At 72.8% G+C, this 49,727-nt stretch carries 39 protein-coding genes and 2 pseudogenes; 20 read left to right on the forward strand and 21 right to left on the reverse strand.

Annotation, left to right across the window (positions count from 1 at the left end; all coding sequences use genetic code 11):
• The coding region (locus ACIGXJ_RS36335) for a type I polyketide synthase (RefSeq protein ID WP_399654988.1) at window positions 1–3,636 on the reverse strand (3,636 nt) is incomplete at its 3' end.
• Window positions 3,637–3,863: 227 nt separating this feature from the next.
• On the opposite strand from ACIGXJ_RS36335, the gene ACIGXJ_RS36340 reads away from it, so the two are divergent.
• Window positions 3,864–5,267: an FAD-dependent oxidoreductase gene (locus ACIGXJ_RS36340; protein ID WP_399654991.1), complete on the forward strand. Its 1,404-nt coding sequence runs from the start codon at window positions 3,864–3,866 to the stop codon at window positions 5,265–5,267.
• 238 nt (window positions 5,268–5,505) lie between these two features.
• Here the strand turns inward: ACIGXJ_RS36340 and ACIGXJ_RS36345 are convergent, their stop codons facing one another.
• The gene (locus ACIGXJ_RS36345) at window positions 5,506–6,162 is read right to left on the reverse strand and encodes a 4'-phosphopantetheinyl transferase (protein ID WP_399654993.1); all 657 of its coding nucleotides are present in this window, start codon (window positions 6,160–6,162) and stop codon (window positions 5,506–5,508) included.
• A 231-nt stretch (window positions 6,163–6,393) separates the two neighbouring features.
• Here ACIGXJ_RS36345 and ACIGXJ_RS36350 point away from each other — a divergent pair, with 231 nt between their 5' ends.
• The 10 genes from ACIGXJ_RS36350 (at window position 6,394) to ACIGXJ_RS36395 (ending at window position 19,758) form a co-directional block, all read left to right on the forward strand.
• Window positions 6,394–6,813 (forward strand): nuclear transport factor 2 family protein, encoded by a 420-nt coding sequence (locus ACIGXJ_RS36350; protein ID WP_399654995.1) that lies wholly within the window; start codon window positions 6,394–6,396, stop codon window positions 6,811–6,813.
• 2 nt (window positions 6,814–6,815) lie between these two features.
• Window positions 6,816–8,357: an MFS transporter gene (locus ACIGXJ_RS36355; protein WP_399654998.1), complete on the forward strand. Its 1,542-nt coding sequence runs from the start codon at window positions 6,816–6,818 to the stop codon at window positions 8,355–8,357.
• A 321-nt stretch (window positions 8,358–8,678) separates the two neighbouring features.
• A complete protein-coding gene (locus tag ACIGXJ_RS36360) occupies window positions 8,679–9,398 on the forward strand; it encodes a DNA polymerase beta superfamily protein (protein ID WP_399655082.1) in 720 nt (239 codons plus the stop codon).
• 315 nt (window positions 9,399–9,713) lie between these two features.
• Window positions 9,714–11,762, forward strand: coding sequence for an elongation factor G (gene fusA, locus ACIGXJ_RS36365; protein WP_399655001.1), 2,049 nt, complete (start codon window positions 9,714–9,716; stop codon window positions 11,760–11,762).
• A 283-nt stretch (window positions 11,763–12,045) separates the two neighbouring features.
• The gene (locus ACIGXJ_RS36370) at window positions 12,046–12,972 is read left to right on the forward strand and encodes an LLM class flavin-dependent oxidoreductase (protein WP_399655004.1); all 927 of its coding nucleotides are present in this window, start codon (window positions 12,046–12,048) and stop codon (window positions 12,970–12,972) included.
• Between the two features lie 241 nt (window positions 12,973–13,213).
• Entirely contained in the window at window positions 13,214–14,530 is a 1,317-nt protein-coding gene (locus ACIGXJ_RS36375) for an ABC transporter substrate-binding protein (protein WP_399655006.1), read from the forward strand.
• Window positions 14,531–14,535: 5 nt separating this feature from the next.
• Window positions 14,536–15,531: a carbohydrate ABC transporter permease gene (locus tag ACIGXJ_RS36380; RefSeq protein WP_399655008.1), complete on the forward strand. Its 996-nt coding sequence runs from the start codon at window positions 14,536–14,538 to the stop codon at window positions 15,529–15,531.
• A 7-nt stretch (window positions 15,532–15,538) separates the two neighbouring features.
• Window positions 15,539–16,378, forward strand: coding sequence for a carbohydrate ABC transporter permease (locus ACIGXJ_RS36385; RefSeq protein ID WP_399655011.1), 840 nt, complete (start codon window positions 15,539–15,541; stop codon window positions 16,376–16,378).
• 20 nt (window positions 16,379–16,398) lie between these two features.
• Window positions 16,399–17,757, forward strand: a complete 1,359-nt coding sequence (locus ACIGXJ_RS36390; protein ID WP_399655014.1) for a GH1 family beta-glucosidase — start codon at window positions 16,399–16,401, stop codon at window positions 17,755–17,757.
• Between the two features lie 117 nt (window positions 17,758–17,874).
• On the forward strand, window positions 17,875–19,758 hold the full coding sequence (locus tag ACIGXJ_RS36395; protein ID WP_399655016.1) for a discoidin domain-containing protein: 1,884 nt from the start codon (window positions 17,875–17,877) through the stop codon (window positions 19,756–19,758).
• Between the two features lie 19 nt (window positions 19,759–19,777).
• Here ACIGXJ_RS36395 and ACIGXJ_RS36400 read toward each other — a convergent pair whose 3' ends face one another.
• Window positions 19,778–21,676 carry a hypothetical protein gene (locus ACIGXJ_RS36400; protein WP_399655019.1) on the reverse strand — a complete coding sequence of 633 codons (1,899 nt, stop codon included), beginning with the start codon at window positions 21,674–21,676 and terminating at the stop codon, window positions 19,778–19,780.
• Between the two features lie 101 nt (window positions 21,677–21,777).
• Window positions 21,778–22,536, reverse strand: a complete 759-nt coding sequence (locus ACIGXJ_RS36405; protein WP_399655022.1) for a CDP-alcohol phosphatidyltransferase family protein — start codon at window positions 22,534–22,536, stop codon at window positions 21,778–21,780.
• A gap of 297 nt (window positions 22,537–22,833) precedes the next feature.
• Here ACIGXJ_RS36405 and ACIGXJ_RS36410 point away from each other — a divergent pair, with 297 nt between their 5' ends.
• From ACIGXJ_RS36410 to ACIGXJ_RS36430, 5 genes and pseudogenes are all read left to right on the forward strand, one after another.
• Window positions 22,834–23,805, forward strand: coding sequence for a zinc-binding alcohol dehydrogenase (locus ACIGXJ_RS36410; protein WP_399655025.1), 972 nt, complete (start codon window positions 22,834–22,836; stop codon window positions 23,803–23,805).
• A gap of 125 nt (window positions 23,806–23,930) precedes the next feature.
• Complete coding sequence (locus ACIGXJ_RS36415) at window positions 23,931–24,329, forward strand: 6-pyruvoyl trahydropterin synthase family protein (protein WP_399655028.1); 399 nt, start codon at window positions 23,931–23,933, stop codon at window positions 24,327–24,329.
• 50 nt (window positions 24,330–24,379) lie between these two features.
• A complete protein-coding gene (locus tag ACIGXJ_RS36420; RefSeq protein WP_399655085.1) occupies window positions 24,380–25,477 on the forward strand; it encodes a glycosyltransferase family 4 protein in 1,098 nt (365 codons plus the stop codon).
• Window positions 25,474–26,466 (forward strand): hypothetical protein, encoded by a 993-nt coding sequence (locus tag ACIGXJ_RS36425; RefSeq protein WP_399655031.1) that lies wholly within the window; start codon window positions 25,474–25,476, stop codon window positions 26,464–26,466. Before ACIGXJ_RS36420 ends, ACIGXJ_RS36425 begins: the two co-directional genes overlap by 4 nt.
• A pseudogene (locus ACIGXJ_RS36430) lies at window positions 26,463–27,320 on the forward strand (lysylphosphatidylglycerol synthase transmembrane domain-containing protein); the annotation flags it as partial. The gene ACIGXJ_RS36425 and the pseudogene ACIGXJ_RS36430, both read left to right, overlap by 4 nt.
• Window positions 27,321–27,436: 116 nt before the next feature.
• On the opposite strand, the gene ACIGXJ_RS36435 reads toward ACIGXJ_RS36430, so the two are convergent.
• Window positions 27,437–28,174 (reverse strand): creatininase family protein, encoded by a 738-nt coding sequence (locus ACIGXJ_RS36435; protein WP_399655033.1) that lies wholly within the window; start codon window positions 28,172–28,174, stop codon window positions 27,437–27,439.
• 48 nt (window positions 28,175–28,222) lie between these two features.
• On the opposite strand from ACIGXJ_RS36435, the gene ribA reads away from it, so the two are divergent.
• Window positions 28,223–28,885 carry a GTP cyclohydrolase II gene (gene ribA, locus ACIGXJ_RS36440; RefSeq protein WP_399655036.1) on the forward strand — a complete coding sequence of 221 codons (663 nt, stop codon included), beginning with the start codon at window positions 28,223–28,225 and terminating at the stop codon, window positions 28,883–28,885.
• Here ribA and ACIGXJ_RS36445 read toward each other — a convergent pair.
• The 3 genes from ACIGXJ_RS36445 to ACIGXJ_RS36455 are packed head-to-tail and all read right to left on the reverse strand — an operon-like array spanning window position 28,875 to window position 32,130.
• A complete protein-coding gene (locus ACIGXJ_RS36445; RefSeq protein WP_399655038.1) occupies window positions 28,875–30,107 on the reverse strand; it encodes a serine hydrolase domain-containing protein in 1,233 nt (410 codons plus the stop codon). The genes ribA and ACIGXJ_RS36445 overlap by 11 nt on opposite strands.
• 59 nt (window positions 30,108–30,166) lie before the next feature.
• Window positions 30,167–31,558, reverse strand: coding sequence for an MFS transporter (locus tag ACIGXJ_RS36450; RefSeq protein WP_399655041.1), 1,392 nt, complete (start codon window positions 31,556–31,558; stop codon window positions 30,167–30,169).
• A complete protein-coding gene (locus tag ACIGXJ_RS36455) occupies window positions 31,555–32,130 on the reverse strand; it encodes a TetR/AcrR family transcriptional regulator (protein ID WP_399655044.1) in 576 nt (191 codons plus the stop codon). Before ACIGXJ_RS36455 ends, ACIGXJ_RS36450 begins: the two co-directional genes overlap by 4 nt.
• Window positions 32,131–32,221: 91 nt before the next feature.
• Here ACIGXJ_RS36455 and ACIGXJ_RS36460 point away from each other — a divergent pair, with 91 nt between their 5' ends.
• Entirely contained in the window at window positions 32,222–32,647 is a 426-nt protein-coding gene (locus tag ACIGXJ_RS36460; protein WP_399655047.1) for a PPOX class F420-dependent oxidoreductase, read from the forward strand.
• A gap of 4 nt (window positions 32,648–32,651) precedes the next feature.
• Here the strand turns inward: ACIGXJ_RS36460 and ACIGXJ_RS36465 are convergent, their stop codons facing one another.
• From ACIGXJ_RS36465 to tkt, 8 genes and pseudogenes are all read right to left on the reverse strand, one after another.
• The gene (locus ACIGXJ_RS36465) at window positions 32,652–34,103 is read right to left on the reverse strand and encodes a membrane-associated oxidoreductase (RefSeq protein WP_399655050.1); all 1,452 of its coding nucleotides are present in this window, start codon (window positions 34,101–34,103) and stop codon (window positions 32,652–32,654) included.
• 46 nt (window positions 34,104–34,149) lie between these two features.
• On the reverse strand, window positions 34,150–34,740 hold the full coding sequence (locus tag ACIGXJ_RS36470; protein WP_399655053.1) for a histidine phosphatase family protein: 591 nt from the start codon (window positions 34,738–34,740) through the stop codon (window positions 34,150–34,152).
• 8 nt (window positions 34,741–34,748) lie between these two features.
• Complete coding sequence (gnd, locus tag ACIGXJ_RS36475) at window positions 34,749–35,762, reverse strand: phosphogluconate dehydrogenase (NAD(+)-dependent, decarboxylating) (RefSeq protein ID WP_399655055.1); 1,014 nt, start codon at window positions 35,760–35,762, stop codon at window positions 34,749–34,751.
• Window positions 35,654–37,273, reverse strand: a pseudogene (pgi, locus tag ACIGXJ_RS36480) (glucose-6-phosphate isomerase); the annotation flags it as partial. The gene gnd and the pseudogene pgi, both read right to left, overlap by 109 nt.
• On the reverse strand, window positions 37,266–38,201 hold the full coding sequence (gene opcA / locus ACIGXJ_RS36485) for a glucose-6-phosphate dehydrogenase assembly protein OpcA (RefSeq protein WP_399655058.1): 936 nt from the start codon (window positions 38,199–38,201) through the stop codon (window positions 37,266–37,268). The pseudogene pgi and the gene opcA, both read right to left, overlap by 8 nt.
• The gene (zwf, locus tag ACIGXJ_RS36490) at window positions 38,198–39,775 is read right to left on the reverse strand and encodes a glucose-6-phosphate dehydrogenase (RefSeq protein WP_399655061.1); all 1,578 of its coding nucleotides are present in this window, start codon (window positions 39,773–39,775) and stop codon (window positions 38,198–38,200) included. Before zwf ends, opcA begins: the two co-directional genes overlap by 4 nt.
• On the reverse strand, window positions 39,772–40,896 hold the full coding sequence (tal, locus tag ACIGXJ_RS36495; RefSeq protein ID WP_399655063.1) for a transaldolase: 1,125 nt from the start codon (window positions 40,894–40,896) through the stop codon (window positions 39,772–39,774). Before tal ends, zwf begins: the two co-directional genes overlap by 4 nt.
• 30 nt (window positions 40,897–40,926) lie before the next feature.
• Window positions 40,927–43,002, reverse strand: a complete 2,076-nt coding sequence (gene tkt / locus ACIGXJ_RS36500; RefSeq protein WP_399655066.1) for a transketolase — start codon at window positions 43,000–43,002, stop codon at window positions 40,927–40,929.
• 146 nt (window positions 43,003–43,148) lie between these two features.
• Here tkt and ACIGXJ_RS36505 point away from each other — a divergent pair, with 146 nt between their 5' ends.
• Entirely contained in the window at window positions 43,149–44,045 is an 897-nt protein-coding gene (locus ACIGXJ_RS36505) for a helix-turn-helix domain-containing protein (RefSeq protein WP_399655068.1), read from the forward strand.
• 6 nt (window positions 44,046–44,051) lie between these two features.
• On the opposite strand, the gene ACIGXJ_RS36510 is transcribed toward ACIGXJ_RS36505, so the two are convergent.
• The 3 genes from ACIGXJ_RS36510 to ACIGXJ_RS36520 form a co-directional block, all read right to left on the reverse strand.
• On the reverse strand, window positions 44,052–44,549 hold the full coding sequence (locus tag ACIGXJ_RS36510) for a GNAT family N-acetyltransferase (RefSeq protein WP_399655070.1): 498 nt from the start codon (window positions 44,547–44,549) through the stop codon (window positions 44,052–44,054).
• A gap of 54 nt (window positions 44,550–44,603) precedes the next feature.
• Entirely contained in the window at window positions 44,604–46,001 is a 1,398-nt protein-coding gene (locus tag ACIGXJ_RS36515; protein ID WP_399655072.1) for a glycoside hydrolase family 16 protein, read from the reverse strand.
• Between the two features lie 70 nt (window positions 46,002–46,071).
• Window positions 46,072–46,419, reverse strand: a complete 348-nt coding sequence (locus ACIGXJ_RS36520; RefSeq protein ID WP_399655087.1) for a hypothetical protein — start codon at window positions 46,417–46,419, stop codon at window positions 46,072–46,074.
• A gap of 328 nt (window positions 46,420–46,747) precedes the next feature.
• On the opposite strand from ACIGXJ_RS36520, the gene ACIGXJ_RS36525 reads away from it, so the two are divergent.
• A complete protein-coding gene (locus tag ACIGXJ_RS36525; protein WP_399655075.1) occupies window positions 46,748–47,161 on the forward strand; it encodes a VOC family protein in 414 nt (137 codons plus the stop codon).
• Here the strand turns inward: ACIGXJ_RS36525 and ACIGXJ_RS36530 are convergent.
• Window positions 47,119–47,463, reverse strand: a complete 345-nt coding sequence (locus ACIGXJ_RS36530; protein WP_399655077.1) for a GNAT family N-acetyltransferase — start codon at window positions 47,461–47,463, stop codon at window positions 47,119–47,121. The two genes, ACIGXJ_RS36525 and ACIGXJ_RS36530, sit on opposite strands and share 43 nt — an antisense overlap.
• A gap of 254 nt (window positions 47,464–47,717) precedes the next feature.
• A complete protein-coding gene (locus tag ACIGXJ_RS36535) occupies window positions 47,718–49,406 on the reverse strand; it encodes a carbohydrate binding domain-containing protein (RefSeq protein ID WP_399655080.1) in 1,689 nt (562 codons plus the stop codon).
• Window positions 49,407–49,727 lie beyond the last annotated feature (321 nt).

The raw sequence follows: 49,727 nt of genomic DNA on the forward strand, positions 1-49,727 counted from the left end.
GGTGGTGGGTGCGTGGTGGAGGGGGGTGGCGTAGCCGTTGTGGAAGGTGCCGGTGTAGATGTGGGTGTCGGTGCCGTTGAGGGTGTGGGGGTTGACGCCGGCGCGTTCGATGGCTTCCCAGGTGGTTTCGAGCAGGAGGCGTTGTTGGGGGTCCATGGCGGCGGCTTCGCGGGGGCTGATGTGGAAGAAGGCGGCGTCGAAGTGGGGGGCGTCGTGGAGGAATCCGCCGTGGGTGGTGGCGGTGGTGAGGTGGGTGAGGTCCCAGCCGCGGTCGGTGGGGAAGGGGGTGATGGCGTCGCGTTCTTCGATGAGGAGTTGCCAGAGTTCCTCGGGTGAGGTGACGCCGCCGGGGAAGCGGCAGCCGATCCCGATCACCGCCACCGGCTCATGGGGATCGACCGGCTCCGCACGCAGCACGGCCGTCCCGGCCGGCACCGCCGCGCCTTCGTCGAGGAACCGGCTCACCGCGTCGGGTGTCGGGTGGTCGAACACCAGCGAGGCCGGCAGCTCCCGCCCCGTCGCCTGCGCGAGCAGGTCCCGGAACTCCACCGCCGCCAGCGAGTCGAAGCCCAGCTCCTTGAACGTCCGCGTGCCGTCCACCTCGTCCGCGCCCGCCATCCCGAGCACCTCCGCGGCGACACCCCGCACGACGCCGCCGGTCCGCCGGGCAGCGGCGGACCCGGACCCCACGGCCGCCTCCGGGGACCGGCCGGCACCCGCGAGTGCCGCGCCGCCTGCTGACTCCGCCGCGTCGTCCCGGGGCTCTGCGGCACTGTGCCCGCGCCCCGTCACGACGCCCTCGGGTTCCGCCGCGGCGCCGCTGAGCCGCGGGTCGTGGTGCTCGCGATCCGCTGCCTGGTCCTCGCGATCCGCTGCCTGGTCCTCGCGATCCGCCGCGCCGTCCCGGAGCCCGGCATCCCCGGGCCCCGCCGCCTCCGCCGAAGCCCCCGTGTCCGGGAGCCAGTGGCGCCGCCGCTGGAAGGCGTACGTCGGCAGTGCCGCGACCCCCGCTCCGGCGTACACCCGCTCCCAGTCGACAGCGGCCCCCCGCACATGCGCCGCGCCCACCGCCTGGAGCAGCGTCCCCGCCTCGGGCCGGCCGCGGCGCAGGCCCGCCAGGAAGGTGCCGGCCGGCCCGTCGGCGGCGAGGCACTCGCGGGCCATGGCGGTGAGGACCGCGTCCGGGCCCAGCTCGATGTAGGTCGTCACGCCGGAGTCCGCCAGGGTGCGGATGCCGTCGTGGAAGCGGACGGGCTGCCGGGCGTGCCGCACCCAGTAGCCGGCCGTGCCGATCTCCTCCGTGGCGAAGCCACCGGTGAGGTTGGAGACGACGGGCAGCGCGGCGGGCGCGTACGACAGCCCCGCCGCGAAGGCGCCGAACGCGTCCAGCATCGGGTCGATGCGAGGCGAGTGGAAGGCGTGCCCGACCGGCAGCCGGCGTACCCGGCGGCCCTGGCCGCGCCAGAACTCCAGTTCGCGCAGGACGGCGTCCTCGTCGCCCGAGATCACCGTCGCGCGAGGCCCGTTCACCGCGGCGACGGACGCCGTACGACCGTCCAGGCGGCCCTCGGCCTCGGACCGGGTCGCCTCGACGGCGGCCATCGCGCCGCCCTCCGGCAGCGCCTGCATGAGCCGGCCCCGCTCGACGGCCAGGGCGCAGGCGTCCCGCGCCGACAGCACACCCGCGGCATGGGCCGCGGCGAGCTCGCCGATGGAGTGGCCGGCCACCGCGTCCGGGGCGAGGCCCCAGTGCGTCAACTGCCGGAACAGCGCCACCTCCAGGGCGAACAGCGCGGGCTGCGCCCACTCCGTGCGCTCCAGCAGCGCGGCGGTGCCGCTGCCCGGCTCGGCGAACACCACGTCCCGCAGAGGCCGGCCGAGCAGGGGGTCGAGCAGTCCGCACAGCTCGTCGAAGGCATCGGTGAACCTGCCGCCGCAGGCGTACAGTTCGCGGCCCATCCCGGCGTACTGGCTGCCCTGCCCGGAGAACAGGAAGGCGACCCCGCCCGTGCCCGCCGTCCCGGTGGTGCAGTGGGCCGCGGGGCGTCCGGCGGCGACCGCCTCCAGCCCGGCCAGGAGCCGGGGGCGGTCCGTGCCCACGACGACGGCCCGGTGCGCGAAGGCCGTGCGGGTGGTGGCGAGCGCGCGGCCGACGGCGGCCGGATCGGGCGCGGGCTCCCCCTCCGCGAACTCCCGCAGCCGCCGGGCCTGTTCGCGCAGTGCGGCGTCGGTGCGGCCGGAGACGACCCAGGCGATGGCGTCACCGCGCCCGTTCGGCACAGCGTCCGGCACGGGCGCGGGAGTCGATGCCGTACGCGGCGCCTCACCGAGCAGCACGTGGCAGTTGGTGCCGCCCATGCCGAAGGAGCTGACCCCGGCCAGCAGGGGGCGGTCGGGCGCGGGCCACGGCGTGAGCTCGCGCACCACGCGCAGGTTCAGCTGCCCGAGCGGGATGCCGGGGTGCGGGGCCGTGAAGTTGAGGCTCGGCGGCAGCATGCGGTGGCGCAGCGCCAGCAGGGTCTTCAGCAGCCCGACGATGCCGGCCGCGCCCTCCAGATGGCCGACGTTGGTCTTGGCGGAGCCGACCAGCAGCGGCGAGTCCGAGGGGCGTACGGCACCGAGCGCGGCGCCCAGGGCGCGGGCCTCCACCGGGTCACCGACGCGCGTGCCGGTGCCGTGCAGTTCGACGTACTGCACCTCGGCGGGGTCGGCGCCGGCCCGGCGGCAGGCCGTGCGCACGGCCTCCTCCTGCCCGGCCGCGCCGGGGACGGTCAGTCCCTCGGTGGCGCCGTCGTTGGTGAGGGCGCTGCCCAGGATCACCCCGAGCACCCGGTCGCCGTCGGTCAGCGCCGAGGCCAGCGGCTTGAGCAGGACCGCGCCGCCGCCCTCACCGCGTGCGTACCCGGCGGCGCGGGAGTCGAAGGTGTGGCAGCGGCCGTCGGGGGAGAGTCCGCCGAACGCGGCCGCGCGGGCCGTGCCCTCGGGGCTCAGGATCAGGTTGACCCCGCCCACGAGCGCCTGTTCGCACTCCCCGCGCAGCAGGCTCTGACAGGCCAGGTGCACGGCGGCCAGCGCGGACGACTGGCCGGTGTCGACGGTGAGGCTGGGCCCGCGCAGACCGAGCACGTAGCTGACCCGGTTGGCGAGGAGCGCGCGCCCGGTGCCGGTCAGCGAGTGCCGGGTGAGCGCCCCCGGGCCCCGCCGCAGCCGCAGCGCGAAGTAGTCGTCCGCCATGGCACCGACGAACACGCCCGTGCGGGTCTCGCGCAGCGCGGCCGGCACCACACCGGCGTCCTCCAGCGCCTCCCAGGCGAGTTCCAGCATCAGCCGCTGCTGCGGGTCCATGTCCCGCGCCTCGCGCGGCGATATGCCGAAGAATTCCGCGTCGAATTCGTCGACCGCATCGAGGTATCCGGCCCTGGAATTCGTCACCGTGTATTCCGGGAATTCCCGTGCGAACAGTGCGCGGCGGCTCTCGGGCATTTCGCGCAGGGCGTCGGTGCCGGTGGCGAGGAGCGTCCAGAAGGCGGTCGGGTCCGGCGCGCCGGGAAGGCGGCACGACAGGCCGGTCACGGCGATCGGCTCGGCGGTCTCCGCAGGGCGCGGTGCCGTTTCCTCCGCTGTGTTCCGCTGCATTCGGTACGCCCCCTGGGAGATTCTCGAAAAGTGCGAGGGAAAAGGTTCGAGGCACAGTTGCGAAGTGCGAGGCACGGTTACGGTGAAATGCGAGGCAAGTTACGGTCGAACACTGTCGCACGGTCGTTGAGCAGGGCACATCTCTGAGATTGCTCACTGAATTCTCGAACGCCCGCGCGCAGTATGGAGCGCGGAATCGGCACACGAACCTTGGAGGGCACGTGAGGGTGAGCGACGACGGACACATCGGCGGACACGCTGTGGTCATCGGGGGCTCGATCGCGGGCCTGCTGGCCGCCAGGGTGCTGTCCGAGCGCTTCGGACGGGTCACCGTCCTCGACCGTGACGAGCTGCCCCAGGCCCCGGTCACCCGTCGCGCCGTGCCGCACGGCGGCCACGCGCACGCCCTGCTCATCCGCGGCAAGGACCAGCTGGAGGAGCTGTTCCCGGGGCTCGGCCGTGAACTCGTCGCGGGCGGCGCGGTGCCGTTCGACCCGGGCGACGACCTGCTCTTCCACCAGATGGGCGCCCTGCGCACCCGGTTCCGCAGCGGCATGCAGGGCATCAGCCTGACCCGCGCCTGTCTGGAACTCGCCGTCCGGCGGCGGGTGTCCGCGCTGCCCGGCGTGGAGATCCGGGACCGTACGAACGTACGCGCGCTGGCCGGCACGGCCCGCCGGGTCACGGGCGTCGAGCTCGACGACGGCACGGCCATCGACGCGGACCTGGTGGTGAACGCCTCCGGCCGCGGCGGCGCCGGCGCGGACGCCTGGCTGGAGAAGCTCGGCTGCGCCACCCCGGACGCCGAGGTGGTGAAGATCGACGTCGGCTACACCACCCGGATCTTCCACCGCGCGCCGGGGGAGACCCTGACCAGCGACGGCGGGCTGCTGCACCTGATGGCGGCCGTGCCCCCGCACGACAAGCGGGCCGCCGCCGTGTTCGCCGTCGAGGGCGACCGGTGGATGGTCACGCTCGGCGGCTGGCACCGCGCCCACGCCCCCGTCGACCCGGCCGGGTTCGAGGACTTCGCCGCCGCGCTGCCCTGCCGGATCGCCGCGGACGTCATCCGCCGCGCCGAACCCGTCGACACCGGCGACGCCCGCAGGTTCACCTATCCCGCCGCCCGGCGACGCTACTTCGAGAAGCTGCGCGACGTCCCGCACGGGTTCGTCGCGCTCGGCGACGCGATCTGCAGCTTCAACCCGCTGTACGGGCAGGGCATGACGGTCGCCACCCTGGAGGCGGTGGAGCTCGGCAGGGCCCTGGACCGCGTGGGCGAGGCGAGCCCCGCGATGGCCCGCCGCTACTACCGGGCCGCCGGGAAGATCATCGAGACGCCCTGGCAGATGGCCACGGGCGGCGACTTCATGTACCCCGAGACCGCGGGCCCCAAGCCGTTCGCCGCGGACCTGCTCAACGCCTACGTCAAACGCGCCTTCCTGGCCAGCCACGTCTCCGTGCCGGTGCACCGCGTGCTGATGAACATGCAGCACCTGCTGTCGCCGCCGGCGGCCATCATGCGCCCCGACATCCTGGTCCGCTCGCTGCTCGCGGCGGGCCGCTCCCCGGCCCTGCGCGGCGAACCCGCCGGGCGGGAACACCGTACGGGAGTACCGGCCAGGCGGTGACGCGGCCGCACGCCGCAGGGGCGGGGCTCATGGGCCCCGCCCCTCGCACGCGTTCACGCTTCCGGCGCGTACATGCCTCCCGCGCCTGTGTGCCTCCCGGCCTCGACACCCCCCGCGCCCCGACGCCTCCTGTGCCTCGACGCCTCCCGCGCGTGCGTGCCTCCCGGCCTCGACACCCCCGGCGCCCCGACGCCTCCTGTGCCTCGATGTCTGCCGCGCTCGGACGCTCCCGGTGCGTTCACGCCGTCTGTGCGATCGCCGTCAGCACCAGACCGTCGCGTACGAGCCACCGGCCGGTGAACTCCGAGAGGCGGCGGCCGCCGACGCGGGCCCCCGGCACCAGCAGCCGGGCGTGGAAGGTGCCGTGGGCGACGTCCGGGGTCAGGACCGCGTCCTTGAAGTCCAGCCAGCGCTCCGTCAGCGGGTACCACGCCTTGTAGACGGCCTCCTTGGCGCTGAACAGCAGCCTGTCCCAGTGGACTTCGGTGTGCCGCTCCGACAGTTCGGCGATCCAGCGCCGCTCCTCGGCGTGCGCGATCGTGGCGAGCAGCCCCGGCGGCAGCGGCCCGTTGGGCTCGGCGTCCAGGCCGATCGTCAGCACGTCCCGGCTGCGGGCCACCGCCGACGCGCGGTAGCCGGAGCAGTGGGTCATGCTGCCGACCACTCCGTCCGGCCACACGGGCGCACCCCGCGACCCCGGCAGCAGCGGCGCCGGCGGCACCCCGAGCCGGGACAGCGCGGTGCGCGCGCAGCTGCGTACGGTCGTGAACTCCCGGCGGCGCACCGGCACCGCGCGCAGCAGCAGGGCGCGCTCCTCGGGATACAGCACGTGCTGCGGGGCGTCGTCGCGTGTGTCGACGGCGACCACCGGCGCCGGGAACATCTCCTCGATCACACGACGCCCCTTTCGCCCGTCCGACGGATTTCGCGCTGCTCCGCCATATTCACACGCCGGTTCCTCCCGGCGCACGCTCCGCGGCCGCTCGAAGTGAACTGCGCAATTTGAGTGAGCAATCGAGGAGAGGATGCGGGACGGCCCGCGCCGCCAGAATCGACGCTGATGCCATGGAAGACCGTGTCAGCACAAGAGTTGACGCATGGGTTTCTCTCGAAGGGAACAACGACGATGTGCGACGAGCCGATCACAGTGGTACGACGGCTTTACGACGGATTCGAGCGCGCGGACATCGAGGCGATCGTGGGCGCGTTCGACCCGTCCGTGGAGATCTTCGCCCCCGAGACGCTGCCCTGGTCGAACGGGAACTACACCGGCAAGGACGGCGCGCTCGAATACTTCCGGGGTGCGCTCTCCGTACTGGACGGCAACCGTTTCGACGTGCAGGAGTTCCACACCGACGGCGGCTGGGTCGCCGCGGTCGGCAAGTGGTCGGCGACGGTGCGTGCCACGGGTGACGCCTTCGACGTGCGGTTCGTGCACTTCTGGACCGTCCGCGACGGCAAGATTGTGAAGGCCGAGGGGATCTCCGACACCGCGGGCATCGTGCGCGCGTTCACCGAGCGTCCCGCCGTCACCGCGGGGGCCTGAGCATGGCGACCGTCGGCCGGATCAGCACCGGGGTCACCGACGACCCGGTCGCCTCGCGGCGCGGCCTCGCGCTGGCGGTGATCGCCTCGTGCCAGCTGATGGTGGTCCTCGACTCCACCATCGTGAACATCGCCAACCCGCACATCCAGACCGCGCTGGGCTTCAGCACCTCCGGTCTGTCCTGGGTGGTCAACGCCTACACGCTGACCTTCGGCGGGCTGCTGCTGCTCGGCGGCCGCTGCGGCGACATCCTCGGACGCAGGCGCGTGTTCATCGCCGGCACGGTGCTGTTCACCGTGGCGTCCCTGCTGTGCGGCCTCGCCCAGGAGCAGTGGCACCTGCTGGCCGCGCGGGCGCTGCAGGGCATCGGCGGAGCCGTCGCGGCTCCCGCGTCGCTGGCGCTGATCACCACCACGTTCCCCGAAGGCCCCGAGCGCACCCGGGCGTTCAGCATCTACGCCGCCGTCTCCGGCGGTGGCGGCGCGGTCGGCCTGCTGGCCGGCGGCGTGCTGACGCAGTGGCTCGACTGGCGCTGGGTGTTCTTCGTCAACCTCCCGCTCGGCGCCCTGATCGCCGGTCTGTCGCTGTACTGCATCAAGGAGTCCGAGCCGCGCCCCGGCCGCTTCGACGTGCCGGGCGCGCTGACCTCCACACTGGGCATGGCGTCCCTGGTGTACGGCTTCATCCGGGCGTCCGAGCACGGCTGGCGGGACACCTGGACGCTGGGCGCGTTCACGGCGGCGGTGGTGCTGCTCGCCTCGTTCGTCGTGGTCGAGCGGCGCACGGCCGAACCGATCACCCCGCTGTCGCTGTTCGCGGACCGCAACCGCTCGGGCAGCTACGTCATCATGCTCGCACTGGGCGCGACCCTGCTCGGCCTGGTGTTCTTCCTGGTGCTGTACGTGCAGAACGTCCTCGGGTACAGCGCCATCAAGACGGGCCTCGGTTTCCTGCCCGTGACCGTGGCCATCGTGATCGGGGCCGGCGCGGCGCAGACCCTGCTGCCCAAGGCGGGCCCCAAGCCGTTCCTCATCGCGGGGACGGCCGTGACCACCGTGTCGATGGTGTGGTTCTCGCAGATCGGCCCCGACAGCGGCTACGCGAGCGCGGTCCTCGGCCCCATGGTGCTGTTCGGCCTCGGGCTCGGCATGACCTTCGTGACCCTCACCCTGACCGCGGTCTCCGGCATCGGCGAGGAGCAGGCGGGCGCCGCGTCCGGGCTGCTCAACGCCACCCAGCAGGTCGGCGGCGCCCTCGGTCTGTCCATCCTGGTCACCGTCTACGGCACGGCGGTGCGCGACGAGGCCGAGCAGCAGGCCGGCGCCTTCCTGGCGAGCGCGAGTCCGCAGCAGAAGGCCGCCTTCGCCGAGTCCGGACAACTGCCGTCGCCCTGGGGCGAGACGGTGCTCACGCACGGCGCCACGAGCGCGTTCATGTCCGCGGCCGGCTTCATCCTGGTCGCGCTGCTCGCCGCGCTGTTCGTGGTCAAGGTCCGCAAGGCGGACCTGGAACGGCTCAGCGGCACCGGGCCGGGCATGCTCTGACCCCGCCCACCCCGCCCACCCCGCGACAGGGACCCGCCGGACCGCACCACGTCCGGCGGGTCCCCCGCGAGGTCCGGCCAGGCGCGCGGGTCTCCGGCAGCGGCAACCGCATCCCAGCGGGTCCCTCACGAGGTCCGGCGAGGCAGCCGCGGCACGAGGTCCGGCGAGGCAGCCGCGGCACGAGGTCCGGCGAGGCAGCCGCGGCACGAGGTCCGGCGAGGCAGCCGCGGCACGAGGGCCGGCGAGGCAGCCGCGTCCCCAGCCGCCCGAAAATGCCAGGAGCCCGCCCTCGTCCGCAGGTCATCATGGCTGCTCCGCACCATCAACCGGGGGGCTCCCGTGACCGTCACCAACATCCTGCTGTCCGGCGTCGTCGGCTCCACCGCCTACGGCCTCGCCCACGAGGGTTCCGACGTGGACCGGCTCGGCCTGTTCGCCGCGCCGACCGAGGAACTGCACGGCCTGCGCGGCCCGAAGGAGTCGCACGTCACCACGGCCCCCGACCGCACCCTGCACGAGGCCGCCAAGTGGTGCCGCCTCGCGCTGGGCGGCAACCCGACCGTCATGGAACTCGTCTGGCTGCCGGACGAGCTGTACGAGGTGCGCACCCCGCTCGGTGACGAGCTGATCGGCATCCGCGCGTCCTTCCTCAGCGCCCGCCGCGTCCGCGACGCCTACCTCGGCTACGCCACCCAGCAGTTCCGCAAGCTGCTCAGCCGGGGCGACGGCTCCTTCTCGGCCGACACCCGCAAGCGGACCGCCAAACACGCCCGCCACCTCAAGCGGCTGTGCGAGCAGGGTTACGAGCTCTACCGCACGGGCGAGCTGGCCATCCGCGTCGAGGACCCGGAGGCATACCACCGCTTCGGCGAGCGGGTCGCCGCCGACCCCGAGGCCGCCACACCGCTGCTGAGCCACTACGAGACGGCCTTCGCGAAGACGCCGAGCACGCTGCCCGAGCACCCCGACGACGCCGCGGCCGACGCCTGGCTGCGGCGCGTGCGCCGGCACTTCTACGCGCCCGGCCCGGGCACCGTATGAGATCCGGGGCGTGAAAAACCACGTGCCGCCGCCGGGCCCGGTTCCCTACGATCACCACACCACCGCGCGCCGCCGGACCACCGGCGGCCCGCCACCATGTCGAGCGAGGGGAGCCGCGCCGTGCGTGACCGCACCGCTGTCGTCGCTCCCCGCTCCCGCTCCGAGGTGATCCTGGTGTCCTCGTCCGCCCGGTGCCCGCTGCGCGGCCGGCACCGGACGCCGTGACGAGGAACACGCTTGCCTGCAAGGACTTCTGACTGATCGTCATGGCAAATCGCGCCGCCCTTCTCCGGAACACCCCGAAAGGCAACGGCCGTGAACGCCCACGTCACCGACCCCCTCGCCGCCGTCCGCAACCTGGGCATCCTCGCCCATGTCGACGCCGGCAAGACCACCGTCACCGAACGGATCCTGTACGCCACCGGCACGACCCACAAGCGCGGCGAGGTCCACGACGGCACCACCGTGACCGACTTCGACCCGCAGGAGCGCGACCGGGGCATCACCATCTTCGCCGCGGCCGTCAGCTGCGCCTGGGAGGGACACCGGCTCAACCTGATCGACACCCCTGGCCATGTCGACTTCGCCGACGAGGTGGAGCGCTCGCTGCGCGTCCTGGACGGCGCGGTCGCCGTGTTCGACGCGGTGGCGGGCGTCGAGCCGCAGAGCGAGTCGGTGTGGCGCCAGGCCGAACGGCACGGTGTGCCGAGGATCGCCTTCGTCAACAAGCTGGACCGCGCGGGCGCCGACCTCGACCGTGCCGTCGCCTCCATCCGGGAGCGGCTGCACCCGGTGCCGCTGGTCGTGCAGCTGCCCGTCGGCAGCGAACAGGACTTCACCGGTGTCGTGGACCTGGTCGCGATGCGCGCGCTGCTCTGGTCGGACGGCGCCGAGAAGGCCACCGAGGGCCCGGTGCCGCACGCCCTGCACGAGGAGGCCGTACGGCGCCGGCGGCAGCTGGAGGAAGCCGTGGCGGAGCGCCACCCGGCCGCGCTGGAGGAGTTCTGCGACCGGGAGACCCTGTCCGCGGCGACCCTGCGGGCGGCGTTGCGGGACCTGACCCGCAGCGGTGACGGCGTCGTGGTGCTGTGCGGCTCGGCCTACCGCAACCGCGGGATCGAGCCGCTGCTTGACGCCGTGGTGGCCTATCTGCCCTCCCCGCTGGACGTGCCGCCGGTGCGCGGCGAGCACGAGGGCACCGAGCGGCAGCGGGCCGCCGACCCGGGGGCACCGCTCGCGGCACTGGCGTTCAAGGTGCAGGCCACGGCGACCGGGCGGCTGACGTTCCTCCGGCTGTACTCGGGCACGATCGAGAAGGGAGACGCCGTGTGGGACGCGAGCGCGCGGCGCACCGAGCGCATCGGCCGCATCCTGCGCGTGCGGGCCGACCGGCACGCCCCGCTGGAGCGTGCGGTGGCCGGTGACATCGTGGCCGTCGTCGGGCTGAAGTCGGCCCGCGCCGGCACGACCCTGTGCGCGCCGGACGACCCGATCGTCCTGGAACCGCCCGGCGTCGCCGATCCGGTGGTCTCGGTGGCCGTAGAGGCGCGCACCGCCAAGGACACCGGCCGGCTCGCGGCCGCGCTGGCCCGGCTCGCCGAGGAGGACCCGTCCCTGCGGGTGCGCACCGACGCGGAGACCGGCCAGACGGTGCTGTCGGGCATGGGGGAGCTGCATCTGGAGGTCGCGGTGGAGAAGATGCGCCGCGAGCTGGATCTGGAGGTCAACGTGGGCCGCCCGAAGGTGAGTTACCGCGAGACGGTGCTGCGCGGGGTGTCCGGTGTGGTGTTCCGGCACGTCAAACAGGACGGCGGCGCGGGCCAGTTCGCCCATGTCGTGCTGGACGTGGAGCCCCTGCCGGGCCCCGGCTTCGAGTTCCGCTCGGCCGTCGTCGGCGGCCGGGTCCCGCCGGAGTACGTCCGCGCCGTGGAGGCCGGCTGCCGGGACGCCCTCGCCGCGGGCCCCCTCGGCGGGCACCAGGTGACCGGGCTGCGGGTCACCCTCACCGACGGGGCGACCCATGTGAAGGACTCCTCGGAGCAGGCCTTCCGCACGGCCGGCCGCCTGGGTCTGCGCGAGGCCCTGCGCGGCTGCGCCATGGTGCTGCTGGAACCGGTCGCCGAGGTCACCGTCAGCGTCCCCGAGGACGCCGTCGGCCCGGTCCTCGGCGACCTCACGGCCCGCCGCGGCCGGGTCACCGACTCGGTCACCCGGGCCGGCTCGGCGCTCGTCACGGCCACGGTGCCGTTGGCCGAGCTCTTCGGCTACAGCACGCGGCTGCGCAGCCGCACCCAGGGCCGCGGCACCTTCACCGCGCGCCCCACCGGGTACGCCCAGGCACCGGAGGCGGCCGCGGCCCGGTGACCGCACCGGCGGCGCACCGACCGCACCGGCGGCGCACCGACCGCACCGGCGGCGCACCGACCGCACCGGCGGCGCGCCGACCGCACCGGCGGCGCGCCGACCGCACCGGCGGCCCCGCCCCGCACCGGCGGCGCGCCGACCGCACCGGCGGCCCCGCCCCGCACCGGCGGCCCCGCCCCGCACGGGTGGGGCCGCCGTGGCGTACGGGGTCGGCCTGGCGTTTACAACACCCCACCCCCCGAATATAGTTCGTACTACGAACTGAATGACGGGGGTACACACCATGTCCGCACACAAGTCGTCCAGGCCCCTCTTCGGCACCGGCGGCCTCACCGGAGTCCACGAGGCCGACGCGACGCTCCGCCAGGCCGAGCAGGCCGACCGGCAGGGGCTGGACCTGTTCACCGTCTCCGACCACCCCTACTTCGGCGGGCGTCTCGACGGCTACTCCATCCTCGGAGTCGCCCTCGGCCGCACCCGGCGGATCTCCGGGCTGGTCGGCGTCAGCAACCTGCCCACCCGGCCCGCGCCGATGCTCGCGCGGCAGATCACCTCGCTGTCCGCGCTCACCGGGGGCCGGCTGGTGCTCGGGATGGGCGCGGGCGGGCTGTGGGACGACATCGAGAAGATGGGTGCGCCCCGCCTCGGCGCGGGAGCGGCCGTACGGGCCATGGAGGAGGCGATCACCCTGATCCGCGCCCTGTGCGGCGGCGGTGAACGGGTCACCTTCGAGGGCGAGTTCTACCAGGTGCACGACCTCGACCCGGCGCCCGTGCCCGCCCCGCCGGTGTGGACCGGTTCGGTCGGCCCCAAGTCGCTGGCGGTCGCCGGCCGTGTCGCCGACGGCTGGCTGCCCGGCTACGCCGCCGACTGGCTGAGCGACCGCTACCGTGAGTCCCGCCCGCTGATCGACGAGGCAGCGGCCTCCGTCGGCCGCGACCCCTCCGACATCGTCACCGTCTACAACCTCCCCGGCCTCATCACCGACCGTCCCCTCGACTCCCCGCGCGACAAGGACGGCCGCTGGGTGGGCGGCTCGGCCGGCCAGTGGATCGAGGAACTGACCGGCGCGGTCCTGGAACACGGCGCCGCCGGCTTCGTCCACTTCCGTGTGGACGGCGACCCCACCCCGTACGACGTCACCCTCGGCCGCTGGGCCGAGGAGATCGCCCCGGCGGTGCGGGAGGCGGTCGCGGCCGAGCGCGGCTGAGGTCCGGAGCGGGCGCCGCCGCACCAGGCCCCCCGGCGGCCCCTGCCGAGCGACCGCACCTGTTCCAGATAGTGAGCGGCGGGCGGTGCGGGCCGGCCGGGGGCCTTCGACTGTCCGAACGAGCGCGTCAAGAGATACGGCGGGACTTCGCCGATCCTGCCGAACCTCTTGACGCGCCTTCTTCCGGAGGTTTAACTCACGTCCTAAATTAAGCCCTGATGGCACCTCGGGAGCCCGAACCATGCGCAACCTCAGAGCCGCGGCGGCATGCGCCGTCACCCTTTCGCTCGCCCTCGCCACCGCGGCCTGCGGGGGCGGGTCGTCCACCGGCGGCGGATCCGACGACTCGCCGAAGACGCTCACCTACTGGGCGTCCAACCAGGGCGCCAGCGTGGAGGTCGACAAGAAGGTCCTCCAGCCGGAGCTCGACAAGTTCGAGAAGCAGACCGGCATCAAGGTGAAGCTGGAGGTCGTGCCCTGGTCCGACCTGCTCAACCGGATCCTCACCGCGACCACCTCCGGCCAGGGCCCCGACGTGCTGAACATCGGCAACACCTGGTCCGCCTCCCTCCAGGCCACCGGCGCCCTGCTGCCCTGGGACGAGAAGAACTTCGGCAAGATCGGCGGCCGGGACCGCTTCGTGGAGTCCGCGCTCGGCTCCACCGGCGCCACCGGGCAGGACCCGGCCGCGGTCCCGCTGTACTCGATGGCGTACGCCCTCTACTACAACAAGAAGATCCTCGCCGACGCGGGCGTCGCCGGGCCCCCCGCCACCTGGGCGGAGCTGGTCGAGGCCGGCAAGAAGATAGCGGCCGACGGCAAGCAGGTCCTCGGCGCCGAGGGCGCGAACCCCACCGAGAACGTCCACCACGTCTTCGTCTTCGCCAAGCAGCACGGCGCCGACTTCTTCACCGCCGACGGCAAGCCCGACTTCACCAACGACGGTGCGGTCGCGGCCGTCAAGCAGTACGTCGACCTCATGGCGAAGGACAAGGCCATCCCGGTCGGCAACGCCGAGTACGCGCAGAACCAGTCGGTCAGCGACTTCGCCAAGGGCAGGACCGCCATGCTGCTGTGGCAGTCGGCGTCCGCCAACCTCAAGTCGCAGGGCATGAGCGAGGACGCCTACGGCATCGCCCCCGTGCCCGTGCAGTCCGGCACTCCCGGCACCGGCGCCCAGGTCAACTCGATGGTCGCCGGCATCAACCTCGCGGTGTTCAAGAACACCGACAACCTCTCCGGCGCCACCGAGTTCGTGAAGTTCATGACCAGCGACGCCGAGCAGAAGATCCTCAACGAGGCCTACAGCTCCATCCCGCCGGTCAAGGCCGCCCAGCAGGACCCCGTCTTCAACACCCCCGCGAACGCCGTGCTGAAGGACACCCTCGCCAAGAGCGCGGCCGCGCTGCCTCAGGTCGCCGACGAGTCGCAGTTCGAGACCGCGGTCGGCACCGCGGTGAAGGAACTCTTCGCGGACGTGGCCGCCGGCCGCCCGGTGACCGAGGCGTCGGTGAAGTCGGCGCTGGAGAAGGCCCAGCAGCAGATGCCGGTGAAGTGAGCCAGATGACGACCACCACCCCCGAGGCGGTACAGCGCCCGGTGGCGAAGGCGGACCCCGGTGCGGCGCGCGGCCCCCGCCGCCGCACCGGGCGCAGCCACCGCGCCTGGCTGCCGTACCTGCTGCTCCTGCCCGCTCTCGTCCTCGAACTCCTGGTCCATCTGGTGCCGATGGTGATGGGCATCGTGATGAGCTTCAAGGAGCTCACCCAGTTCACCCTCCGGGACTGGGGCGCGGCCCCCTGGAACGCCCTCGACAACTACGAGATGTCGGTGGACTTCGACGCCCCCGTCGGTGAGGCGCTGCTCCACTCCTTCCTCGTCACCTGCGGCTTCACCCTGCTGTCGGTCGGCCTGTGCTGGCTGATCGGCACCGCGGCGGCGGTGTTCATGCAGGACACCTTCAAAGGCCGCGGCCTGCTGCGCGCGCTGTTCCTGGTGCCGTACGCCCTGCCGGTCTACACGGCCGTCATCACCTGGGTGTTCATGTTCCAGCACGACAACGGCCTGGTGAACCACGTCCTGCACGACCAGCTCGGCCTCACCGACCAGCCGTCCTTCTGGCTCATCGGCGACAACAGCTTCTGGGCGCTGCTCGTGGTCTCCGTCTGGAAGGGCTGGCCGTTCGCCTTCCTCATCGTGATGGCCGGCCTGCAGAACATCCCGCGCGAGCTGTACGAGGCGGCCGCGCTGGACGGCGCGGGGGTCTGGCAGCAGATCCGCCGGATCACCCTGCCCTCGCTGCGGCCGGTCAACCAGGTGCTGGTGCTGGTGCTGTTCCTGTGGACGTTCAACGACTTCAACACGCCGTACGTGATGTTCGGCAAGGCCGCCCCCGAGGCCGCCGACCTGATCTCGGTCCACATCTACCAGGCGTCCTTCGTCACCTGGAACTTCGGCACCGGCTCGGCGATGAGCGTCCTGCTGCTGCTCTTCCTGCTGGTCGTGACGGGCGTCTACCTCGCCCTCACCTCACGCAACCGGAGGCCGTCCCGTGCCTAGGTCCCCGATGGCGGTCCCGCGTTCCTTCCTGTGGACGCGCCGCGTCTTCCTGACCCTGCTCACCGGTTTCGTGCTCGTGCCGGTGTACGTGATGGTCTCCAGCTCGCTCAAGCCGCTCGCGGACGTCACCGGAGAGTTCCGCTGGTTCCCCAGCGGCCTGACGATCCGGCCGTACATCGACATCTGGTCGACGGTGCCGCTCGCGAAGTACTTCGTGAACTCGCTGATCGTGGCCGGTGCGGCGACCGTCTGCTCGGTGGTGATCGCCGTCTTCGCCGCCTACGCCGTCAGCCGCTACACCTTCCGCGGCAAGCGGGTGTTCACGGTGACCGTGCTGTCGACGCAGATGTTCCCCGGCATCCTCTTCCTGCTGCCGCTGTTCCTGATCTACGTCAACATCGGCAACGCCACCGGCATCGCCCTGTTCGGCTCGCGCGGCGGGCTGATCCTCACCTATCTCACCTTCTCGCTGCCGTTCTCGATCTGGATGCTCATCGGGTACTTCGACTCCGTGCCGCGCGATCTCGACGAGGCCGCGCTGGTCGACGGCTGCGGACCGCTGGGCGCGCTGTTCCGGGTGGTCGTGCCGGCGGCCGTGCCGGGGATCATCGCGGTGGCCGTCTACGCGTTCATGACCGCCTGGGGCGAGGTGCTGTTCGCGTCGGTGATGACCAACGACACCACCCGCACGCTCGCGGTCGGCCTGCAGGGCTACTCCACGCTCAACGACGTGTACTGGAACCAGATCATGGCCGCCTCGCTCGTGGTCAGCGTCCCGGTCGTCGCCGGGTTCCTCCTCCTCCAGCGCTATCTCGTCGCCGGACTGACGGCAGGGGCCGTCAAGTGACCGTCTCCGAAAGGACTTCCGTGACCATCGACCTCGCCGCACTCCCCGACGACTTCCTGTGGGGCACGGCCACGTCGGCCTACCAGATCGAGGGTGCCGTGGCCGAGGACGGCCGGTCCCCGTCGATCTGGGACACCTTCTCGCACACCCCCGGCCGCGTCGACAACGACGACCACGGCGACGTCGCCTGCGACCACTACCACCGCTGGCGCGAGGACATCGCCCTGATGCGGCGACTCGGCACCAACGCCTACCGCCTGTCGGTCGCCTGGCCGCGGGTCGTCCCCGGCGGCGACGGCCCGGTCAACCCCAAGGGCCTCGACTTCTACGACCAGTTGATCGACGGTCTCCTGGAGGCGGGCATCACCCCGTCCGTCACCCTCTACCACTGGGACCTGCCCCAGGTGCTCCAGGACCGCGGCGGCTGGCCCGAGCGCGACACCGCCGAGCACTTCGCCGCGTACGCCGAGACGGTCGCGGCACGCCTCGGCGACCGGGTCACCCACTGGGCGACCCTCAACGAGCCGCTCTGCTCGGCCTGGATCGGCCACCTGGAGGGCCTGATGGCCCCCGGCCTGACCGACCTGACGGCCGCGGTCCGCGCCTCCTACCACCTGCTGCTCGGCCACGGCCTGGCGAGCAGGGCGATCCGGGCGGTGGCGCCCGGCGCGCAGATCGGCATCGTCAACAACCTCTCCACCATCCACCCCGCCTCCGACCGTCCCGAGGACATCGCCGCGGCCCGCCGGATGGACGGCCACACCAACCGCTGGTGGCTCGACCCGGTCCACGGCCGCGGCTTCCCCGCCGACATGCGCGAGGTGTACGGCGTCGAACTCCCCGAGAAGCCGGGCGACTCGGCGGCCATCGCCGCCCCGCTGGACTGGCTGGGCCTGAACTACTACTTCCCGCAGACCATCGCCGACGACCCCACCGGACCCGCCCCCTACGCCCGCGCGGTGCGCCGCCCAGGGGTCCCGCGCACCGGCATGGACTGGGAGGTCGACGCGTCCGGCATCGAGACGCTGCTGCTGCGGCTGACCGAGGAGTACGGCGCCCGCCGCATCTACGTCACGGAGAACGGCTCCGCCTACCCCGACGTCGTACGCCCCGACGGCACGATCGACGACCCGGGGCGCCGGGACTACCTGGAGCAGCACCTCGCCGCCTGCGCCTCCGCCGCACGCAAGGGCGCCCCGCTCGCGGGGTACTTCGCCTGGTCGCTGCTGGACAACTTCGAGTGGGCGTACGGCTACGACAAGCGCTTCGGCCTCGTCCACGTCGACTACCGCACCCAGGCGCGCACCATCAAGGGCACCGGCCACCGGTACGCGGAGATCATCCGCAGCCACCGGGACCGGGTGCCGAAGGCCGCCTGAGCGGACAGACCCCGCTGTGGGCGCGGACCGGGACCCGCGCCCACAGCGGCTCCATCGCACCATCCCCCTGAATGTCAGGTACACGCCAATTTCCCCTCCTCACGCAGGGAGAGCCGCATGTCCAAGCGCACGCCCCGCACCCTCCTGACCGCCCTGGCCGCCCTCACCCTCCTCGCCGGGGTCCCCGCCCTCACCAGCACACCCGCCGGCGCGGCACCCGCCGCCGAGGCGGCCGCCTGGGACACCGACCTCGCGGCCGCCGCGTACGCCGCGAACCCCGCCGCCGTCACCGCCTCCGGCAGCGAGAACGGCGGCACCGCACCCGGCCTCGCCTTCGACGGCAACGCCGGCACCCGCTGGTCCAGCAACTTCGCCGACGACGCCTGGATCCGCGTCGACCTCGGACAGCGCCTGCGCATCGACCGCGTCGCCCTGGACTGGGAGGCCGCCTACGGCAAGCGCTACGTCCTGGAGGTCTCCGACAACGGCACCGACTGGCGCACCTTCCACACCGAGACCGCCGGCACGGGCGGCTCGGTCACCTTCCACACGTACCCCAAGGAAGTGACGGGCCGTCACCTGCGGCTGCGCGGACTGGAGCGCGGCACCGCCTGGGGCTACTCCCTGTACTCCTTCAAGGTGTACGGAGGCGCCCCGGCCCCCGCGTCCACCACCCGCACCAACCTCGCCCTGCACCACCCCGCGTACGCCAACTTCTACCAGCACGCGGGCACGTCACCGGCCTTCATCACCGACGGCGGCCGCCCCGCCGACCTGCGCGGCGACCTCAGCCGCTGGTCGAGCGACTGGAACACCGACCGCTGGGTGTCCGTCGACCTCGGCGCCCCCTCGGTGATCGACACGGTCGAGCTGTACTGGGAGGCGGCCTACGCCGTCGACTACGAACTCCAGGTCTCCGACGACAACCGCACCTGGCGCACGGTCTACCGCCCCTCCGCCACCGAGGTGGCCGCCCGCCGCGCCGATGTGAAGGCACCCGGGGACGCGGCCGGCCGCCGGGACACCGTACGCCTGCCGCAGCCCGCCACCGGCCGCTACGTCCGCATGCTCGGCAAGGAACGCCGCTCCTTCTACAACCCCGCCCCGTACACCGCCCAGTTCGGCTACTCGCTCTACGAGTTCGAGGTCTGGGGCACGGGCGGCAGCGCCGCGGCCGCCTACCCGGCGTTGCCGGGCGAGCAGCAGGGCACGTACCGCACCACCTTCTTCGACGACTTCACCGGCACCTCCCTCGACCGCTCCAAGTGGCGCGTGGTGCGCACCGGCACCGAGATGGGCCCGGTCAACGGCGAGTCACAGGCCTACGTCGACTCGCCCGACAACATCCGCACCGAGAACGGCAACCTCGTCCTGCGCGCCAAGTACTGCAAGGGCTGCACCCGGGCGGGCGGCGGCACCTACGACTTCACCTCCGGCCGCATCGACACCAACACCAGGTTCGACTTCACCTACGGCAGGGTCAGCGCCCGGATGAAGCTCCCCGTCGGCGACGGCTTCTGGCCCGCCTTCTGGATGCTGGGCAGCAACGTCGACAACCCGTCGGTGTCCTGGCCGGCCTCCGGCGAGACCGACATCATGGAGGCCATCGGCTACGCCGACTGGACCAGCACCGCCCTGCACGGCCCCGGCTACTCCGCCGACGGCAACATCGGCGCCCGCCAGACCTTCCCGGGCGGCGGCCGCGTCGACCAGTGGCACACCTACGCCGTCGAGTGGACCCCGACCGCGCTGCGCTTCTACGTCGACGACCGGCTGGTCCAGCAGACCACCCGGGACACCCTGGAGGCGACCCGCGGCCAGTGGGTCTACGACCACGACCAGTACGTCATCCTCAACCTCGCCCTCGGCGGCGCCTACCCGGCCGGCTGGAACAAGGTCACCACCCCCTACTGGGGCCTGCCCCAGTCCAGCGTCGACCGGATCGCGGCCGGGGGAGTGCAGGCGGAGGTGGACTGGGTGCGGGTGGAGCAGAAGGGCTGACGCGCTCCCGGCAAGGCCGTCAGCCTCCCCGGTGGACGTCGCTCACGGCCCGCCGCCAGTGCGCGGCCAGCGCGTCCGGCGGCGGCACCGGCCGGTCCAGATGGAACAGCACCCGCCCGTAGAGGGGATGCGGCCGGGCCCCGCCGTGCGCGCTGACCAGCGCCGACAGCGGGGCCCGACCCTCCGGGGTGGGGCGGTCGGCCTCCACAAGAACGGCGAGCCGGTCCTCCGGATGCACGGTGTCCAGCGGCAGCCCGGTCAGCCGGGACAGCTCGCCCCAGGTGGTGGTACGTCCCTCCCGCGCGGCTCTGCGCAGGGCGACCCGCACGGTGGCCGCGTGGGCGCGGATCGTGTCCAGCGTCAGCCGCCCGGCGAGCTGCTCCTCGTGCCGGCGCCAGCGCGCCAGGCACCGCAGCTCCTCCGCGGCCAGCTCCGTCCCGACCTCCATCGCCAGCCGCCCGGCCTCGCGGAGCAGGCCGCGCAGCACGTCGGGGTGCAGATCGTCGCCCTCGGCGTCCAGCCGCGCGGTGAGCGAGGACAGCCGCTCCCAGGCCGCGTACAGTTCGTCGGCGGCCCGGTCCAGCACCCAGTCGCCCAACTCCCGCACCCGCTCGCTGTCCCGCGGCTCCCGCACCACCGGCTCCAGCTCCGCCACCGCCCGCACGACGGACTCCACGTCCCCGGCCAGCCTGGCCTCCTCCGCCACGTCGAACAGCGCGTCGAGACCGCCCCGTCGCTCCTCGGCGACGGGGTCCCGCCGCCGCGGCACCCTCGCCGGGACGTCCGGCCGCAGCGCCTTCGCCTCCACCGTCCACGTCCCGTCGGCGGCCGGTGCCACCGTCGCGTCCACCGGCAGATGGGCGGCCGTGGCATCGAGGGGCGCGGCCCCGGGGGAGAGCGCGAGGCGGGCGGGGACGCGCAGGACGACGTCGTAGAGATACGGCGTGGAGGTGGGCCGCGCCTCGGTGACGAGGGTGCCCGGCGGAAGGGGCAGCGAGGGCACCGGCGCGGGCAGGGGGATCGATGCGGGTGCGGGTGCGGGTGCGGGTGCCGGCGTGGACGGGGACGGGGAAGGGGAAGGGGGCGTCGACGGGAACGTGGGCCGTGGCTCGCCTCCGGTGGCGGCCGACGCGGTGCCCTCCGTGCGCGGCCCGCGCTCGACGGGCCCGGCCGGCGGACGCACGGCCTCCGCCCGGTCCCGCGGCACGATCCCTGCCCGCGTCCGCACCAGCCCCGGCGTCAGGACGCCGTCCGAGGTGAGGACGCACCGCGACAGCGGCACCCACTCCACCGGCCCCTGCGCGAACTGCGTGCCGATCTCCACCTCGCGGGTCGCCCCCGCCGAGCGGCACTGGACGCGCAGGGCGTAACCCCGGCGCGCTATCTGCCAGTTGGCGACCAGGCTGTCGGGGCCGAAGAACCAGTCGACGCCGGTGTGCCGCTCCCGCAGAGCCGTGTCGGCCTCCTCCCACTCCCGCTTGGAGCGCCGGGCGAGCTGGACGCGCACGAGACGCTCGCCCAGGTCGTACGCCACGTCGACGACCTCGCGCACCTGGTGCCCGCGCGGCCGGTACGACGGCTGCACCCCGCGCCGCCCGTGCCGCTTCAGCCACTCCACCAGGGCCCGCCCGATGTAGAGGTGGTCGGCGCTGCTCTCGTCGCCGTCGGAGCGCAGGCAGTCGGCCGCGGCGGTGACATGGGCGAAGTGGCACTTGCGGTCGCGGTACTGCTTGGGCGTCAGCCTGCGGCCGCAGCCGCCGAGGAGCGTGCCGCAGTAGAAGGAGCGCTCGGGGTGGCGGCGGATGAACGTCTCGAACGCGTCGGCGTCCATGGGCAGGAACGCCGGCGCGTCCGAGCCCGCGTGCCCGGAGACGGCCGTCTGGACCTTGCGGGTGTCTTCCTCGGTGTACGACGGCATGCGCTGGCTCCGGGCGGGACGATGGATCTTCGCTGGTCACATCGTGACAGAGCCCGGTGCGCACGCCGGAGGCGGAGTCCCCGCGGCCGGAGGGGCCGGTGTCAGCCGGCCACCGGCTCGAGCAGCTCCCGGTCCTCCCGCGCCGCCGGCCGCACCCGCGACCCCCGCCACAGCCACACCACGTCCCGCCCGAACGACCACACCAGCGCGCCCAGCGCGACCAGCACCACCCCGGCCGTCGCCGGGCGCGGCAGCAGGTCCGAGGCGGCCACCAGCAGGAACACGCCCTGCACCGCGGCGACCGTCTTGCGCGCGGCCGACGGGGGCAGCGGCGCGTTCAGCCACGGCCACACGCGGGCCGCGGCGACGAACGCGTAGCGCATACCGCCGATCAGCAGCACCCACGCCCCGAGCGCCATGGACACGTACACGCTCAGCACCAGGATCAGGAAGGCGTCGACCTCCATGTCGAACCGCGCCCCCAGCGGCGTCGACGTGCCGGTGCGCCGGGCGACCTGGCCGTCGACGCCGTCGAGGATCAGCGCCACCGCCGTGAGCCCGACGAACAGCGTGAGCGGCGGCGCACTCCGCACGGAGTCGGCGACCAGCGCCGTCACCGCGCCGACCAGGATCGCCCGCCCGAGCGTGACCCGGTTGGCCGGGCCGAAGGAGTGCGACCGGGTGCGGTGCAGCGCCCGGGAGAGCACAGCCCAGGTGGCGAACGCGAAGACCAGTCCGGTGAGCCAGCCCGCCGGGCCCATGCCGCTCGCCGTGCCGAGCAGGGCCAGCAGCACCAGCTGCACCCCCGCACCGACGGCCGTCTCCTGCTGCACCGGCCTCGGGCTTGTCCGGCGGATCATGCCGGCGGCGCGGGGCGTGGGACGCCCGTCTGCGGCGTTGTCGTCACTCGCCGACGCTCCGCGTCGACTCCCTCCTCCGCCTTGCAGCTGGACGCCCCACGCCCCGCTCATGTGCGTTGACAGGGGCGGCCGCTCATGGCCGGCCTGATCCGCCGGACAAGCCCAAGCGTCGTAAGGGTCGTTCAGGGCCACCGCACATCCTCCGGCCGTGTGACAGAGTCGATCAACGCCGCGTAGTGTGCGCGGCCTGCACATCTCCGTACGGGAACAGCTTCCCGATCGTTCAGGAGGATGCCGATGAACCGCACCGCACGTGCGTTCTGGCTCGCCGCCCCGGGGGACGGCGAGATACGCGAAGTGGCCCTGCCTGACCCGGCCGAGGACGAGGTGCTGGTGCGCGGTCTGTACTCCGGGATCAGCCGCGGCACCGAGACACTGGTGTTCCGCGGCGGGGTGCCGCGCAGTCAGTACGAGGCGATGCGGGCCCCGTTCCAGGAGGGCGACTTCCCCGGCCCGGTGAAGTACGGCTACCTGAGCGTCGGCGTCGTGGAGCAGGGCCCGGCGCGGCTGCTCGGCCGGACCGTGTTCTGCCTCCATCCGCACCAGACGGCCTACGTCGTCCCCGCCTCGGCCGTCACCCCCGTACCGGACGCCGTACCCGCGGAGCGCGCCGTGCTCGCCGGCACCGTCGAGACCGCCGTCAACGCCCTGTGGGACGCCGCCCCGCTGGTCGGCGACCGGATCGCGGTCGTCGGCGGCGGCATGGTCGGCTGCTCGGTCGCCGCGCTCCTCGCCCGCTTCCCCGGCGTCCGGGTGCAGCTCGTCGACACCGACCCGGCCCGCGCGAAGACCGCCGAGGCCCTCGGCGCCGGCTTCGCCGCACCCGAGGACGCCCTCGGCGGCTGCGACCTCGTCGTCCACGCCAGCGCCACCGACCAGGGCCTGGCCCGCGGCCTGGAACTCCTCGCGCCCGAGGGCACACTCCTCGAACTGAGCTGGTACGGCGACCGCAAGGTGAGCCTCCCGCTCGGCGAGGCCTTCCACTCCCGGCGCCTCACGCTGCGCGCCAGCCAGGTCGGCACCGTCTCCCCGGCCCGCGCGAGCCGCAGTTACGCCGAACGGCTCGCCCTCGCCCTCGACCTGCTCGCCGACCCCGCCCTGGACGCCCTGATCACCGGCGAGTGCGCCTTCGACGAACTCCCCGACGTCCTGCCGCGGCTCGCCTCGGGGGAGCTGCCGGCGCTGTGCCACCGGGTGAGGTATCCGTGACACCCCGCCGGCCCGGGAAAGGAGTACGAGGGCACTGAACACGGGAATGCGATGAGCCGTACTACACGGCATCCCCCGGCAAGGACCGCGGGGGACCAGAAGCGCCGCACCTGGAGGGTCGCCCGTTGTTCAGCATCACCGTCCGCGATCACCTCATGATCGCCCACAGCTTCCGCGGCGAGGTCTTCGGCCCGGCGCAGCGCCTGCACGGAGCGACGTTCCTGGTGGACGCCACCTTCCGGCGCGAGCACCTCGACGAGGACAACATCGTCGTCGACATCGGCCTGGCCACCCGCGAACTCGGCGAAGTGGTCGCCGCGTTGAACTACCGCAACCTCGACGACGAACCGGACTTCAAGGGCGTCAACACCTCCACCGAGTTCCTGGCCAAGGTCATCGCCGACCGGCTCGCCGAGCGCGTCCACGCCGGAGCCCTGGGTGAGGGTGCCAAGGGCCTGGCCGGCCTCACGGTCACGCTGCACGAGTCGCACGTCGCCTGGGCGAGCTACGAGCGTGGCCTGTGACCGACACGACCGTGGAACGCCCGTCCGCGCACGGCACGGAACTGGTGCCCATGACCCTGCGGACCGTGCACTTCGTGATGCCGGGCGGTGTCGCCGACCCGGCCGCGCCCAGCGGCGGCAACGCCTACGACCGGCGCATCAGCCTGGACCTGCCCGGCTTCGGCTGGGAGGTGCGCCGGCACCTCGTGCCCGGCACCTGGCCCCGCCCCGGCTCGGCCCATCGCGCCGAACTCGCCCGGCTGCTGCGCCGGTTGCCGGAGGGCGCGGTCGTCCTGCTGGACGGCCTGGTCGCCTGCGGGGTCCCCGCGATCGTCGTCCCGCACGCGCGGCGCCTGCGCCTCGCCGTACTGGTGCACCTGCCGCTCGGCGACGAGACGGGGCTGCCGCCCGAGGTGGCGGCCGAACTCGACGCCCGTGAGCGCGAGGTGCTGCGGGCCGCGGGCGCGGTGATCGCCACCAGCGACTGGGCGGTGGGCCGGCTCGTCGCCCACCACGGCCTCGCCGCCGACCGCGTCCACGCCGCCACGCCCGGCGCCGACATCGCCCCGCTCGCCCACGGCACCGACGGCGTCTCACGGTTGCTGTGCGTCGCCGCCGTCACCCCGCGCAAGGGCCAGCACCGACTGGTCGAGGCGCTCGCCGCGGCCCGCGACCTGCCGTGGACCTGCACCTGCGTCGGCGCCCTGACCCACGATCCGTCGTACGTGAGCCGGCTGCGCGCCCTGATCGACCGGCACGGCCTCACCGACCGCGTCCACCTGGCCGGACCGCAGGCGGGTGCCGCGCTGGACGCGAGCTACGCCGCCGCCGACCTCATGGTCCTCACCTCGTACGCCGAGACCTACGGCATGGCCGTCACCGAGGCGCTGGCGCGCGGCGTCCCGGTGCTGGCCACCGGCGTCGGCGGCGTCCCCGAGGCCGTCGGCCGCGCCCCCGACGGCTCGGTCCCCGGCACCCTCGTCCCGCCGGAGGACCCGGCCGCCCTCGCCGCCGGACTCCGCGGCTGGCTCACCGAGCCGGACGTACGCCGCCGCCTCAGGTCCGCCGCCCGCACCCGCCGTACCGCCCTCGACGGCTGGGCCACCACGGCCCGCACCCTCGCCGGCGTCCTGCACCGGCTCCCGACCGAACCCTGGAGGGCCGTATGAACAGGCCGACGACGGCGGACATCGCACCCCGGCAGCCGGCAGCGCCGCAGCTCCTGGGGGCGCCGCACCCGCGGCCCGAGGACGCCCTCGTCATCCCCGGGGCGGGTCCGGCCGAGCGGGACACCGTACGGCTGCGGGAGGCCCGCCCCGACGAGCCGCCGCGGTACGCGCCCGAGTGGCTGGAGCTGCGGGAAGGGGCCGACGCGGGGGCCCGCTCGGCCGAGCTGCTGGACCCGCTGCGGATCCGGCTGGCGAACCTGCCGGGCCGGGGCCCGGGCGGGCTGGTCGTGCACGACCTCGGGTGCGGCACCGGGTCGATGGGCCGCTGGCTCGCCCCCCGGCTGGACGGCGCCCAGCACTGGGTGCTGCACGACCGCGACCCCTATCTGCTGCACTTCGCGGCCGTGGCCTCCCCGAAGGCCGCCGCCGACGGCAGCCGCGTCACCGTCGAGACGCGCCGCGGGGACGTCGCCCGGCTCACCCCGGACGCCCTCACGGGTGCCTCCCTGGTGACGGCGTCCGCCCTGCTGGACGTCCTGACCGCCGAGGAGACCGGGGCCCTGGCCGCCGCCTGCGCGGGGGCCGGCTGTCCGGCGCTGCTGACCCTGTCCGTCGTCGGCCGGGTCGACCTCACCCCGGCCGACCCGCTGGACGCCACGATCGCCGACGCCTTCAACGCCCACCAGCGGCGCACCGGCCTGCTCGGTCCCGACGCGGTCACCGCGGCCTGCGAGGCGTTCACCGAGCGCGGCGCGACCGTCCAGGTGCGGCCCAGCCCCTGGCGGCTCGGCACCGCGGACGCCGCCCTGACCGCCCAGTGGCTGCGCGGCTGGGTCGGCGCCGCCGTCGAGCAACGCCCCGACCTGCGGGCCCGCGCCGAGACGTATCTGGCCTCCCGTCTGGCCTCCCTCGCCCTCGGCGAACTGCGCGTCACCGTCCACCACGCCGATCTGCTCGCCCTGCCCCGCCCGTCGGGCACGCGCTCATGACGCCGGTGACCGAGGCGGAGGCGCCGCCCGTGCGCGGCGGCCGGCCCACGCCCGGCCGGCTGCTGCGCACCCACGCCGGCACGGTCGCGGGGCTCGCCATCCTCGTCGTCGTCACCTGGCGGCTGGGCACCGGCGTCCTCGTCGACGGCCTGCGGCGCATCGACGCGCCCGCGCTGCTCGGGGCGCTGTGCATCGGCCTGGTCACCACCCTGTTCAGCGCGCGCCGCTGGCAGCTCGTCGCCCGCGGCCTCGGACTCCGGCTGCCCCTGGGCGCGGCCGTCGGCGACTACTACCGGGCCCTGTTCCTGAACGCCGCCCTGCCCGGCGGTGTCCTGGGCGATGTGCACCGGGCCGTGCACCACGGCCGCAGCGCGGGCGACCTGGGCCGGGGGGTGCGAGCCGTGGTGCTGGAACGGACCGCGGGGCAACTGGTGCTCGCCGCCGTGGGCGGAGCCGTCCTGGCGACCGTACCGTCGCCCGTGCGCACCGAGACCCGGCAGGTGCTGGAGCTCGCCGCCCTCGCCGCGGCGGGCGTGCTGGCGATCGTGGCCGCCGTGCGGATGAGCCGGCCCCACCCCGCCGCCCGCCGGGGCCGCGCCCTGCTGACCGAGGTCCGCGCGGCGCTGCTGTCCCGCCGCAACGGCCCCGGCGTGCTGGGGTCCTCCGTCGTCGTCCTCGCCGGACACCTCGCCCTGTTCCTGCTCGCGGCGCGCACCGCGGGCTCCGGCGCGCCCGTGCCTACCCTGCTGCCGCTCGCCGTGCTCGCGCTGCTCGCCATGAGCCTGCCGCTCAACGTGGGCGGCTGGGGGCCGCGCGAGGGCGTCACGGCCTGGGCGTTCGGGGCCGCCGGGCTCGGCGCGGGCAGCGGGCTGGCGGTCGCCGTGGTCTACGGCGTGCTGAGCCTCGCCGCGAGCCTGCCCGGCGCGGCGGTCGTCGCCGCGCGCTGGGGCACCGGCCCGCGGGCGGACGGCTACGACTCGCCGTCCAGGAGCGAGAAATACGCGCCGAAGGATTCCACCAGACTCGCCAGCAGTGCCTTTCCCTTTTCCGCCGACCCCAGGGAAGGACGGCCTATGACGCCCGAATCGGTATAGGCGGACATTCCCACGGTGAGCAGATGCCGCCGGTCGTCGGCGACGAGATCGGCCGACTCGTAACCGGGCCTGACCAATTGAGGATGAGTGTGCAGAAGGACGGAGGTCTCTATTTCCCCCGCGTGCATGTCGGTGAGCAGCGAGGTGCGCACCCCGGCCCGCTCCCGGGCCGTCTCCCAGTCCTCCGCGGCCGGGAACAGCGCCATCCGCTCCCCGCGCGCGGAGGACTCCTGGACCACATTCCCCAGGACGTAGTTCCCGCCGTGCCCGTTGACGAGCACCAGCGTGTCGACGCCCGACCGGCGGAGCGACGCCGCGATGTCCCGTACCACCGAGTGAAGGGTCACGGAGGAGATGCTCACGGTCCCCGGCCACGCCGCGTGCTCGTGCGAGCAGGAGACCGGCACCGCGGGAAGGAGGTGCACCGGGTACGCCGCGGCGATCTCCCCGGCGATCGCGCAGGCGACGAGCGTGTCGGTGGCCAGTGGCAGATACGGGCCGTGCTGCTCGAAACTCCCCACGGGCAGCACCGCGATCCGCGCGTTCCGCGCCCGCACGTCCTCCGTGGTGTCCGCCGGCACGACACCGTATGCCGCTATCTCCCCATCCCTCATCTTTTTCAAGGCCTTTCGTCGCCTTTCGTCTCTGCTGAGGAACAGATCATGACAGAAAAGCTCGGCGTCCTCGCCAAGAAGTCCGCACCGCGCACCGGAGTGGAACGCGTGGTGAATGCCCCGCTTCCCACCGTGTACGGGCAATTCACGGCGGTCGGCTATCTCGACCACGACCGCGGCGAGGAACAGGTCGCCCTGGTCCACGGGGACCTCGGCAGCGAGGGCGTGCTGACCCGGCTGCACTCCGAGTGCCTGACGGGCGACGCCTTCGGCTCACGGCACTGCGAGTGCGGCGACCAGCTCGATTCGGCGCTGCGGGCGGTGGCCGCCGAAGGCCGGGGCGTCGTCGTCTACTTGAGAGGGCACGAGGGCCGCGGCATCGGTCTGCTGGCCAAGCTGCGCGCGATGGCGCTCCAGGCGGAGGGCCTGGACACCGTGGAGGCGAACCTCGCCCTCGGCCTGCCGGTGGACGCCCGCGACTACGGCGCCGCGGCGGAGATCCTGCGCGACCTCGGGGTGCGCTCGGTGCGGCTGATGTCCAACAACCCGCTGAAGCGGGAGGCGTTGACCCGGCACGGCATCCGGGTCGCCGAGGAGGTCCCGCTGCTGATTCCGCCCTGCGAGAGCAACATCACCTATCTGCGCACCAAGCGGGAGCGGATGGACCACCACCTGCCCCACCTGGACGCGGTGGGGCAGTTCAGTCCCTGACCGCCTCGTGGGCCAGTCGCCGCAGGGCGGGGAAGACGCCGCTGGAGCCGCGCGGCCGGACCTGCGTCATGAACTGCACGGTCAGGTCGCGGCCCGGGTCGACGAAGAACGCCGTGGACGCCACGCCGGTCCAGCCGTACGTGCCGGGCCCGGCGGGCGTCTGGGTGCGGGCGGGGTCGATCACCACCGAGACTCCGAGCCCGAAGCCGACGCCGTCGTTGCCGGGCACGTCGTGGGCGGGCCGGCTGCCGAAGGAGCGCAGATCGGCGCCGCCGGGCAGGTGGTTGCGGGTCATCAGGGCGACCGTGTCCGCCGTCAGCAGCCGGGTGCCGTCCAACTCGCCCCGCCGCCGCAGCATCTCCATGAACCGGTGCTGGTCGTGGGCGCTCATCGCCAGGCCGCCGCTGCCGGACAGGAACCGGGGCCGCCCGACGCGCAGCGGCAGCCCCGGCACCGGCGCGATACCGCCGCCCTCCTGCTCGCCGTACAACTCGGCGAGCCGCGGCGCCTGTTCGTCGGTGACCTGGAAACCGGCGTCCGTCATGCCGAGCGGCCGGAAGATCCGCTCGGCGAAGAACGCGTCGAGCGGCTGCCCGGACACCACCTCGATGATCCGCCCCAGCACATTGCTGGCGACGGAGTAGTTCCACTGCGTGCCCGGCTCGAACTGCAGCGGCAGGCTCGCGTACACCTCGATCGTCTCCGCCAGGTCCTTGCCCGGCGGCACCGAGGACTCCAGGCCCGCCTCCCGGTACAGGGCGTCGACCGGGTGGGTGTGGTAGAAGCCGAACGTCAGGCCCGCGGTGTGGGTCATCAGGTGCCGCACCCGTATGGGCCCCGCGGCCGGCCGGGTGCTCACCTGCGGCCCGGACCCGCCGACGTACACCCGCGGGTCGGCGAAGGCGGGCAGATGGCGGGCGACCGGGTCGTCCAGCGACAGCCGGCCCTCCTCGACCAGCGTCAGCGCGGCGACCGCGGTCACCGGCTTGGTCATCGAGTAGACCCGCCACAGGGTGTCCGCCTCCACGGGCAGCCCGGCCGCGAGGTCCCGCTGCCCGTACGTCGTCAGGTGCGCGACCCGGCCGCCGCGCGCCACGGCCACCAGGAAGCCGGGCAGCCGGCCCTCGTCGACCTCGTGGGCGAAGTGCCGGTCCAGCCGCTCCAGAGCCCTCGCGTCCAGCCCTGCCTCGCTCGGTTCGGCGTCCTGCCGCAGCTGTGCCATCGCGCTCTCCTCCGGTTCCGTCCGACGGGGTGCGAACGGACTACCCCGCCGGGAGGGCCTCAGCACCCATGATCGCGCACGGAACCCGTGAGATGCGCCCCCTCACCACCACGGTGTGTGACCGGCGTGCGCCCCGCGCGCTCGCGCCCCGGCAGCAGCAGGGCCGCCACCGCGCCGAGGGCCGCCGCACCGGCCAGCACCGGCAGCGGCAGCCGCAGCCCGCCGGCCCCCGTCAGTGTGGCCGCCGCGGCGACGCCCAGCACCGGCCCGACGTTCAGCGCCGTCTGCTGTAGCCCGCCCGCCACTCCCGCCGAGGCCGCGGGAGCCCGCCGTACGACGACCTGCGTGGCCGCCACCATCACGGTGCCGAACCCGGCCCCGACCAGCGCGAAGCCCGTGCAGAGCACCAGCGTGGAGCCGGCCGCCGCGAGCAGCGGGATGCCGGCGGCGAGTGCTCCCATCGCCCCGACGGTGACCCGCCGGGCACCCTGCCGCCGCAGGAGCAGCGGACACAGCGCGGCCGCCGCCACCATCAGCACCGCGAGCGGCAGACTGCGCACCGCACTCTCGAAGGGGTCCAGGCCGAAGGTGTCCTGCAACAGGTAGATGCAGGTGAACAACGCGCCGTGCAGCGCCGCCGACGCCGCCACCAGCACCCCGAGCGCAGCCCCGATCGACGGCGCCCCCACCAGGGCGGCCGGCACCAGCGGATCACCGGCCCGCCGCTCGTGCCGTACGAAACCCGCCCCAGCGGCGACCGCCACGGCGAGGGCCGCGCCGCCCCCGGCCGTCCACCCCGAGCCGGGCAGCCCGACGAGCCCGTGCACCAGCGAACCGAGCGCCACGGCGAGCAGCAGGGCGCCGGGCAGATCGAGGCCGGGGGCCGGACGGGGGAGGGACTTCTCCCCGCGTACGCCGGTGAGGGCGAGGACGCCGAAGAACACCGACGGGGCCACGTTCAGGAAGAACACCGACCGCCAGCCCCACCCCGTCACCAGGGCCCCGCCCAGCAGGGGGCCCGCCGCGGCCGCCAGGCCGATGGCCGCCGTGCGGACGGCGAGCGGGGTGCGCAGCCGGTCCGGCGGGTAGGCGGTGCGCAGCATGCCCAGCGTGGCCGGTTGCAGCAGGGCTCCGCACACGCCCTGCGCGACCCGCAGGGCGATCACCCACCCGATGCCGGGCGCGAGCCCGATCGCGGCCGAGGCCGCGCCGAAGCCCAGCATGCCCAGGCCGAACAGCAGCCGGTGCCCGTACCGGTCGCCGAGCCGCCCGCCGAACACCAGCAGCCCGGCCACCGCGACGAGATACCCGGTGCTGGTCCACTGCGCCTGGGCGAAGCCCGCCCCGAGGTCCCGCTGGAGGGTGGGCTGGGCGACCGTGAGCACCGTGCCGTCCAGGGCGACGATCACCGCACCGGCCACGCTGCTCGCCAGCGTCAGCCGGGCCCTCACCGGTCACCCGCGGGGCCGAGGTGGGCGTCCAGGGCGGCCTTCAGGAAGGGTCCGAAATCCTCGGCGCCGGTGGCGAGTCGGAGGCTGCCCCAGCCCCACAGCTGGGCGATGCCGTGCAGGTTCGCCCACAGCCCGCCCGCGACGGCACGGGCGTCGGCGTCCGGCCGTACCGCCGCGACCAGCTCCACCAGCACGGTGAACAGCGGCAGGCTGGTGTCGCGCAGCCCCAGATGGCCGCTCTCCAGCAGGTCGTGACGGAACATCAGCTCAAACATTCCGCGCTCGGTCAGCGCGAACTCCAGGTACACGCGGGCCAGTGCGGCCACCTGCTCACGCGGGTCCTCGTCGCCCAGGGCCTGCGCCGTGCGCTCGGCGAGGTCGGCGAAACCGCGCCGGGCGATGGCCGACAGCAGCTCCAGATGGGTGGGGAAGTAGCGGCGCGGCGCCCCGTGCGAGACCCCTGCCCGACGGGCGATCTCCCGCAGGGTCAGCGCCTGGACGCCCTCGCGCGCCACCAGCTCCACGCCGACCTCGACCAACCGGGCGCGCAGGCCCGTGTCCGACTCATGCATAGACAGTGTCTACCAGTGATGAGTAGACACTGTCTACTCACTGGCCCGCCGCAGGGGAATACCCGTCGCGCACGGGTGGGTTGCAGTTGGCATGACTCAGGACGCACTGCTCGATCTGCTCTCCGCGGGCCACAGCGGGGTGCTCGTCACCCTCAAGAAGGACGGCCGCCCCCAGCTGTCCAACGTCAGCCACGCCTACTACCCCGACGAGCGGATCATCCGCGTGTCGATCACCGACGACCGCGCCAAGACCCGCAACCTGCGCCGCGACCCCCGGGCGTCCTACCATGTCACCAGCGCCGACCGGTGGGCCTACACGGTCGCCGAGGGCACCGCCGACCTCACGCCCGTCGCCGCCGACCCGCACGACGACACGGTCGAGGAGCTCGTCCGCCTGTACCGCGACGTCCAGGGCGAACACCCCGACTGGGACGACTACCGCGCCGCGATGGTCCGCGACCGGCGGCTGGTGCTGCGGCTGCGGGTGGAGCGGGCGTACGGCATCCCGCGGTCCTGACCCGCTACTGCCGGCTGACCGACCGGCTCACACCCGCGACGACGGCCGACGCGAGGATCCACCCGGTGATCACCAGCACGTACGACAGCCACTGATACCACCCGCGCGGCCCGAAGGCCCCCTCCTGCCCGAAGGAGATCACCGGCACCAGCAGGTCCAGCGTGTAGAAGACGGGGTTGAAGTCGGGCGCCTCCCCGGCCTTCAGCGGCGCCGGCCGGTGCAGCCCGTACACCACCGACCCCACGGCGAGCAGCGACAACAGCCACGCCGCCGCCCGCAGCGGCCGGAAGCCGTAGCCGACGGTGGCGTCCTGGACGACACCCCACAGCCGGCCATACCACGGCAGGGTCGTGCGGTGCCGGCGCTGCTTGGCGAGCTGGACGAACCGGGCCGCGTGCTCGTCACCGATCCGCAGGTAGGCGCCCGTCAACTGCTCGTAGGAATGGGGGACATAACCGTCCCGGTCGCGTTCCAGCATAGGGAGCCGGTGCTCGGCGGGTTCGTGCGGCATCAGGGAGGCGTATACGAGCCCGTTGAGCAGCACCACGTCCGGCACGGCCGCCGGCTCCAGGAACAGCACGTCGGTCTGGGTCCGCCGCAGATTCAGCGTCCCCTCCATGGCGGGGCCGCGCAGCCACAGTTCGCCGACGGTGCAACTGCTGGCCCTCAGGCCGGACTCGCCGGGACGCGAGAGCCGGCTGTACGACAGGTCCAGCCGCCCCGCGATCCGCGCCCCGCGCAGCCCGACCCACCCCTCCACCTGCGCGTACCGGACGCGCACGTCCCCCTCGACGGAGAGGGTCTCGGCGTCCAGCGCTGCGTGCTCCGGGTGGACGAGCCGCGCATCGCTGAGGTTGACGGAGCCCGCCACCCCCGCGCCGTTGAGCCGGATCTGCCCCCGGGTGCGCAGCCCCGGCGCCCACAGGTCGGCGCCGATCGAGGCCTGGTTGAGCTGGAGGACCGGCTCCTCGGCATCGGGTGCGTCGACCCGGGCGCTCTCCAGGTACAGGCTGCCGCCGACCTGCGCCCCGCCGAGCCGGACGACGCCGTCGAACCGGGTGCGGGTCATGCGCAGGGCGCCGTCGACATGGACGGACGAGGCGACGAGACCGGGCAGCACGGACTCGCTCAGGTTGAGTTCCCGCAGCCGGGCGGCGGCGCAGCGCGGCGGTTCGTCGAAGTGGCAGTGGCGCAGCCGCACCGGATGGTCGATCGTCGCGTACTGCAGGTCGAGCCGCCCGGTGATCCGGGCGCCCACCACATCGAGCGCCGGTATCTCCCCGTCCTGCTGCGGTCCGTTCAGCAGCGCGGCCCGCAACACCGCGCCGCGCACGGCCCGTTCGGGTCCCCAGCCGGCCGGGTCGGGGTCGTCGCTCTCACGGAAGTCCACGGTTCCGCCCCGCGAGAACGCCCGCCACACCCGCTGTTCGGCCGGGGTCAGATCGTTGATCTCCATCGCGGGCGACTCTGACCCGACCGCACAGCGGGTGTCAACCGCATACCTACGGCCGGGCGTTCCACTCCGCGATGACCGGCCGTCCGTGCTCGGTGGACAGCCGGCTCACCGTGCCCGTGCCGAGCTGGAACAGGCGGCCCTCGGCCGGTGACAGGCCGAGCCGCCGGGCGGTGAGGACGCGCAGGAAGTGGGCGTGGGCGACGAGGACGACGTCGCCGTCGTGCCGGGTCATCGCGGCGTCGGCCCGGGACAGCACCCGGTCGGCGCGCTCGCCGACCTCGGCCGGGCTCTCGCCGCGGTGCTGCGGACCGGGCACCACACCGTCGTGCCACAGGTCCCAGTCGGGGCGGGTGCGGCGGATCTCGGCGGTGGATATGCCTTCGTAGCCGCCGTAGTCCCACTCGTGCAGGTCGGCGTCGGTGACGGTCCCGATGAGGCCCGCGAGTTCGGCGGTGCGGACCGCGCGGGCGAGGGGGCTGGTGAGGACGAGAGAGAAGGTCCGGGCGGACAGGAGCGGGGCCAGGGACTTGGCCTGCCCCTCACCGTGCGGGGTGAGGGGCAGGTCGGTGAAGCTGGTGTGGCGTCCCGTGGCGCTCCACTCCGTCTCGCCGTGGCGGACCAGGAGGAGATCCCCCACGGCAGGACCTACTTCTTCTCTACGGCGTGGCCGCCGAACTGGTTGCGCAGCGCGGCGATCATCTTCATCTGCGGGGAGTCCTCCTGGCGGGAGGCGAACCGCGCGAAGAGGGAGGCCGTGATCGCGGGCAGCGGGACCGCGTTGTCGATCGCGGCCTCCACCGTCCAGCGGCCCTCGCCGGAGTCCTCGGCGTAGCCGCGCAGCTTGTCCAGGTGCTGGTCGTCGTCGAGGGCGTTGACCGCGAGGTCCAGCAGCCAGGAGCGGATGACGGTGCCCTCCTGCCAGGAGCGGAAGACCTCGCGGACGTTGTCCACGGAGTCGACCTTCTCCAGCAGCTCCCAGCCCTCGGCGTAGGCCTGCATCATGGCGTACTCGATGCCGTTGTGGACCATCTTGGCGAAGTGGCCCGCGCCGACCCGGCCGGCGTGGACGTAGCCGTAGGGGCCTTCCGGCTTGAGGGCGTCGAAGACCGGCTGGACGCGCGCGACGTTCGCGGGGTCGCCGCCGACCATCAGGGCGTAGCCGTTCTCCAGGCCCCACACACCGCCGGAGACACCGGCGTCGACGAAGCCGATGCCCTTCTCGCCGAGCTCCTTGGCGTGCTTCTCGTCGTCCGTCCAGCGGGAGTTGCCGCCGTCGACGACGATGTCACCGGGGGAGAGGAGATTCCCCAGCTCGTCCACGACCGACTGGGTGGGGCCGCCCGCCGGGACCATCACCCACACCACACGGGGGGCTTCGAGCTTGTCGACCAGCTCGGCGAGGCTGCCGACGTCGGCGAGGTCGGGGTTGCGGTCGTAGCCGATGACGGTGTGGCCCGCGCGGCGGATGCGCTCGCGCATGTTGCCGCCCATCTTGCCGAGACCGATGAGACCGAGCTGCATGGTTACTTCACTTCCTTGAGGTCGCGGTAGGCCGCGACGAGGGCGGCGGTGGAGGCGTCCAGACCGGGCACGTCGGCGCCCTCGGTCAGTGCGGGTTCGATGCGCTTGGCGAGGACCTTGCCGAGCTCCACGCCCCACTGGTCGAAGGAGTCGATGTTCCACACCGCGCCCTGCACGAACACCTTGTGCTCGTACAGCGCGATCAGCTGGCCCAGCACCGACGGGGTCAGCTCACGCGCCAGGATCGTGGTGGTGGGGTGGTTGCCGCGGAAGGTGCGGTGCGGGACCTGCTCCTCGGCGACGCCCTCCGCGCGCACCTCCTCCGGCGTCTTGCCGAAGGCCAGCGCCTGCGTCTGGGCGAAGAAGTTCGCCATCAGCAGGTCGTGCTGCGCCTTCAGGTCGTCGCTCAGCTCGGCCACGGGCCGCGCGAAGCCGATGAAGTCCGCCGGGATCAGCTTGGTGCCCTGGTGGATCAACTGGTAGTAGGCGTGCTGCCCGTTGGTGCCGGGCGTGCCCCACACGACGGGGCCGGTCTGCCAGTCCACCGGGTCGCCGTCGCGGTCCACGGACTTGCCGTTGGACTCCATGTCGAGCTGCTGGAGGTAGGCGGTGAACTTGGAGAGGTAGTGGCTGTAGGGCAGCACCGCGTGCGACTGGGCGTCGTGGAAGTTGCCGTACCAGATGCCCAGCAGGCCCAGCAGGAGCGGGGCGTTGGCCTCGGCGGGGGCGTTCCTGAAGTGCTCGTCGACGATACGGAAGCCGTCGAGCATCTCGCGGAAGCGGTCCGGGCCGATCGCGATCATCAGGGACAGGCCGATCGCGGAGTCGTAGGAGTAGCGGCCGCCGACCCAGTCCCAGAACTCGAACATGTTGGCCGTGTCGATGCCGAACTCGGTGACCTTCTCGGCGTTCGTCGACAGGGCGACGAAGTGCCTGGCGACCGCCTTCTCCTCGCCGCCGAGGGCGTTGAGCAGCCAGGAGCGGGCCGAGGTGGCGTTGGTGATCGTCTCGATCGTGGTGAAGGTCTTGGAGGCGACGATGAACAGCGTCTCCTCCGGGTCGAGGTCGCGGGTCGCCTCGTGCAGGTCGGCGCCGTCGACGTTCGACACGAAGCGGACGGTCAGCGCGCGGTCGGTGAACGCCCGCAGCACCTCGTACGCCATCGCCGGGCCGAGGTCGGAGCCGCCGATGCCGATGTTGACGACGTTGCGGATCCGCTTGCCGGTGTGGCCGGTCCACTCGCCGGAGCGCACCCGCCCGGCGAAGTCGGCCATCTTGTCCAGCACGGCGTGCACCTTGGGCACGACGTTCTCGCCGTCGACCTCGATCACCGCGTCGCGCGGGGCGCGCAGCGCGGTGTGCAGCACGGCGCGCTGCTCCGTGATGTTGATCTTCTCGCCGCGGAACATGGCGTCGCGCAGCCCGAACACACCGGTGGCGGCGGCGAGTTCCTGCAGCAGGGCGAGGGTCTCGTCGGTGATCAGGTGCTTGGAGTAGTCGATGCGCAGGTCACCCACGCGTACGACGTACCGCTCCGCGCGCCCGGGGTCCGCGGCGAACAGCTCGCGCAGGTGCGGCTGCCCCTCGGCGCGGTGGTCCTCCAGGGCGGTCCACTCCGGGCGCCGCGTCAGCTTGGGGGAGTCAGACATGAGAAGGGGTCTCCTTGCCGGCCTCGCCGCGCAGGGCGATGGCGTACATCTCGTCGGCGTCGAGGCGCCGCAGCTCCTCGGCGATGAGTTCGGACGTCTGGCGCACCTTCAGGGCGAGGGTGCGTGAGGGCTGGCCGGGCAGGGACAGCGTGGCCAGCGGGCCCTCGGGGCGGTCGATGACGATCTCGCCGTGCTCGGTGCCCAGGCGTACGGCCGTCACGACCGGCCCCGCCGTGACGACACGGTCGACCTCGACACCGAGGCGGGCCTCCAGCCAGCGGGCCAGCAGCTCGGCGCTGGGGTTCTCCGCCTCGCTCTCCACGGCGGCCGAGACGATCTTCTCACGGGCCTGGTCGAGGGCCGCGGCCAGCATCGAGCGCCACGGGGTCAGCCGGGTCCAGGCGAGGTCGGTGTCGCCCGGGGCGTAGGACCGTACGCGTGTCTCCAGCGCCTGCAGGGGGTGCTCGACGGCGTACATGTCGGTGATGCGGCGCTGGGCCAGCGCGCCGAGGGGGTCCTTGGCGGGGATCTCGGGCGCGTCCACCGGCCACCACACGACCACGGGGGCGTCCGGCAGCAGCAGCGGCAGGACGACCGAGTCGGCGTGGTCGGACACCTCGCCGTAGGTGCGCAGCACCACGGTCTCGCCGGTGCCCGCGTCGGCACCCACCCGGACCTCGGCGTCGAGGCGGGAGGCGGTGCGGTCGCGGGGGGTGCGGGCGTGCCGCTTGATGACGACCAGCGTGCGCGCGGGGTGCTCGTGCGAGGCCTGCTCGGCCGCCTTGATGGCGTCGTAGGCGTTCTCCTCGTCCGTGACGATCACCATCGTCAGGACCATGCCCACGGCGGGTGTGCCGATGGCGCGGCGGCCCTGCACCAACGCCTTGTTGATCTTGCTTGCCGTGGTGTCGGTCAGGTCGATCTTCATGGCCTGCGCCAGCTCCGTCCGTCTCGTGCGAGCATCTCGTCGGCTTCCTCGGGACCCCAGCTGCCCGACGCGTACCGCGCCGGACGGCCGTGCGTCGCCCAGTACTCCTCGATCGGGTCGAGGATCCTCCAGGACTCTTCCACTTCCTGGTGACGGGGGAACAGGTTGGCGTCCCCGAGGAGGACGTCCAGGATGAGCCGCTCGTAGGCCTCCGGGCTGGACTCGGTGAACGACTCGCCGTAGGCGAAGTCCATCGTGACGTCCCGGATCTCCATCGAGGTGCCCGGCACCTTGGAGCCGAACCGGACGGTCACGCCCTCGTCCGGCTGCACCCGGATGACGATGGCGTTCTGTCCGAGCTCCTCGGTGGCGGTGGAGTCGAAGGGGGAGTGCGGGGCGCGCTGGAAGACGACCGCGATCTCCGTGACCCGGCGGCCCAGACGCTTGCCGGTGCGCAGGTAGAACGGCACGCCCGCCCAGCGGCGGTTGTCGACGTTCAGCTTGATCGCCGCGTAGGTGTCGGTGGTGGAGGCCGGGTCGATGCCGTCCTCCTGGAGGTAGCCGCGCACCTTCGCGCCGCCCTGCCAGCCCTCCGCGTACTGGGCGCGCACGGTGTGCCGGCCCAGGTCCTCCGGCAGTTTGACGGCCTTCAGGACCTTCAGCTTCTCGGTGAGCAGCGAGCCCGCGTCGAAGGAGGCCGGCTCCTCCATCGCGGTCAGCGCCATCAGCTGCAGCAGGTGGTTCTGGATGACGTCACGGGCCGAGCCGATGCCGTCGTAGTAGCCCGCGCGGCCGCCGATGCCGATGTCCTCGGCCATCGTGATCTGGATGTGGTCCACGTAGGAGCGGTTCCAGATCGGCTCGAACATCTGGTTGGCGAAGCGCAGCGCCAGGATGTTCTGGACGGTCTCCTTGCCGAGGTAGTGGTCGATCCGGAAGACCTGCTCCGGGTCGAACACGTCGTGCACGAGCGCGTTCAGCTCGCGCGCGCTGGCCAGGTCGTGGCCGAACGGCTTTTCGATGACCGCCCGCCGCCAGGAGCCCTCGGGGGCGTCCGCCAGACCGTGCTTCTTCAGCTGCTGCACGACCTTCGGGAAGAACTTCGGCGGCACCGAGAGGTAGAAAGCGTAGTTGCCGCTGGTGCCGCGGGCGGCGTCCAGTTCCTCGACGGTGTCGTGCAGCGTCTTGAACGCCGTGTCGTCGTCGAAGTCGCCCGGGATGAACCGCATGCCCTCCGCGAGCTGCTGCCAGACCTCCTCCCTGAAGGGCGTACGCGCGTGCTCCTTGACGGCGGCGTGGACGACCTGCGCGAAGTCCTGGTTCTCCCAGTCGCGGCGGGCGAAGCCCACCAGGGAGAAGCCCGGCGGCAGCAGGCCGCGGTTGGCCAGGTCGTAGACGGCCGGCATCAGCTTCTTGCGGGACAGGTCGCCGGTGACGCCGAAGATGACTAGCCCGGAGGGGCCCGCGATCCGGGGGAGCCGGCGGTCCCGTTCGTCCCGCAGCGGGTTGGACCAGTCGAGGGCCGGCACGCTCACCGGGGCCTCCACCGTCACTTCCGCGCCTTCGTTGCTCATTCCCCGTCAACTCCCTTGCTCATAAGGGACTTCGTCACGGTGTCCAGCAGGTCCTGCCAGGCCACCTCGAACTTGGCCACGCCCTCGTCCTCCAGCCGGGTCACGACCTCGTCGTAGGAGATGCCGAGCCGCTCGACGGCCGCCAGGTCCGCGCGGGCCTGCGCGTAGCCGCCTGTCACCGTGTCGCCGGTGATCACGCCGTGGTCGGCGGCGGCGTTCAGCGTGGCCTCCGGCATGGTGTTGACCGTGCCGGGCGCCACCAGCTCGTCGACGTACAGCGTGTCCTTGTACGCCGGGTCCTTCACTCCGGTGGACGCCCACAGCGGGCGCTGCTTGTTGGCGCCCGCGCCGGCCAGGGCCGGCCAGCGCTCGCCGGAGAAGACGGCTTCGTACGCCTCGTACGCCAGCCGGGCGTTGGCCAGCGCCGCCCGGCCCTTGAGCGCCAGGGCCTCGTCGGTGCCCAGTGCGGTCAGGCGGCGGTCGATCTCGGTGTCGACGCGCGACACGAAGAATGAGGCCACAGAGTGGATGCTAGACAGATCCAGGCCCACGGCCTGCGCCTTCTCCAGGCCCGCGAGGTAGGCGTCCATGACCTCGCGGTAGCGCTCCAGGGAGAAAATCAAGGTCACGTTGACGCTGATGCCCTGCGCGATCACCTCGGTGATGGCCGGCAGGCCCGCCTCGGTGGCCGGGATCTTGATCATGACGTTGGGGCGTTCCACCAGCCACGCCAGCTGCTTGGCCTCGGCGATCGTGGCCGCGGTGGCGTGCGCGAGCCGTGGGTCGACCTCGATGGAGACCCAGCCGTCCCGGCCGTTCGTACGGTCGTACACCGGGCGCAGGACGTCGGCGGCGGCCCGCACGTCGGCGGTGGTCATCATCCGCACGGCCTCGTCGGTGGTGACACCCCGCACGGCCAGGTCGGCGAGCTGCTCCTCGTAGCCCTCGCCGGAACCGATGGCGGCCTGGAAGATGGAGGGGTTGGTGGTCACGCCCACCACGTGCCGGGCGGCGACCAGCTCGGCGAGGCCGCCGGTGGTGATCCGCTTGCGCGACAGGTCGTCCAGCCAGATGGAGACGCCCTCGTCGGAGAGGCGCTTCAGGACGGGTGCTTCGGTCATTTCTCGATCATCTTCTTTCTGGCGGTCGGATCAACCACGCGTCGCGGCCAGGGACTCCCTGGCCGCGGCGGCGACGTTCTCCGCGGTGAAGCCGTACTCGGCGAACAGGGTGGCGGCATCGGCGGAGGCGCCGAAGTGCTCGAGGGAGACGATGCGTCCTGCGTCACCTACGAAGCGGTACCACGTCAGGGCGATCCCGGCTTCGACGGCGACGCGCGCTCGCACGGACGGCGGAAGGACGCTGTCGCGGTACTCGCGCGACTGCTCCTCGAACCACTCCACGGACGGCATCGACACCACCCGGGTCCCGATCCCCTCGGCCTCCAGCCGCTCCCGCGCGGCGACGGCCAGCTGCACCTCGGAGCCGGTGGCGATCAGGATCACGTCCGGCGTCCCGGTGGAGGACTCCGCGAGGACGTAACCGCCGCGGGCGGCGTCCGGGTTCGGCGCGTACGTCGGTACGCCCTGCCGGGTGAGGGCGAGGCCGTGCGGGGCCGGCCTGGTGGAGTGCCGGCGCATGATCTCCGCCCAGGCGACGGCCGTCTCGTTGGCGTCGGCGGGGCGTACGACGGTCAGGCCCGGGACGGCGCGCAGCGAGGCGAGGTGCTCGACGGGCTGGTGGGTCGGGCCGTCCTCGCCGAGGCCGATGGAGTCGTGCGTCCACACGTACGTCACCGGAAGCTGCATCAGCGCCGACATGCGCACCGCGTTGCGCATGTAGTCGGAGAACACCAGGAAGGTGCCGCCGTAGATCCGGGTGTTGCCGTGCAGCGCGATGCCGTTCATCTCCGCGGCCATCGAGAACTCGCGGATGCCGAAGTGCACGGTGCGGCCGTACGGGTCGGCCTCGGGCAGCGGGTTGCCGGCGGGCAGGAACGACGACGTCTTGTCGATGGTGGTGTTGTTCGAGCCCGCGAGGTCGGCGGAGCCTCCCCACAGTTCGGGCAGCACGGCGCCGAGCGACTGCAGGACCTTGCCGGAGGCGGCCCGGGTGGCGACGCTCTTGCCGGGCTCGAAGACCGGCAGCGCGTCCTCCCAGCCCTCGGGGAGCTGACCGGCCACGACCCGGTCGAACAGCGCCGCACGCTGCGGCTGCGCCGCGCGCCACTCGCCGATCCGCTTGTCCCAGGCGGCGTGTGCCTCGGCGCCCCGGTCCAGGGCCCGGCGGGTGTGGGCGAGGACCTCGTCAGCGACCTCGAAGGCGCGTTCCGGGTCGAAGCCGAGGAGGCGCTTGGTGGCGGCGATCTCCTCCTCGCCCAGCGCCGAGCCGTGGGAGGCCTCGGTGTTCCGCGCGTTCGGGGCGGGCCAGGCGATGATCGTGCGCATCGCGATGATGGACGGCCGGTCGGTCTCGGCCTGCGCCGCCTTCAGGGCCGCGTACAGGGCGTGGACGTCGACGTCCCCCTCGGCGGTCGGCTCGATGCGCTGGGTGTGCCAGCCGTAGGCCGCGTAGCGCCCCAGGACGTCCTCGGAGAACGCCGTCGCGGTGTCGCCCTCGATGGAGATGTGGTTGTCGTCGTAGAGGAAGACCAGGTTGCCGAGCTTCTGGTGGCCCGCGAGGGAGGAGGCCTCCGCGGAGACGCCCTCCTGGAGGTCGCCGTCGGAGACGATCGCCCAGATGGTGTGGTCGAAGGGCGAAGTGCCCTGAGGGGCGTCCGGGTCGAACAGTCCGCGCTCGTAGCGGGCGGCCATCGCCATGCCGACCGCGTTGGCGACGCCCTGGCCGAGCGGGCCGGTCGTGGTCTCGACCCCGGCCGTGTGGCCGTACTCGGGGTGACCGGGCGTCCTGGACCCCTGCGTGCGGAACGCCTTGAGGTCGTCCAGCTCCAGCTCGTAGCCGGCGAGGAAGAGCTGCGTGTACAGCGTCAGCGAGGTGTGGCCGGGGGAGAGCACGAAGCGGTCGCGGCCGGTCCATTCCGGATCGGCCGGGTCATGGCGCATCACCTTCTGAAAGATCGTGTACGCCGCCGGGGCCAGGCTCATCGCCGTGCCGGGGTGGCCGTTGCCCACCTTCTGTACGGCGTCGGCGGCCAGAAGGCGGGCCGTGTCGACGGCACGCCGGTCGAGGTCGGTCCACTCGAAGCTGTCGGGCGTCTGCGTGCTCATCTTCAAGAAGTCCTCTGGAAGAGCGGGATTGCTGGTCTGACGCGTTAGAGATTAAAAGTCTGACTTTTAGCTGGCGAGGTCGTCGTGTGTCAGCCTTTGGTGAAAGTGGGACACCACCCGTACGGACTAGTCGGTGCGAGAAGGACATGGCGGACAGAACCTCCCCTCCCGGAGAAGACGGCGACCTCATCAGGACGTTCCCGTTCCCCTCCGACCTCAGCGTGTGCGGCGTCGGCATGCAGGTCGGCCCCATGGGCGCGGACCGCGCATGGCACGCCGACGCACCGCTCGACAAGGTCCACCGCATCGACTTCCACGTGGTGATGCTGTTCTCCGCCGGTCCCGTCCGCCACATGATCGACTTCGCCGAGTACCAGGCCCGGGCCGGCGACCTGCTGTGGATCCGCCCCGGTCAGGTGCACCGCTTCTCGACCGGGGCCGAGTACCGCGGGACCGTGCTGACCATGCAGCCCGGATTCCTGCCGCGCGCCACCGTCGAGGCCACCGGCCTCTACCGCTACGACCTGCCCCCGCTGCTGCACCCCGACGAGCCCGAGCTCGCCGGCCTCACGGCCGCCCTGGACCAGCTGCGCCGCGAGTACGAGGACGACGTCACCCTGCCCCTCGGCCTGCACACGGCTGTCCTGCGCCACTCCCTCACGGCGTTCCTGCTGCGCCTCGCCCACCTCGCGGCCCGTTCCGCCGAGGCCCGCAGCAACCCCTCCGACACCACGTTCACCCTGTTCCGGGACGCCGTGGAGAAGGGCTTCGCCACCAACCACAGCGTCAGCGCCTACGCCGACCACCTCGCCATCTCCCGCCGCACGCTGGTCCGCGCGGTGCGCGCCGCGACGGGCGAGACCCCCAAGGGCTTCATCGACAAGCGCGTCGTCCTGGAGGCCAAACGCCTCCTCGCCCACACCGACCTGCCCATCGGCCGCGTGGGCGTGGCGGTCGGCTTCCCCGACGCGGCCAACTTCTCCAAGTTCTTCCACCAGCACACGGACATGACCCCGGCGGCGTTCCGCGCGGAGCTGCGCTGAGGCCGGTCAGCCGCGCTCGCCCTCCTCGGTCCTGAAGGGACGAAAGCCCCGGCTGAGGTAGTTGGGCAGGGCGCGGGGATGGTCCAGCGACGAGGTGTGCAGCCACACCCTGCTCACCGACGGGCGCGCCGCCCAGGCGCCGCGGACCGCGAGCGTGAGGGCGAACGCGCCGAGCCCCTTGCCGACGAACTCCGGCAGCAGCCCGAAGGACCCGATCTCCACCTCGTCACCCGGATGCGGCCGGTAGGTGACGATGCCCGCGGGTTCGCCCTCGAAGGACAGCAGCCGGAACATCCGCTCCGGGGCCTCGGCGAACCAGTCGCGCCACTCCCGCCCGGTCCGGCTCGCGCTCTTCCAGCCGTAGGGCGCGCCGACCGCCGTCAGGAGGCCGGTGATCAGGGGTGAGTCGCGGTCCAAGGGCTCCATGACCAGGCCCGGCACGGCGGGGGCGGCTACGAGCCGGTCCGGGCCGGTCATCTCGACGTACGTCACGATCTCCTTCATCAGCGCAGGCTAAAGGGGGCCTCACGCACGCGTGAAGCCCCCTGGCGGCCGTGCTCAGCGCCCGAAGTGGAACCAGTTGACGTTCACGAAGTCGGCCGGCTGGCCGCTGGTGAAGGTCAGGTAGACGTCATGGGTGCCGGTGACGCCGGTGATGTTGGCGGGGATCGTGCGCCAGGACTGCCAGCCGCCCGTGTTGCCGAGGGCGAAGCTGCCGACGGGCGCGTTGGAGCGGCTGTCCAGGCGGACCTCGACCAGTCCGCTGACGCCCGGGCCGGCCCCGCTCGCGACCCGGCCGTAGAACTGGGTGGCGGCCGTGGAGCCGAAGTTGACGCCCCGGTAGAGGACCCAGTCGCCGTTGGCCACGGCGCCTATGTTCTGGCCGCCGCCCGTGTCCGTGGTGCCCTCGGTGATCACGCCGGACTGGGCGTCGAAGGACTCGGCCTGGACGGCCGAGTAGGCGTCGCGGTTGCCGGTGGGCGGCGGGGTGGTGCCGCCACCGCCGCCGGACGACAGCACCTGGACGTAGTCGACGACCATCGCGTGGCCCGGCACCGTGCCGGAGTCCGGGCCGCCGCCGAAGGCGCCGGGGAAGCCGCCGCCCATCGCCACGTTGAGGATGATGAAGAAGCCGTGGTTCGTGGCGTTGGCCCAGGTCGTCGCGTCGACCCGGTCGGCCCTGACCGTGTGGTAGTCGGTGCCGTCGACGGAGAAGCGGAGCTGCTCGGGGCTCGTGGAGCGGTCCCACTCCATGCGGTAGGTGTGGAAGCCCGCCTGGCAGGTGGTGCCGGGACAGCTCGTCGAACCGCCGATGCCGGTCGTCTCGTTGCAGGGGCCACCCGGGTTCGTGCCGCAGTGCAGCGTGGCCCAGACGGTGTTCAGGCCCTGGACGTTCTCCATGATGTCCAGCTCGCCGACGCTCGGCCAGTTCCAGTAGTTGCCTCGGAACGGCGCGCCCAGCATCCAGAACGCCGGCCAGTAGCCCTTCGCGGCGGCGCCGGTGACGTTCGGCATCTGGATACGGGCCTCGACGCGCAGCTTGCCGCCGGACGGGGGCTGGAAGTCGGTGCGGTTGGTCTCGATCCGGCCCGAGGTCCAGTTGCCGGCGGCGTCACGGCGCGGGGTGATACGCAGGTTGCCGCTGCCGTCCAGCGCCACGTTGTTCGTGCTGGAGGTCATCGTCTCGACCTCGCCCGTGCCCCAGTTGGCGGCGCCGCCGGGGTAGGAGGTGCCGGTCGCGTACTGCCAGTTGGCGGTGTTGACGCCCGACCCGGCGGGCCCGTTGAAGTCGTCGGCGAAGACCTGCGTCCAGCCCGACGGGGGCGGCGGCGCGGTGGCGCTCGCCGTGGACGTGACGCTCGTGGCGGCCGCCGCGGCCAGGGTGAGCGTGCCGACGGCCGCGAGGAGGGCCCGCCGCAGCGGGCGGCGTCTGGGGATGCCTGAGGTGCGGCTCATGTGGGGGTGCCTCTCGACAGAAGGGAACAGGGGTTGCGGGGAGCCCTGAGAGCCCTGCTTGAGAGCGCTCTCAAGGTGCGCCCAATGTCCCCTCGGCCGGCCGCGGCGTCAAGAGGTGAAGCAGGGAAATCCCTTGCGGTGCGGGCAAGTTCATGAGGTGAACCCGAATGTGCCGTCCGGCCGGCAGGAACGGGCGGCCCGTCATGCGGTACGCCGTCGTCAGCGCAGGGCCGGCTCCCGCTGCCGGCGGCGCCTCATCCCGCGGCCCGATCCGCTCGTGCACCCGGCGCAGCGGCCGCGGCGCCCACCAGGCCCGCCGGCCCAGCAGGGCCGTCGACGCGGGGACGAGCAGCATGCGCACGACCGTCGCGTCGATCAGGACCGCCGGCGTCACCGCCCGGGCGAGCGTGGCGAGCACGGCCCCTCCCGGCAGGTTCGTCCATCGGCTACACCCGCAGACTCCCGCCGCACCCCAAGCCCCCGACCCCCGACCCCCGGCCCCCGACCCCCGGCCCCCGGATCGCGGGAGCGAGCGGTTCACGGGCCTCCGTCGCACGGGGGAGAAGGGCGGGAGCCTCGGCTGTACGGGGAGGAGAAGGGCGGGAGCCTCGGCCGTACGGGGAGGAGAAGGGCGGGGGATCGGCCGTACGGGACGAGGGCGCGGGGGATCGGCCGCCCGGGGAGGGAATCCCCCTACGGATGCGGGGCGTTGATCCGACCGGCACCCGTGACCGAGAAGGAGTCCCATGTCCGACGAACCCGCCGTCCGCGAACTGCGCCTGGTCGTCACCGCCGACGATTACGACGCGGCCCTGCACTTCTACCGGGACGTCCTCGGCCTGCCCGAGCGGGCCGCGTTCTCCTCGCCCGGCGGGCACGTCACCATCCTGGAGGCCGGCCGGGCCACCCTGGAGCTCACCGACCCGAACCACGCGGCGTTCATCGACGACGTCGAGGTCGGCCGGCGCGTGGCCGGACACGTCCGGGTCGCCTTCCGGGTCGGCGACTCCGCCGCGGTCACCGCCCGGCTGGCCGCCGCGGGCGCCGAGGTCCTCGCCGAACCGACCCGCACCCCCTGGAACTCCCTCAACTCCCGCCTTCAGGCACCGGGAGCCCTTCAGCTCACCCTGTTCGAGGAGCTGGGCGACGGGGCTTCCTGAGGTGCGCCGAGCGGATAGTCGTAGCGGATGAACCCGTTGAACGCGGCGATCCTGTCGTAGAGGGCGCGTGCCGTGGCGTTGTGGTCCTGGGTGGTCCGGTACAGCCGGACCGCGCCCCGCTCCCGCGCCTTCACGGCCACCTCCTCGATCAGCGCCCGCGCAACACCCTTCCCGCGCGCGTCCTCGGCGACGAAGAGGTCCTGGAGGTAGCAGCTGCCGGCCGGCCAGGCATGGGCGTGGAAGAGGTGGTGGGCGATGCCGACCAGCCGGCCGTCGGCCGTGCGCGCGCCCAGGCCGTGCACCTCGGTGCCCTCCAGAAGTCGGCACCGGGTGGCGGGTTCGCCGTGCGCAGCCGGGCGACGACGGGGTGACGGTTCAAGGACCGGGCTGACATGGGCGGCTCCTCGGGTCGCGGACCGTTCCGGTGTTCCGGCCGGTCGCGGGCCCCGCCTCGCCGGTGAGAGGGATATGCGCGAGGGGCGCCCCCGTGGCGGGGACGCCCCTGCTTGCGGAGATCACTTACGGATATCGCTTCCGGAGGTTTCCTCCGGAGGTGTCAGCCGGTGAAACCGGCCGTGATGGAGGTGAACTGCCAGTTGTTCTGGCTGATGCCGGAGCAGTTGCTGGTCACGCCGCCGCCCGGGCACGGCCGGTCGCGGTTGACCGCCCAGTAGGCGAGGCGGGCGATGTGGTGGGAGTTCGCCCAGTCGCGGATCTGGGTCCAGATGGCGACCGAGGTGAGCTCCTGCTGGTCGGACAGGCCGTTCATGCCGGAGATCCCGATGTGCGCGTACGCGGTGGCGTCGTCCCAGCCGAAGGTGGACTTCAGCTTGTTCTTCAGCCCCTCGGTCGCGTTCACGGTGTTGCCGTACATGTCGGCGCCGCCGCCGAAGTCGAACGGCATGATGGTGAACACGTCGATGTTCGCGTTCAGCGCCTTCGCCTGCTCGATGAGCCGGTTGCCCCAGTAGGTCGGGCCGGTCGTCGAGGTGCCGAAGGTGAGGATCGTCCGCAGGCCCGGGTTGCCGGCCTTGACGATCTTCAGCGCGTTGAGGATGCGGTCCTGCACGACGGCGTTCTCGAACTCGTCGGTGTTCTCGATGTCGACGTCGATCGCCTTCAGCCCGTACGCGTCGATCACCTTCTGGTACGCGCCCGCCAGTGCCTCCGGCGTCGAGCAGTTCGGGCCCAGCTTGTTGCCGCTCCAGCCGCCGATCGACGGGACGATGTCACCGCCCGCGGACCGGATGGAGTTGATGACGCTCTGGTCGTTGCCGCCGGTCAGCGGCCTGCTGCCGTCCCAGGCGGGGTTGCAGCCGCCCGAGGAGAGGATGAACGCCATCGTGAACCACTTGACCCCGGTCGCGCTCATCACCGAGGTCGCGCTGGGCGGGTCGCCCCAGCCGAGGTACAGATAGGGCGCGGCCTGCTTGAAGCCGGTGCCCCCGCCCCCGCCGGCGTCGGTCGTCACCGTCACGGCGTTGGAGACGGCGGAGCTGTTGCCGGCCGCGTCCCGGGCCCGCACGGTGAAGGTGTACGAGGTGCTCGCCGCGAGCCCGGACACCGTGGCGCTCGTCCCCGACACGCTCAGCACCTGGTTGGAGCCGCTGTAGACGTCGTACGCCGTGACGCCGACGTTGTCGGTCGAGGCGTTCCACGCCAGCGACACGCTGGACGAGGTCTTGCCGGTGGAGCGCAGGCTGCCCGGCACGCTCGGCGCCTGGGTGTCCCCGCCGCCCCCGCCGCCGGGCCCGTCGAGGCTGATGTCGTCGGCGTAGTAGGTCCCTTGGCCGTACCAGCCGTGCACGTACACCCGCGCGCTGGTCTGCGAGGCGCCGGTCGTGAAGGACAGACTCAGCTGGCTGTACGCCGACGGGGAGCTCGTCCAGGTCGAGGCCCCGCCGTCCACCCCGAGGTAGACGTAGGAGCCCCGCACCCAGCCGCTGAGCGAGTACGTCGTGTTGGGCTGGACCGCGACGGTCTGCCCGCACTTGGCGTTGTCACTGGAACTCGCGGCCCCCTGCAGCGCCCGGGAACCGCCGTGCACGGGCGAGGAGACGACCGACCCGAGATTGCCGGAGCAGGACCAGGGCGACAACGACCCTGCTTCGAAGCCGGAGTTGGTGAGGACGTTGGCCGCATGGGCGGTGCCGGGCAGCGCGACGGCCGCGCCGACCGCGAGCCCGACGGCCCCGCACAGCGCGAGGAGCCTGCGTCTGGAGCGACTGAGGAGTGAGTGGCGCACGCGATCTCCCTGAGGGGTGTGGGGTGTTCGGGAGTGCACAGGGGTGCGAAGTGATACGCCACCAAAGTTGGTATGGACCAATCGCGCTGTCAATAGGTCGGTGCGGATTGGTCCATACCTGGGATGGAGTTACTCAGGCGCGCGGGGAACGGCGCGACAAGCCACGACGAAACCCGCAAGCGGCGGACGCCGCCGCGCAGACGGGAATGGACAGACAGGCCCTAGATGTATTGATCACAAGCGTTGTTAACGCCGGCAGGTCTTGATCATGGCGAAGACCTCCGGTGTGGTGGAGGTGTCTAGGCTCCACACCACGCACGG

It is taken from the genome of Streptomyces sp. NPDC053367 (assembly GCF_044545925.1).
In the GTDB taxonomy this organism is placed as follows: Bacteria; Actinomycetota; Actinomycetes; order Streptomycetales; family Streptomycetaceae; genus Streptomyces.

What these genes read in the sequence shown, in the direction of transcription:
- ACIGXJ_RS36510 (WP_399655070.1), bottom strand. Translation starts at nt 44,549, where the DNA reads ATGAAGGAGATCGTGACGTACGTCGAGATGACCGGCCCGGACCGGCTC.
- ACIGXJ_RS36525 (WP_399655075.1), top strand. Translation starts at nt 46,748, where the DNA reads ATGTCCGACGAACCCGCCGTCCGCGAACTGCGCCTGGTCGTCACCGCC.
- ACIGXJ_RS36405 (WP_399655022.1), bottom strand. Translation starts at nt 22,536, where the DNA reads ATGATCCGCCGGACAAGCCCGAGGCCGGTGCAGCAGGAGACGGCCGTC.
- ACIGXJ_RS36435 (WP_399655033.1), bottom strand. Translation starts at nt 28,174, where the DNA reads ATGAGGGATGGGGAGATAGCGGCATACGGTGTCGTGCCGGCGGACACC.
- ACIGXJ_RS36420 (WP_399655085.1), top strand. Translation starts at nt 24,380, where the DNA reads ATGACCCTGCGGACCGTGCACTTCGTGATGCCGGGCGGTGTCGCCGAC.
- ACIGXJ_RS36455 (WP_399655044.1), bottom strand. Translation starts at nt 32,130, where the DNA reads ATGCATGAGTCGGACACGGGCCTGCGCGCCCGGTTGGTCGAGGTCGGC.
- ribA (WP_399655036.1), top strand. Translation starts at nt 28,223, where the DNA reads ATGACAGAAAAGCTCGGCGTCCTCGCCAAGAAGTCCGCACCGCGCACC.
- ACIGXJ_RS36380 (WP_399655008.1), top strand. Translation starts at nt 14,536, where the DNA reads ATGACGACCACCACCCCCGAGGCGGTACAGCGCCCGGTGGCGAAGGCG.
- tal (WP_399655063.1), bottom strand. Translation starts at nt 40,896, where the DNA reads ATGACCGAAGCACCCGTCCTGAAGCGCCTCTCCGACGAGGGCGTCTCC.
- ACIGXJ_RS36400 (WP_399655019.1), bottom strand. Translation starts at nt 21,676, where the DNA reads ATGCCGTCGTACACCGAGGAAGACACCCGCAAGGTCCAGACGGCCGTC.
- ACIGXJ_RS36425 (WP_399655031.1), top strand. Translation starts at nt 25,474, where the DNA reads ATGAACAGGCCGACGACGGCGGACATCGCACCCCGGCAGCCGGCAGCG.
- ACIGXJ_RS36445 (WP_399655038.1), bottom strand. Translation starts at nt 30,107, where the DNA reads ATGGCACAGCTGCGGCAGGACGCCGAACCGAGCGAGGCAGGGCTGGAC.
- tkt (WP_399655066.1), bottom strand. Translation starts at nt 43,002, where the DNA reads ATGAGCACGCAGACGCCCGACAGCTTCGAGTGGACCGACCTCGACCGG.
- ACIGXJ_RS36460 (WP_399655047.1), top strand. Translation starts at nt 32,222, where the DNA reads ATGACTCAGGACGCACTGCTCGATCTGCTCTCCGCGGGCCACAGCGGG.
- ACIGXJ_RS36370 (WP_399655004.1), top strand. Translation starts at nt 12,046, where the DNA reads ATGTCCGCACACAAGTCGTCCAGGCCCCTCTTCGGCACCGGCGGCCTC.
- ACIGXJ_RS36395 (WP_399655016.1), top strand. Translation starts at nt 17,875, where the DNA reads ATGTCCAAGCGCACGCCCCGCACCCTCCTGACCGCCCTGGCCGCCCTC.
- ACIGXJ_RS36410 (WP_399655025.1), top strand. Translation starts at nt 22,834, where the DNA reads ATGAACCGCACCGCACGTGCGTTCTGGCTCGCCGCCCCGGGGGACGGC.
- ACIGXJ_RS36465 (WP_399655050.1), bottom strand. Translation starts at nt 34,103, where the DNA reads ATGGAGATCAACGATCTGACCCCGGCCGAACAGCGGGTGTGGCGGGCG.
- ACIGXJ_RS36515 (WP_399655072.1), bottom strand. Translation starts at nt 46,001, where the DNA reads ATGAGCCGCACCTCAGGCATCCCCAGACGCCGCCCGCTGCGGCGGGCC.
- ACIGXJ_RS36355 (WP_399654998.1), top strand. Translation starts at nt 6,816, where the DNA reads ATGGCGACCGTCGGCCGGATCAGCACCGGGGTCACCGACGACCCGGTC.
- opcA (WP_399655058.1), bottom strand. Translation starts at nt 38,201, where the DNA reads ATGAAGATCGACCTGACCGACACCACGGCAAGCAAGATCAACAAGGCG.
- zwf (WP_399655061.1), bottom strand. Translation starts at nt 39,775, where the DNA reads ATGAGCAACGAAGGCGCGGAAGTGACGGTGGAGGCCCCGGTGAGCGTG.
- ACIGXJ_RS36505 (WP_399655068.1), top strand. Translation starts at nt 43,149, where the DNA reads ATGGCGGACAGAACCTCCCCTCCCGGAGAAGACGGCGACCTCATCAGG.
- ACIGXJ_RS36385 (WP_399655011.1), top strand. Translation starts at nt 15,539, where the DNA reads ATGGCGGTCCCGCGTTCCTTCCTGTGGACGCGCCGCGTCTTCCTGACC.
- ACIGXJ_RS36375 (WP_399655006.1), top strand. Translation starts at nt 13,214, where the DNA reads ATGCGCAACCTCAGAGCCGCGGCGGCATGCGCCGTCACCCTTTCGCTC.
- ACIGXJ_RS36350 (WP_399654995.1), top strand. Translation starts at nt 6,394, where the DNA reads ATGTGCGACGAGCCGATCACAGTGGTACGACGGCTTTACGACGGATTC.